The organism is Ruminococcus sp. (genome assembly GCF_016283395.1).
Genome location: NZ_JAEEMU010000046.1, coordinates 1 through 57671, shown reverse-complemented (window position 1 = coordinate 57671; position 57671 = coordinate 1). Strand labels below are relative to the sequence as shown.

The following is a 57671-nucleotide window of genomic DNA, read 5'->3' as shown; positions in this document are numbered from 1 at the left end:
CTTCTATCGCAGCACCTACAGTTGTGTTCTTTATGAGGCAGTATATGATCCCTTCACTTCCTATGGAAATTCTTCAGTCAGCAAGAATTGACGGCGCAGGTGAGTTCAGGATCTTTAACCAGATAGTTCTCCCGATGATGAAGCCTGCTATGGCTACACAGGCAATATTTGCATTCGTTGCCTCATGGAACCAGCTGTTCCTGCCACAGGTACTTCTTTCATCAGATAAGGATAAGTATACAATGCCTATGATGGTAAGTCTCCTTAACGGTGACTCATACAAGACCGAAATGGGTGCTGTATATCTTGGACTTCTTCTTACAGTCATTCCGCTCCTCGTTGTATACTTCCTGCTTTCAAAACACATCATCGCAGGTGTTGCACTTGGCGGCGTTAAGGGCTGATGTATTCTTCAAGTTATCACATTTTTCTTTCTTAAATCTTAGAGGGCTGTTCCGCAAGGAGCAGTCCTCTTTGTTTTTGCTGATAATATTTGCTTAGACCTTGCATTTAAAGAAAAAACGTGGTATAATTAATCTATTAATACATGACACGGAGGAACACTATAATGTTATCTGATATCGAAATCGCACAGAGTGCTGAAATGAAGCGTATCACAGAGATTGCAGCGGATCTCGGCATTGCTGAAGAGGATATAGAACCCTACGGACATTACAAGGCTAAGCTTTCAGAGGCTCTTTATTCCAAGCTTGCAGATAAAGAGGACGGAAAGCTCATACTTGTTACAGCTATAAATCCTACTCCCGCAGGTGAGGGCAAGACTACTATCAGTACAGGTCTTGCTGATGCAATGCGCAGGATAGGCAAAAAGTCAGTGCTTGCGCTGAGAGAGCCTTCTCTCGGACCTGTTTTTGGTATGAAGGGCGGCGCAGCAGGCGGCGGATATGCACAGGTAGTTCCAATGGAGGACATCAATCTCCATTTTACAGGTGATATGCACGCTATAACAGCTGCAAATAATCTGCTCTGCGCAATGATAGACAATCATCTCCAGCAGGGCAATGTATTACAGATAGACCAGCGCAGGATAATGTTCAAACGCTGTATGGATATGAACGACCGTGCGCTGAGAAATATACTCATCGGACTTGGCGGCAAGGCTAACGGTATCCCCCGTGAGGACGGCTTCAATATAACAGTTGCATCTGAGGTAATGGCAATACTTTGTCTCGCTTCCGATATCGCAGACTTAAAGGAAAGACTGGGAAATATCCTCGTTGCATATAATCTCAACGGTGAGCCTGTATACGCTAAGGATTTAGGCTGTACAGGTGCTATGACAGCTCTCCTCAAGGACGCTCTCAAGCCTAACCTTGTACAGACTCTTGAAAATACCCCTGCATTTATCCACGGCGGACCTTTTGCAAATATCGCTCACGGCTGCAATTCTCTCAGAGCTACAAAGCTTGCGCTGAAGCTTGGCGACTATGTTGTAACTGAGGCAGGATTCGGTTCTGACCTGGGTGCCGAGAAGTTCCTCGATATCAAGTGCCGTATAGGCGGACTTGCTCCGTCATGTGTAGTTATCGTTGCTACAATAAAGGCTCTTAAATATAACGGCGGAGTTCAGAAGCAGGACCTTGCAAAGGAAAATATGTGGGCACTTGAAAAGGGCATTGAGAACCTGAGAACTCACATCGAGAATATGCATAAGTATCATGTACCTGTAGTTGTTGCTATAAACAGATTTGCTACAGATACAGACGAAGAAGTTAAATTCGTACAGAGCTTCTGCGCTGATATGGGTGTTGAAGTTTCAATGTGCGAGGTATTCGCAAAGGGCGGAGAAGGCGGAAAGGATCTTGCACAGAAGGTATGCGAGACTATCGACCTTGTAAGCGATAACGAATTCAAGCCCATTTACGATACTCACGCTACTATCAAGGATAAGGTAGAGAAGATAGCTAAGGAAATATACCGCGCTGAGGGAGTAGTATTCACACCTCAGGCTGAAAAGGCTATCAAGGAGATCGAGAGCATCGGTTTCTGGGATCTTCCTATATGTGTAGCAAAGACACAGTATTCACTTTCCGATAATCCTAATCTCCTCGGAAAGCCAAAGAACTTCAAGATAACAGTCCGCGACGCACGTCTTTCATCAGGTGCGGGATTTGTTGTAATATACACAGGTGATATCCTTACAATGCCGGGACTTCCTAAAGCTCCTGCTGCACTGAATATCGACTGCGACAATAACGGCTGTATCACAGGACTTTTCTGATATGAAGATAATAACTCATTCACCGCAGGAGACTATTGATGCAGCGCAGAAGCTGGGCGGTCTCCTCAAAGCGGGAGATATGATAGCATATAAGGGCGGACTTGGTGCAGGAAAGACAACCTTCACACGAGGTCTTGCCATTGGCATGGGACTTGGCGACAGCGTTACTTCGCCTACCTTTGCCCTTGTAAATGAGTACCGCGGAGAGGATATCACTCTCTACCACTTCGATATGTACCGCATAAACTCCGAGGATGACCTTGAGTCTACGGGATTTTACGATTATCCTTTCGAGGATAATGTTGCGGCTGTTGAGTGGTCTGAGAATATCGACGATTTTCTCCCGAAGGATACTATTTACGTTACAATAAACAGCATTGGTGAAAACGACAGAGAAATTATAATTGAGGACGGTGGAAGATTTGCTGCTGCTTGGGATTGATACATCGGGAAAGACAGCTTCCGCAGCACTTTTCGATTCTGAGACTGAGCTTTTTCTTGCTCAGAGCACAGTATATACCCAAAAGACACATTCGCAGGTCATAATGCCTATGGTCAAGGACGTTCTTGCACAGGCAGGAAAGGAGCTTTCCGACCTTGACGGCATAGCTGCTGCAAATGGACCCGGTTCGTATACGGGACTCCGTATCGGCGTTGCAGCTGTAAAAGCACTCAGCTTCGGTCTGGGAGTAAAATGCTGCGGCGTATCTACTCTTCTGGGACTTGCCTGCAACAATCTTGCCTATAAGGGACATATATGTGCCATAATGAAGGCAAGGGGAGAGCTTGTCTACACCTGTACCTACAAGAGCGACGGCTACTGCGTGGAACAGGTCACTGAGGAGCAGATAATATCCCGTGACGAGCTTGCGGAGTATCTTGCACTCAATGTTAAGGAAGCACTGCTCTGCGGAGACGGTGCTGCTGAATTCTATAATACATATAATTCTCCTGCATTCATTATAGCACCCCCTCAGGGCAGGTTACAGAGTGCTGTGGGAGTATGTCTCGCAGGAGTTTCAAGAAAGCTTGCAGAGCCCGAAGAGCTGGAGGTATCCTATTTACAGAAGGTAAAGGCTGAAAAGGATCTGGAAGCAAAAAATAAATAATAACAATGGAGATGTTTAAGATGATAGCTATTGGCTGTGACCACGCTGGTGTGGAAATGAAAAAGGCAGTTATCGAAGCTCTTTCCGAAAAGGGCTTTGAGTTCAAGGACATGGGCACTGACGGTGAACCATGTGACTACCCTGTAATGGCAGAAAAGGTATGTAACGAAGTACTTGCAGGCAACTGCGAAAAGGGCATACTCATCTGCGGAACAGGTATAGGAATGTCGATTGCCGCAAACAAGATAAACGGCATCAGAGCTGCACTGTGTGCTGATTCATTCTCAACACGCTTCACACGCCTGCACAACAATACAAATGTTATGTGCATGGGCGCAAGGACTCTCGGACAGGGACTTGCCTGTGAGCTTGCAGAGATATTCCTTACTACGGGCTTTGAGGGCGGTCGTCATCAGAGACGAATCGACCTTATAACCGAGATAGAAAAGAAAAACTGAAAGGGGCTGTTAAATATGGCAGAATTACACATCATAGACCATCCGCTGGTACAGCATAAAATATCTCTTCTGAGAGATAAGAACACAGGTACAAAGGAATTCCGTGAGCTGGTATCGGAAATAGCAATGTTTATATGCTATGAGGCTACAAGAGACCTTCCGCTGAAGGAGATAGAGCTTGAAACTCCTCTTGCAGTTGCAAAGACAAAGATAATCTCGGGCAGAAAGCTTGCTTTCATTCCTATACTCCGTGCAGGACTTGGCATGATAGACGGTGTAACAACACTTGTTCCTGCTGCTAAGATAGGTCACATCGGACTTTTCCGCGATCCTGACACCAAGGCACCTATAAAGTATTATTCAAAGCTTCCTGACGATATTGAGGAGCGTGATGCTATTATAGTTGACCCTATGCTGGCAACAGGCAACTCGGCAATTGCAGCAATTACAGAGCTGAAAAATCTTGGCGTAAAGCATATCAAGTTCATGTGCATCATCTGCTCACCTGAGGGCGTTAAGGCAGTACAGACTGCTCACCCTGATGTTGAGATATACGCAGGTGTAATGGACGAGAGACTCAACGAGGATAAGTACATCGTTCCCGGCGTTGGTGACGCAGGCGACCGTATCTTCGGTACAAAATAAGGTTTTAGAGAGAGCCGCAGGCACTTGAAATATGTCTTCGGCTCTCTTTTTATAAGAAATGGTGAATGACATTATGGCAGATGTAATTGATATAACTCCCGAAAATAAAGGGAAAACGGAGATATTCACCGCACTTTCCGAGCCGCAGCTTCTGCACTATTTCGAGCCTGAGGGCGGACTCTTCGTTGCGGAAAGTCCCAAGGTCATAGAACGGGCACTTAACGGTGGATACGAGCCCTATGCCATGCTTATGGAGCATAAGGACATAGACGGACAGATGAGGGATATACTTGCACGATGCGGCGATGTACCTGTTTATACGGGAGAATTTGACGAGATAACTGAGCTTACGGGCTTCAAGCTCATACGCGGTGCGCTTTGTGCGTTCAGACGCAGAGAGCTGCCCACAGTCAGTGATATATGCGGAAACGCAAGGAGAGTAGCTGTGCTGGAGAACGTTGTGAATCCTACAAATGTGGGAGCTATCTTCCGTTCCGCAGCAGCTCTTAATATGGACGCTGTGCTGCTTACTCCTGCCTGCTCAGACCCACTGTACAGGCGTTCTTCAAGGGTCAGCATGGGAACGGTCTTTCAGATACCGTGGACTTATCTCGACAGCGACAGAGACTACCCTCAGCAGCTCCGTGAGCTTGGCTTTAAAACGGCTGCTATGGCACTCAGCGATGACTCGGTAAGTATAGACGCTCCCGAGCTTGCAGCTGAGAAAAAGCTTGCCATAGTCCTTGGAACTGAGGGTGAGGGCCTTGCTGACAAGACGGTTGCGGACTGCGACTATACAGTGAAGATACCCATGTCACATGAGGTGGACTCCCTTAACGTAGCGGCTGCAAGCGCAGTTGCTTTCTGGCAGCTTGGCAGATAAGACAGCTTTGATATGACATCGTAAACGGCATAATAAACAATAAAACTTTAATATCCGAGGAGGTCAATATGAAAAAGTTTAAATGGGGCATTATCGGTACAGGCAAGATAGCCCACACATTCGCTACAGCACTTAAACATGACGAGAATGCACAGCTCTGCGGAGTCGCTTCCAGAACGGCAGAAAAGGCTGAGTCATTCGCAAAGGAGTTCGGGTTTGAGAAGAGCTACGGCAGCTATAAGGAGTTCGCCGAGCAGAGCGATGCTGAGATAGTTTATATAGCTACTCCAATGTCATCACACTTCGATGATGCAGTATTATGCCTTGAAAACGGCAAGAACGTGCTTTGTGAGAAGTCCCTAACCGTACACGCAAAGGAGACAAAGGAGCTTCTTGCACTTGCAGAGAAAAAGGGACTTTTCTTCATGGAAGCCATGTGGATGAAGTGCAGACCTGTGTACAGGAAGATGAAAGAGTGGATAGCTTCGGGACAGATAGGTGAGATAGAGTACATAAAGGCTGATTTCAGCAACTATATCTCATATGACCCAAATGACAGGCTTTTCCGAGAGGACTGCGGAGGCGGCTGTCTGCTTGATTTAGGTGTGTATCCGATGACTCTTGCACATGACCTGCTTGGTATGCCTGATGAGATAGTATACGATGCTCATATGCGCTACGGAGTGGATATAAGCAACTCCATAAGGCTTCGCTATAAAAACGGTGCATTTGTTTCTGCTGACAACGGCTTTGAGGTACAGCTCAGCAACAATGCGGTAATATCGGGAAGCAAGGGCTATATCATTCTCGGGAACTGGTTCCACTGCACCTGCGAGGGAACACTTTACAGCAAGGACGGAAAAGAGATAGAAAGGTTCGTACACCCTGATGCAATAAACGGCTATGAGTACGAGGTCGAGGAAGTACACAGCTGTCTCGAAAAGGGGCTGAAAGAGAGTCCACTCATTCCACACAGCGACACTATCGCCGTCATGGAATTAATGGACAGACTCCGTGAATTAAGCCGTTAGCCTGTAGGGGCGTGTTCCGCGCGCCCGTGTATGCCTTACGATGCAAATTACATTAGCGTACTGTAGGGGACGGCGTCCTCGACGTCCCGCAAATTACGCATAAACTAAAAATGAAACGCTGTAGGGATGCGCATTGCGCGTCCGAAAACATACAACATCAATCATAGAAAGGACGACCAAGGGTCGTCCTTTTTGTTTACGTACCAACAGAAAAAAATACGTAATTGACGGGCGAGCGGAACTCGCCCCTACACATAGCTACAGCTAAGAGCTAACGGCTAAGAGCTAAGTTTCGGTTGATTTATTGAGGAAAACGTGGTATAATAGGAGTAACAAAAAATGAGGAGTTAAACATATGGCTGTAAATGATATAAACAGAATGAAAGAGCTTAACGAGCTGCTGGCTAAGGCTGCCGATGCATACTACAACACAGGTGTTGAGATAATGTCCGACAAGCAGTACGATGACCTATACGACGAGCTTGCGGCACTTGAAAAAAAGACGGGAGTAGTTCTTAGCGGAAGCCGTACACAGCAGGTAGGCTATGAGGTATCATCAGCCCTGAAAAAGATACGTCACCCCTCAAAGATGCTCTCACTTGACAAGACCAAGAGCGTTGACGAGCTTAAAAGCTGGCTTGGCAGTCATAAGGGCTTTCTCAGCTGGAAGCTTGACGGACTTACACTTGTACTGACCTATGAGAACGGCGAACTCACACAGGCTGTAACTCGCGGAAACGGCGAGATAGGCGAGGACATAACCGCAAATGCAAGGCATATCAAGGGCATACCTGCACGTATACCGTTCAGCGGTCGTATGGTAGTCCGCGGCGAGTCACTTATGAAGTACAAGGATTTTGAAAAAGTCAACGCCGAGATAGATGACGGAGCAAAGTACAAGAATCCCCGTAACCTCTGCGTGGGAACAGTACGCAACCTTGACTCCCGTGTGACTGCTGAGAGAAATATCAACTTCTTTGCATTCAATCTCGTTTCAGCAGAGGGCTATGAGGAGAACTCCTTCTCACAAAGACTGAGCTGGTTGGAGGAACTGGGATTTCAGCGCGTTTACGGTATTATTGTTGATTCTGAAAGCATTGAGGGAGCGGTTGCTGACTTTGAAAAAGCCATTACCGAAAACGAATTTCCCTCAGATGGACTTGTGCTCATGTATGATGATGTAGCATATGGAGCAAGTCTGGGAGAGACCTCTCATGCTCCCCGAAACGGAATTGCATTCAAGTGGCGTGACGAGACTGCGGACACAGTTCTCCGCGAAGTTGAATGGTCGGCGAGCCGTACAGGTCTGCTCAATCCTGTGGCTATATTCGACCCTGTGGAGTTGGAAGGTACTACGGTCTCACGAGCTTCTGTCCATAATCTGAGCATAGTTAAGCAGCTGAGGCTCGGCATAGGCGATACACTTACCATATTCAAGGCGAATATGATAATACCGCAGGTGCTGAAAAACGAGACAGCTTCGGGAAGTCTTGATATACCGTCTGTATGTCCTGTCTGCGGAGCACCAACAGAAGTACGCACATCAGATGATGATGTTGAGACTCTCGTTTGTCCCAATAAGGACTGCGCAGCCAAGCATATAGGCAAATTCGAGCATTTCGTACAGCGTGATGCCATGAATATAGTCGGAATGTCAACGGCTACAATAGAGACTCTTGTCTCTGAGGGATTTGTCCGCGAGTTCCGCGACTTCTACCACCTTGACGACCATAAGGCGAAGATAGTAACCCTTGAAGGCTTCGGTGAGAAGTCCTATCAGAAGCTTAAAGACGCAATAGAAGCTTCAAGAAAGACCGAGCTGAGCCGTGTGCTGTATTCATTGGGTATACCCAATATAGGCAGACAGGCTTCGAGACTTATCTGCGGCACTTACACAACAGCCGAAGAGACAGAAAAGCTGTCCACAGCCGAGCTTACATCCATTGACGGTATTGGTGAGGTTCTTGCGAATGACTATGTAAACTTTTTCAGAGACAGCAAAAATCTTGCGGAGTTCCATAACCTGCTTGCAGAGCTTGAGATCACAGAGGCAGAAGCCGTAAACGGCGAGTCTGCCATAGCAGGTAAGACCTTTGTAATAACAGGTTCAGTCCATATCTGGAAGAACAGGAACGAGCTTAAAGCCTTTATAGAGCAGAACGGCGGAAAGGCAGCAGGTTCGGTATCCTCAAAGACTGATTACCTCATCAATAATGACAGTACATCGAATTCATCGAAGAATAAAACAGCGAAAGAGCTTGGAGTGCCTATTATCACAGAAGAAGAGTTTCAGGCACTTGCTCAGGGCTGATACAGTTTCGTATAAAAAGGTGGTGATGACTTGATAGACCTTACAAAGATAGAGAAATACAAAGAGAATAACCGTATAGAAGCGAAAAAGGCCATAGGCGGACTGCCTATGAGTCTGTGGGAGACATATTCCGCATTCGCTAATACACTTGGTGGGATAATCCTGCTTGGTGTAGAGGAGCATGAGGACAAGTCACTTCACCCCATAGACCTGCCCGACCCCGAGTGGCTTATCAGTGACTTCTGGGAGATAATCAATGATAAGAGAAAAGTCAGCAGGAATATCCTTACTGACAGAGATGTGAGGATAGTTGAGACTGAGGGCAAGCATATTATCGTCATAAACGTTCCGCGGATAAAAAAGGGCGATGAGCCTATATATCTGGGCGGCAGTGTCTATACAGGCACTTATAAGCGCAGCGGCGACGGCGACTATAAATGCTCAGTCGAGGAAGTTGCGAAAATGCTTACCAATATTGGTTAGTTATTAGTGATTAGTGCATAGTGAATAGTGTAGGGGCGCATTCCGTGCGCCCGTGCCTTACACCATAATTAACATGAGCGCACTGTAAAAAAGAAAAGCTCCCCATTTCGGGGAGCTTGATTTTATTATCTTGACAATAAATAGAATTCTTTAACAGAATATGCGTACATTGCTACAGGGATATTTGGTGCATACATTTTCAGCATATCTCCTTGAACATATACTGAAAGATTTTTATATGTATAAACATCTGCTGTGCCATTCGGATGAATAACTATAAGTCTGTTGCAGGTTCCACAATAAGTCCAACTATTTGCTGCAGCACTTGCTGTGAGTGTAGGAACTGAATTAGGATTCAGATTTTTTGCGATAGCTGTACCAGATCCAAGGAGAGTGAATGCCATTGCGATTGCTGAGATTTTTTTGAGTACGTTTTTCATTTGTTTTTACATCCTTTACAAAAAATTAATAGATCAACGCGCTAATCTTGTTAATATTATATCACAAGTGTTGCTGTTTGTCAAGTGGTTTTTCAAAATAAAATAATACTTTTGTGCTAAAAAATGCTGCAAAAAAGCAGTCCCGATTTTTATATAATTACGTTCCATACTCTCAACTCTCAATTCTCAACTTACTAATCACTATGCACTAAACACTAATAACTACTCACTATTCACGCGGGCTGTCGAGGATGCCAGCCACTACATTATCAACTCTCAACTTACTATGCACTAACCACTAATCACTAACAACTAATAAATTCGGTCAGAAAACAACAGGTCAAAGCGAGTGTAATAGGTGAATGCATTCAAAGGAGTGAAATGATGACAGACAAAGAACTGCATTGCATAATGGAGCAGTCTCCCGAGGAGGGCAGACGGGCTTTGTTTGATGAATATTGCGGATACGTGTATGCGATCTGCGCAAACAAGCTTAAAGGCTGCGGCACAAGCGAGGACACAGATGAATGTCTGAGCGATACATTCGCTGCGGTATTCCGATATCTGGACAGCCATACAGGAACGGACGGAGAGCTTAAAGGCATAATTGGCACAATAGCAAAGCGAACTGCCATAAGCTATTTCAGGCGGCTGTCTGTGAAAAGTGATACTACTGTATCTATCGACTCCGACAGCTTTGGTGAGCTTTCATCTGATTTTGGAGTTGAAGAAGCAACGGAACAAACAGTACTTCGTGAGACTGTATTTGACTGCGTGAAAAGCTTGGGCGAGCCTGATGCGACTATCATCATTTACTTCTATTACTACGGTATGAAAACAAAACAAATAGCTTCACTTGTGGAACTGAGCGATACTGCTGTACAGAAAAGGCTTAGCAGAGGAAGAAAAAAGCTTATGGAGCTGCTTAGTGAAGCAGGTATCTCGGAGGAGGGATATAAATGAGATTTGATGATCTGTTCAATGATATAGACAACAATACGGCAGACAGGCTCTCTAAGGAGTATCCTGTCCTCAAAGATGAAAAGAGAGAGAGGTTATACGCCATGAGTAAAAGAAAGTACAATATAAATGAAAAGCATGAGAATAACGCTGCTGAGGTATCGGGAGTTGAGGAGTACCGCAGACCAAAGTGGTATAAGGGAGCGAGCATTGCAGCAGCGGCTGTGCTCCTTGTAGCAGGAATAGGCGGAAGTATGGCATTTATAAGCCGTAACGGTCATTCTCCTGCGGCAGAGGTGGAGACAGTAACCGAGACAGCGACAGAAGTGACCACAGATGCCGAGGATACTGTCTATCTGAACGGTGATGAGGACGTAACTGACGCCGACGCAATCGCTAAGTTACTTACCGATAATTGGCTTGCCTGCTTGTATGACGTTCACGGAAGAACTCTTGAAGTCGATAAGTCATCTGTTGTTACCAAGACAATAACTTCTTTCGGCGGAGATGAGATATCAAGGGACTTCTATCGTGTTACCGATAAGAGATATCCAACATGGGAAGATCTGGAAAAACGCTGTTACGAGGTATGCGATTCTGAGCTTGGAAAGATAGTCCTTGATAACTGTTCCTGCGCAAAGGAAGAGGATATTGACTATACGACTCTGATATATACTACAGCTGACGGATACTACGTTAATACAGAGACTTGCGATACCAGTGACAGGCTGTACAAGTGGTTAGATGACGATGTAAAAGGCGAGTTCGACGAGAACGGAAATATAATTACCACCAGAAGGCATATTGATTTAGATGTTGACCCTGATCATGTTTATGAAACAAAGTTTACTATCGTGAACACAGAGGACGGCTGGCGTATAAGCAAGGCTGAAGAAAATCCTGTCATGACAAATTCAGAAGAAACAGATGCAGACGCTATCGCCAAGGAGCTGACCGACGCTTACAGAGACTTTGTCTGTGATCTTCACGCAGGAACTCTTGAAGTCGATAAGTCTAATGTCGTTACAAAGACACTCACAACACCTGACGGCAGTGAACTTCAGAGAGAGTTCTATCTTGTCACCGACTTGAGATATCCAAAATGGTCTGATTTAGAAAAGAGGTGCTATGAGATATTCGATGCGGAGTTAGGAAAGGTAATACTTGATAATTGTATGTGCGATAAAGAAGAGGATATCAACTACTATACATTTATGTACACTATTGATAACGGATACTATATCGCAAAAACTATTCACGATGACAGCATGGGTCCTTTTGAATGGGATCAGAATATAGCAAAGGGTGAGTTTGACGATAACGGCAATATAATAACAACACTCACTAAGACAGACTCTAATGGTTATACTCTTGAAACAAGCTTTACTATCATCAATACCGAAAACGGCTGGCGTATAAGCGAAGCTAAAGAAAAGCTTTACGGCGTACCTGAAAGCGATAATTATGACCCGAATATAAATGAATAACAAAAAAGGGACTGCAACATAAGCAGTCCCGATTTTTTATGTTATATAGTGCCGTAAGCGATGTACAAATAACGTTTTGGTTAAGAGTAAACGAGTTTACGAGTGTCAACGTGGCAAGGGTGCAGCGTCACGCTGCAAAAATGGGACTGCAAAATAAGCAGTCCCGATTTTTTATGTTATATAGTGCAGTAAGCGATGTACAGTTAACGTTTTTGTTAAGAGTAAACGAGCTTGCGAGTGACAACGTGGCTGGGATCAAACTGCCTCAGTTTGCCATACCAGCTGTGATAATAGCCATTTTGTAAACTTCGTCAGCGTTGCAGCCTCTTGAAAGGTCGTTGATAGGAGCGTTAAGTCCCTGAAGGATAGGACCGTAAGCCTCATAGCCGCCGAGTCTCTGAGCTATCTTGTAGCCGATGTTGCCAGCCTCGATAAGTGGGAATATGAAAGTATTAGCCTGTCCTGCAACCTTTGAGTCAGGGCACTTTGTCTTAGCAACTTCTGCTGAAACAGCAGCGTCGAACTGGAACTCACCGTCGATAACGAGGTCAGGGTTTATCTTTCTTGCTTCGATAACAGCATCGTGGCTGAGCTGAACTGTGCCGCCCTTGCCTGAGCCGTATGTAGAGAAGCTGAGAACAGCAACCTTAGGATCAATGCCGAAGAAATCAGCAGTCTTTGCAGTTTCAACAGCTACCTCAGCAAGCTTTCTTGCACCTGTGAGAACTACATTGCCTTCCTTGTCAACTGTGTCTTCATAGCTGAGGTTGATAGCGCAGTCGCCCATAGCTATCTTTTCTTCCTTGCCGTCCTTTTCACGGAAGAGAATGAATGAAGAGCTTACGAGGTTAGAACCCTTCTTTGTCTTGATGATCTGGAGAGCAGGTCTTACTGTATCAGCTGTTGAGTATGTAGCACCGCCGAGAAGAGCGTCTGCCTTGCCAGCCTTAACGAGCATAGTTCCGAAGTAGTTGGACTTAGCCAGAGCTGCGCGGCACTCGTCCTCTGTCATCTTGCCCTTTCTGAGCTCGAACATCTGAGCAACGAGAGCGTCCATTTCAGGATATGTAGCAGGGTCAACTATCTCTGCACCGTCGATATTGAAGCCGCCGTTCTTAGCAGCAGCCTTTACTTCGTCAACGTTGCCGCAGAGGATAACGCCCATAAGGTTTTCCTTGATAAGTCTGTCAGCTGCGGAGAGGATACGAGGATCGCTGCCCTCAGTGAAGACGATAGTTTTCTTGCTGGATTTAAGGTTTGCTATAAGCTTGTCAAACATTCCCATTTTAGGATACCTCCATTGGATTTAAATTTTACCTTACTATTATATCACAGTTGCCTCGCAAAGTCAATCAGTTATTAGTGGTTAGTTGTTAGTGATTAGTGCATAGTAGGGGACGGCGTACCGTGGGGTTAGTGAGTAGTAGGGGCGGATATTATCCGCCCGAGTCTTACGATGCAAATAAAATTAACGCACTGTAGGGACGCGCATTGCGCGTCCGCAAACATTCATATCAATCCGACACGGACGACCAATGGTCGTCCCTACACTAATCACTAAAAGCTCAGACTCCATATTTCACCTTTATCCTGTGCAGCTTCTCGCCGAAAGGCTTGGCAAGGAGGTAAAGGAACAGCACATTTGATACTGCGTATGACGCAGTATAGGGGATAGCGGTAAAAAGTGCCGCAAGATAGAGCTTCACATCGAAGCCCTGATTATACCACAGGACAGTCCATATATCCATGATGAATGAGTACGCAAGACCTGCCGCAGCACCGTATATGAGCAGTAGAGCGCGGCTTTTCAGCAGCTTATCAGCGAGAACTCCTGCGAAGAAACCGATGAGCCCCCATGCAAGCATCTGAAAGGCAGTCCACGGACCCTGTCCAAAGTAGAAATTAGAGAGTATAGCTGACAGCGAACCAACGAGAAAGCCTGCTTCACCGCCGAGATACAGGGCAGTGATTATAGTCAGTGCAGCTATGGGTTTCAGAAAGGGAATAAAGCGTCCTGCGAAGCAAAGTGCCACCATTACTGCAACTATGACCATTCGGCGCGTTCCCGTGGACTTTTTCTCAAAGCCTGCCGCAAAGAGAAGAAGTGCCGAGACAGCAACTGCAAGGGAGATGATGATATGTTTTTTCTCGTCAAAGGCGACAGCTCCCACAATTGTTATCATAGGGACTGCAACGAAAGGTACGGCTACCCTTATGAGATCACGCAGTCTTTTACTTTTTATCAGGAGCATCTCACATCTCCTTTCTGCCGTTGATACGGCATATCTCAGCCGCATCGTCCACGGTGATGATATTGTCGAAATAACCACGTGTCATTCTGCTCACAGCCGTTGTGTAGAAGCTGCTGTTTGGGAAAAACTCATGTGGAGTCCCTATTGAGACTATCTTTCCGCCGAAGAACATAGCGCACCTGTCAGCGCATACAGCGGCGAATTCCACATCGTGGGTAACAGTGACTATGGTAACGCCTTTTTCTTTAAGGGACTGCATGACTGACATCATATTCAGCTTTGAGGCTGCGTCCAGTCCTTTTGTAGGCTCGTCAAGAAGAAGTATCTTCGGCTTTGCGGCAAGGACTTTAGCCAGTGCAGCAAGCTGCTGTTCGCCGCCCGAAAGGTCATAGGGGTGCTTGTCAAGAAGATGAGAGATATCATATGGCAGGTCGTTAAGCTCCGCGTCACATTCTTCCAGTTCCTCTCGGACAGTATTTTTCAGAAAAACGGTCTGAACGTCCTGCGGCAGCATAGCAAGGCACTCACGGTAAAGCGAGCGGTTCTTGTAGTCTTTGAGCTTTTTGCCGAGTATTTTTATTTTGCCGCTGTATGCTCTTAGAAGTCCTGCTGCTGCGGAAAGAGCCGTAGTCTTTCCCGAACCGTTGCCGCCCAGTATACAGAATATCTCACCGCTGTACACCTTGAAGCTGAGTCCGTCGAGAATGTCCCTGCCGTCCCGTGTGTAGCGGAAATAAACATCTTTGAATTCAAGAGCGATACTGTCCTCATGCACATAGGATGCCTGCGCAAGTCCGCGAGCAGTATTTTCGTAATTGCTTTCAATGAACGCTCTGCCCTCGCGGACTGTCAGCGGACAGCCTCCGCTGCCGCTGAGCTTCGCGTACAGACGCGAAGCCGCAGGCATACCGCATAGTATATCAGGACGGATTTTCAGCGTATTTATTGCATCTGACGGAGTAGCGTCTGCGATGATACTGCCTTTCTCCATGACAATGAGCTTATCGCATATGGGAACAACGTCCTCAAGCCGATGTTCTGCCATTATTATGGTCAGACCGAAGTCCTGATTTAGTCTTTTCAGAGTAGCGATGAAATCCGCAGCTGCAATGGGGTCAAGCTGAGCCGTGGGTTCATCGAGGATAAGGAGCTGAGGCTGCATGACGAGTACGGAAGCAAGATTGAGTAGCTGCTTCTGACCGCCCGAAAGCTCCGCAGTATCCCTGTCGAACCAGTCCCCGATACCGAAATAGCTTGCCATTTCCGCGATACGTCGGTATATCTCATCGGACTTTACGCCCAGATTTTCCAGACCGAATGCAAGCTCGTGCCACACCTTGTCCGTGACTATCTGCTGTTCGGGACGCTGCATAACAAAGCCTATAGAAGCGGCGGAAGTCCTGTCATCGAGGTCGGATAATTCCTTTCCGCAGAATAACACTTTACCGCTCACATCACCAAGCGGAGAAAGCTCACGTTTCAGCATACGCAGCAGCGTAGACTTACCGCTGCCTGTAGCTCCGCATAGAACGGCGAATTCACCGCTGTTAAGGGAGAAACTTATCTTATTGAGCGCAGATGAGCTGCACTGAGGGTAAGTAAAGGTCAGATCGTTGACCGCAAGTATTTCCATTTTAATCTGACCTCCGTTTCGATGATTAGCGGCAGCAGTATAAGTGCGCCGTATGAGATTATACCCGATATGCCAAGTATATCGGGAGTTTTTATATTTATTTCGGGATAAAAGTCAATACTCAGCGAGTCCGTACCCACAGCTGCTGCGGTAACTGCAAGAAGCAGCAGCGTTACAATGAGCAATACTATATCTCCCACACGAAAGCCGAAGCGTCTTAGTTGAGTGCGTCTGCCTGTGCCGTAGCCTCTTGCCTCCATGCTGTCGGCAGTGATGATGCCGTTTTCAAGTGCCCATGTGACCATGACCGAGAATACCCTCGAACGTCCCTTTATATCGTCAATGATGTTGTCGTCCTTATAAAGTCCCATAGCAGTCTGAGCGTTGTTTATCTTCTCAGACTGCCTGCCGAACAGGGGAACGAACCTGAGTGCCATTGAAAGTACCAGCGACAGCTTCGGTGAAAGCGCACCTGTGAGATACAGCAGCTTCTCACTTGTCATTATCTGAGTGAAGGACCTGAACCAGTACAGCACACCGATTATTATGGCTGCCGAATTTACGCCGTAAAGCAGAGCTTCAAGAGTTACGGGATTATGGTTCATAACGAAGAGTACAGTTTTTCCATTGTGGGAAACAAGGGGATTTGCAAGAGCCAGTACGGCAAAGAGTATCCAGAAGAAAATGTGCTCCCTGCCGTGTGAAAGACCATTCCTGAAAACGAAGAAAACAACCGCTCCCACAAGGGATATCGCCATAAGTATAGGATAATTGCAGAACATTGCAACTCCCGTAACGCTGAAAAACCATACAGCAATGACTATGGGATTGTATTCAGAGAATTTCCTCATTTTTCGTATACCTCATCAAGGTCGTGACCCAGTTCACAGGTGTACAGCCACTCGATCTTATCCCCGTCACTGAGGACATATTCGCCGCAGTTGCGAGAGGGAGTGATACCGTTTACGTGGTACACCCAGCCCGAAAGGTCGCCGAAATCGAATTCGTATATATAGTTTATGCCTGCGATGTAGACCATGCCGTGTGAACCGCCCGAGCTGCCTGTATTCTCCACCTGTATGCCATAGGTCTGAGCAGCTTCCGTAAGGATATCGAACACAGTATCCCCAGCCTCTATGTCAAAGGCAGTAGGCGCAAGAATAACGCCGTCCCCTGGGATATGCTCAGCCTTGCCTGCAATAGTGCCGCAGTTTATCTCCATAGTGACCGTGCCGATAGCATTTTCCTTGTGTTTTTTCTCGCCGCTGTAGTATTCCTCGGGTGAGGATATATCCGTAACAAGGACTATTACAACAGCCGCTCCCGTAACAATGGCAAGGAAGATGAAGTTCTTGTAATTACGCCTGCCTGTAATAAACAGTATAAGAGCTATCACCGCAGCCGCTCCCACGATTATGAGTATGACAGTGGGTTTGTAACTGCCATGCTTGTCAGTACTTGGTGCAATAGTCGTTACAGTGATCTGAGTATTAGAAGTCTTGACCGTGACAGTAGTTGTAACTACGTCAGTCTTTGCGGAAGAAGTGTTTTTCGTTGATGCAGCCGTAGAAGTGGCGGTAGTCTTTACAGAAGAAGTCTTTGCAGCAGTAGTCCGCGTATTTGAGTTAACGTTATTATCACTGCTGTTATTATCCTGATGTCCGTCGCTGTGATTATTATCATGAGTATCGGGCTGAGACTGTTTATGCATCGCGTTATTGTCAAGCACCAGCAGTGGAGAGCGTCCCTCAGTCATGCGTTTGAAAGCAATGAGAGAGTACAGAGCCTGCACGGTCGCTGTCTCATTGAACTCTCCGCCCATAGCATGGCAGAAGCTTCCGTCACTGAGTTGATAAGCAGTTATCCCGTCGATAACGTTATTGCCGTTCTTGATGAATCTTTCATCGTACCTGCAGTCTATTCCCAAAGCCGAAAGTGCTGTAAGCACCTGAGCCGCACTTTCAGGATTGGGCGTGCCGAAGCTCTGATAACCGCCGTTTTCTTCCTGACGGCTTGACATAAAGTCAAGAGCTCTGTCAACAGCTTCTGAGACATCGCTTCTGCCGCAGTTTGGCGCAAGAGCCTGAACGGTCATAGCCGTAACGTCAATATCACCGTAGCTGCCGAAAAGAGCCCAGCCGCCGTCATCGTACTGCATGGAAAGGATAGCGTCAACAACTGAGTCCTTAGTGAAGTTATGGCAGGTGTAGCCGTTATTGAGCACATGAAGTCCGTATATCCAGCTCATCATGCCCTGTTCACCTATGGAGCTGTCAAGGATATCGGAGATATAGCTGTCGGAGCTTCCAGCCGCACACAGAGCAAGTGCGTATTTCTCACGGGAAGTAGCTGAAGCAACGTTATTACCTGCAAGATAGCTCCTGAGAGAGCTTTCATACGCCGAAAGATCAGTATATCCGTCCTGACTGAGTGCTATAACGTACCAGTCCGAAGTCCTGCCTGCACCCTCTGCCGCTTCACCAACCAGCCATTCCTGTACACTGCCCGAGCCCGTCTGTCTTAGCTTATAATCAACGATACCGCCGATGACAGATTCGATATCATCGGCGGTATATTCGTAGCACTCAGCCTTTAAGGGAACAAGACTGAGACCAAGCATCAAAGTGATGACAGAGCACAGGATACCCGAAAGTATCTTATTCCTCATCTTTGCGTCTGAAAGCGATAGCAACTGCGGCAGCAGCACCCAGTGCGAAAACAGTTACGCCTGCACCCTTGTCGCCTGTCTTTGGAGAGTTGTTCTTTGCAGTAGTTGCCTTTGCGGTAGTTTTAGCAGTAGTCTTTGCAGTAGTCTTGGCTGTTGTTGCATTAGTAGTTGTAGAAGTAATTGTTGTAGTTGTTGTTTCGGTAGTAGTTGTAGTAGTTGAAGATGTTGTTGTCGTAGTTGCAGCCTCACCGTTGATTTTTACAGTAAATGCAGGCGGAACGATATTGAGTGTATCAGAAACAGCACTTACAACGTTCTTGCCCGGTTCTGTAAGAGTTATCTTGAATGAACCGTCATCGCCTGTAACTACGTCTGTTTCCTTGCCGTTTACAGTTATCTTTGCACCTGCAACAGGTTTTGAGACAGGTGTCCAGTTTGCATCGAAATCAACGTACATAAGGCTGCTTTCAACTTCATAGCCGGGATCGCTGTCCGGGTGATTTCTCATTGTGAAGTATGTGTATTTGTCTGAGTAATTCTTTGCATCGGAATATACAAATGCGTCCAGTAAAGCATCGTTTGCAATGATATCGGAAAGACCGTTTGCAGCGATATGATTTACGTAATAGCCATAGCTTCCGCCGTTCTCAACACCCCAGAGCTTGTCGAGACCCAGACCCCACTGTCCTACTGATGACTTATAGCCTGCTGCTGCCCCACCCTCATAGAACTTTTCGTGAGCGATATAGAGTGCATCATTGATAGTGAGCTTGCCGTCACTGTCGATATCAGTGACCTCAATAGGCTCCTCAGCAAGAACGATTTTTTTATTATTGTCTGAGATAGTAACATAGACTTTTGTTACATCTTCTGCGGCCGCTGTTATGCTTAAAGCTGAGAATGACATGACAACAGCAGCTGCCATAGCGATTGATTTTTTCATATAGACCGACTCCTTTAAATTTAATAGGGCAACAAAAAAGCCTTTCCGAAGGGCAGAAAAGCGCGGCTTAAAAGCTTAGCATCACAGCAAAGCAATAGGCATACGTTTTTCATTGTCCAAAAACGATAAATACCTGCAATGTCCGACGAGCGATCCGACTGTACGGCAGTGACTGCTGCGACGGAATTTCACCGTGCTTCCCTCAGTTTCGGACTGCATAATATTCATTTATGAAATTATTATAGCACTTCACTTTTACACTGTCAAGCGAAGATAAAAGGTGTATTACTGAAAGTTTTTTATATTTGTTATATTTATAAAAGAATTGCGGCTCAGAAGGTGTTGTTTTCGGGCTGATGTAGGCATCAGCCCCTACTAAGCACTAACCACTAATAACTAATAACTACTTACTTCTTATCCTTATAAGCGTAGCCGAAATTGATAGGCGGAGCAGTTACTGACACGTAAACGAACTCCTCATTGCCATCGTTGAGCAGACCGTGAACGTCCTTATCTGCGAAGCGCACCACATCTCCTGCCTTGAATGGCTTGGTGGTATCATTTTCGAGAAGGAGCTTGCCGCTGCCCTTTGTTGCGTACCATATCTGCTCCGAAGCATCGTGAGTATGTCTTGGCTGACTTGCACCCACTTCAAGGTGTACCTCAGTAATAGTAACACGGGTACTTGCAGAATTTTCGGGATTGAGGAGCTGACGGGAAACTACTCCCGGATTTGAAAGCTCTCTGATGTTGTCTGCACTGATGAATTCCATAATTATTCCTCCTTGATATAAAACACACCGCAGCTGAGTGCTGCGGTGTTATGATAAGCTTTATTCCGTACATCCTTCTAAAATATGAAGCTCCTTGGTGTTGAATTCCTCGGGAGTAATGAATGTAGGTACCATTTTATGAAGAGCCTTTATAGCGATAGCCTCATCGTTTTTGAGAGCTGCATCGCGGAGCTTTTTAAGGCTTGCAGCGAAACATTCCTCATCGATATCTATCTGCTTGCCGATGAAGATGAGCTTGTTTGAAGTCTTTTTGAGACCCTCCTCGTTCATGAGCAGCTCTTCCTTTATCTTTTCACCCGGTCTGAGACCTGTGAACACGATAGGTACATCTTTATAAGGCACTTTTCCGTACATACGAATGAGGTTTTCTGCAAGAGTTACTATCTTTACAGGCTGTCCCATGTCAAGAACGAAGATCTCGCCGCCGTGAGCAATGGCAGCAGCCTCCATAACAAGGCTTACAGCCTCGGGGATAGTCATGAAGTAACGGATAATATCCTCATGTGTAACTGTTACAGGCTTGCCCTGCTCGATCTGCTTTTTGAAAAGCGGTATAACAGAGCCGTTTGAGCCGAGAACATTGCCGAAACGTGTGGTAACGAATTCGGTCTTGCCCTCATGCTGCTGAGAGAGGTACTGCACTATCATTTCGCAGCATCTCTTTGAAGCACCCATAGCATTTGTAGGATTTACAGCCTTATCGGTTGAGATCATAACAAATTTTTCAGCATTGTGGAACTGAGCAAGTGTAGCTACATTGAACGTACCTACAACGTTGTTCTTTATAGCCTCCATAGGGGATACTTCCATGAGAGGAACGTGCTTGTGAGCCGCTGCATGGAAAACTATCTGAGGCTTGTACTTTTCAAATATCTGATTTATACGGTAATAATCACGAACAGAAGCAATAAGTGTAACGAGATTGAGGTCGCTGCCGTATTCCATGACAAGCTCCTGCTGTATCTCGTATGCATTATTTTCGTATATATCAACGATTATTATCTGCTGTGGGTGATATTTAGCGATCTGACGCACAAGCTCAGAGCCGATGCTTCCGCCGCCGCCTGTTACCATACATACCTTGCCGTTGATGAAGTCCTTTATATCCTTGTTGTCAAACTTGATAGGATCACGACCGAGAAGCTCCTCGACCTTGATATCGTGTACCTGTCCAAGCAGTGTAGCAGAATCGTCAAGGATAAGTGTACCGATAAAGGGAACTATCTTCAGAGGGAGCTTAGTTTCGTTGCATATATCTATAGCAGCCTTGCGTTCGTCAGATGTAAGTGAGGGGATAGCAAGGATAAGCTGTTCTATCTCATACTCTTTGGCATATTTTACGAGTTCGTCCTCTCTGCCTACGACCTTGACACCCATTATCTCTTTGCCGACCTTTTTAGGGTCATTGTCGATAATGCAGACAGGGTTGAACTGCGCTGAATACTTGTCCTCGGTATAAGGCGATTTCTGAGCGTTGAAGATCTCGTTGAGAAGCATCTCGCAGCATACACCACCACCGATGATCATAGTACGCTTCGCGCTGTCGCTGAATTTTACTTCCGATTTCACAATAAACCTCCCAAAACACCGCTTCTGTTGCGGAAAATAACTTCAAAAAATCTTTTCGCTTATATATCTTTTTATTTCCGAAAAGCATTTTTCCTCTTCGCCGCTGTTGTCAAACCTTACTGTTATACCTGCCTGAGCCAGCTTTTCTTCGGAAAAGTCCTCACTGTCAGCAATAAAACGGCGGCAGAGTTCGGTATATTTCGGTACGGACTGAGTACGCTCACGCTCAATGGCGCGTATTAGCCTTACATCGTCAGCAACCTCAATATACAAGGGGATAACGACATCACCGCAAAAATGCTCTTTTATTTTTATGTATGATTCAAGAGTGCCGATGCCTATACAGCTGCCTTTATCGAGAGATATGCTGTCAGCGGCAGTAAAATACGTCCATTCGCCGTAGACAGTATCATATGTACGTTCTTCGATGACCATGCCTTTTTTCATCATATCATCGAAAGTATCTCTGTCAACAAAATGGTATTCTCTTCCGTCCTTTTCATTGTCTCTGATAGGACGAGTAGTGTACAGGACTATCGGGGTAAGTCCGAGTTCGGAAACGATGCGCCTGAAAAAGGTGTCTTTTCCTGAAGAGCTCTTACCCATGATATAAAAAATGTGGTTCATTTACAAGCTCCGAAAATAAAATCATGTTTTTGCAGATTACTCCACGGTATTCAATTATATCACAATATATTGGAGAAATCAAGGGGTTAGATGTTCAATTATTGCTATTTTTTATGGAGTGGGTATAAATAGTCTAATTCAACGAAATATCAGCAGAAACGTCGCTTTTTATGTTCAAAAGTGCTGTTTTAATGGACGGATTTGTAAATTTTCTGTTTCATGGCTTTACATCGGGTAAAAAAAGTATTAAAGTATAACATGGAAAGCTGAAAACATGAACGGAGGTTTATGAATGAAAAGAAGAAAAAGATTTGCACAGAGAGCATTCTGGGCAATGGCTGCTGCTGTTATTGCAGGCAGCTCTTTCCTACAGGCAGGGACAGAGCTTGCACCGCTGACAGCAAATGCAGGACAGCAGCTTGGACAGACAGATTTTGAGGACGGCGTCGGACTCCCATGGCATATAGTGGAGTCAGCTCCGGGAGAAATGGACTTTGAGATAGACAATGGAGTATATACAGTTGAGATAGTAAATCCGGGCGGAGCTTCACGAGGCGGTGAGGATCGCTGGGACTGCCAGTTCAGACACAGAGGACTGAAAATAGTATCAGGACACAAATATAAGGTATCCTACGAGATAACTCCCTCCGAGAGCGGAAAGTACTACACCAAGATAGGCAACCTTGACGGCGATGTTGAGATATGGCACAACATGATGTCGGATAACGGACCTGATTTCAATTCCACATGGGACTGCATACAGATAGGCAAGAACGAGACAAAAAAGGTTGACGTGACTTTTACTGCCGACAAGTCACTTGACGTTGCAGAGTGGGCATTCCATTTAGGCGGCGACGGTCAGTACACAAACGGTGACTGCTTTCCTGTGGGAACGAAGATAAAGTTTGACAATATGTCACTTATCGACCTTACCAGCGATGAGAATGATTATCCCGAGAATGTGAAGTACGAACGTGCAGGGATTCTTACAAATCAGGTGGGCTACTTCAAGGACAGAGCAAAGAGAGCAACTCTCCTCAGCGACTCGGACAAGCCTGTTGCTTTCACTCTCAAAGACGACTCCGACAAAAAAGTATACGAGGGAAAAACAGTACCTTTCGGACATGACAGCGACTCCGATGACGAGGTACATATCATAGATTTCTCGGACTTCAAAAAGACAGGTACTTATTACCTTGAGGCTGAGGACGGCAGCATAAGCCATGAGTTCACCATAGGCGGCTCTGAGGACTATTCCTCACTGCTATATGACTCGCTTAACTACTTCTACCAGAACCGCAGCGGCATCGAGATAGAGAGTGATTTCATCTCATCAGGCGATACCGCAGAGCTTGCCCGTGCGGCAGGTCATACGAAGGATATGGCTGAGATAGAGCAGACATGGGGCTACAGCGGAAGCAGCGGCACTATCGACGTTACAGGCGGCTGGTACGATGCAGGCGACCACGGTAAATACGTAGTAAACGGCGGCTTCTCACTCTGGCTCATGCAGAACCAGTACGAGACTGCTCTTAAATACGGCTTTGAAAAGGCTTATGCCGACGGCACTATGCTCATTCCCGAAAATAATAACGGCACTCCCGACCTTCTTGACGAGGCTCGCTGGGAAATGGAATGGATGCTGAAAATGATAGTGGACAAGGGCGAATACAAGGATATGGCTTACCACAAGGCTCACGATGAGAAGTGGACTGCTCTTGGCATCGCTCCTGCCGATGACGATATGAAGCGTATCGTAAAACCGCCAACCACAGCAGCTACCCTTAATCTTGCTGCTTGTGGCGCACAGGCTGCACGACTCTGGAAAGATTACGACAAGGAATTCGCCGATGAGTGTCTCGAAGCTGCCGAAAAAGCATTTGCTGCTGCAAAGAAGCACCCTGCAATGTATGCACCTCTTGACGAGTCTGTTGGCGGCGGAGCTTACGGCGACGATGATGTTGAGGACGAGTTCTGCTGGGCAGCTCTTGAGCTCTTCATCACAACAGGCAATGAGGACTATTATGACGAGGCAACAGAGAACAAGTTCTTCCTCAATGTACCTAAGTCACTTGGCGGCGGTGAGAGCGTTGATACTGTGGGAAGCTTCGACTGGGGCAACACAGGAGCTCTTGCAACTCTCAGTGCCGCACTCAATTCCGAGAAATTCGACAAGGGCGATGCTGAGATAGTTAAGGAAGCAATTATCTCCGCAGCAGACGAGTACATCACAATGGAGGAAAATCAGGGCTACGGACTGCCGTACGGTTCAAGCACACTCAGCTACAACGACAGCGATAAGGGCTATATATGGGGTTCAAACTCATTCGTAGCAGATAATGCCATAGTTATGTCATATGCGTATCTCCTCACAAACGAGGATCAGTATCTTGACGGAGCTATCGGCGGTATGGACTATCTCCTGGGCAGAAATGCTATGGACTATTCCTATGTTACGGGCTACGGTTCACACGCTATAGAGTATCCTCACCACCGTTTCTGGGCAAAGCAGATAGACGAGACTTTCCCGAAAGCACCGAACGGCGTAATGTGCGGCGGACCAAACTCGGGTATGCAGGATCCGTGGGTACAGGGCTCAGGCTGGAAGAAAGGCGAGATACCGCCCCAGAAGTGCTACCTCGACAATATCGAGGCGTGGTCTGTGAATGAGTGTACTATCAACTGGAACGCATCTCTTGCATGGCTCACAGCCTTTACTGCACAGGAGGCAAGTGACGAAGGCATTGAAATAGGTCATCACAGCAACGGCAAAAAGCCTGAGAAGGAAGAGGAGACTGAGACAACTACCAAGAAGCAAAAGTCAGACACTACAACAAAGGCAGCAAAGACAGAGGATAAGGACACCAAGAAAGAAAAAGACGATAAGTCGGACGGTCTGGGTAAATTAGCTCTTATCTGCGGCGCAGCAGTTGCAGGTCTTATCTCTTTGGAGCTTTTCGTGTATAAAATGGCAAAGCTGAAAAAGAACAGCAAATAAAACATAGCCGCAGTATGTCTGTTTGGGTACAGATGTGCTGCGGTATTTTTATCCGTAATACGAAAAAAGCCTTTAAACAGACAAATTTTCATTTTATTATCACAAACGCGGACAAACTCAGGCTTGACTTTTTCGGGAATACGTAGTATAATATTCTATATTTATTAAATAGGAGCGTGTTTTTTTAATGAGTAAAGGAAACGGCGTTTTCAGTAATCTGAAAAAATCCACAAAGATAACTCTCATCTCTTGCGGCTGTTTCATTGCACTTTCAGCAGCTATCCTCTTTTTCTTCGTTATGTTCCCGATAACACCTTCTGAAAAGGTGATATCAGCGTTCGGACGCGAAACTATCTATAAAAAGGACACTGCCGGAACAACAGTTACTACTACAGTGATAACTACTTCAGATAAAAATAAAGCGGCTACGACCACTAAGGCAAAAACAACCACTGCCCGCAGAACTACAGGAACAGATATACCTAATGTGACTCAGGGTTCGGGCTTCTACACAGGACAGAAGATACCGTCCGGCGGTACACCTGGTGAGAATTACTTAACACCTACCTTCCAGACTACAACAACATCTGTTGCAGGCGGATATTCAAATGGTGGCTATCCTATCACAAGTACACCTAACGGCGGTACAGGCTCAGGTGGAGTTACAGGCGGCGGCACAGGCACAGGCGGAGAAGCTCAGTTACCTGTAGAAGGCGGCGGAGCAACAGGCGGTGAAACGCAAACACCTGTAGAAGGCGGCGGAGCAACAGGCGGCGGAACTCCTGCACCTGTAGAAGGCGGCGGAGCAACCGGTGGTGAAGCACCTGCACCTGCTGAAGGCGGCGGAGCTGCTGCATCAGAATAATACAAAGAAAGGCTTCCAATTGATTTGGAAGCCTTAGTTTTTAGTGCTTAGTGAATAGTAAGTAGTGAGTAGTAGGGGCGAACAGTGTTCGCCCTTTTAATTCGTAATTTGTAATTAAAGTGCCATAAGCGATGTGTAGGGGCGAGTTCCACTCGCCCGTGTGATTCGTGACTGTTCACCAATAAATTGCGCATAAACTCCGAATGACACAGGAGATAATCCTGTTCATACACTCAGCGACCTATTTGGCGAATCATGATCTGAACAAATAATAGCCCCGAAGCTGTTAAAATGCATCGGGGCTATACTTTTATCAGAAAACAGCCTTTTTTATCATATCCAGCTCTTTGAGCGAGATGCAGTTGGGGATATCCTCATATTTCATTACTGAGAGGAGCTCGTCTATCTCAGCCCAGCCTACCTCAGAGACTTCGGATGACTGCAATGTAAGTTCTTCTATCTCGATAGGCACACGGCATATATATACAGCCACAAGCTCATTATCGTGAATGTCCCCCTTTGAGTATTCAGCCTTTTTCAGACCAATGAATTCGAGCTGGCTGCGGTTTATATCGAGACCAAGCTCTTCGTGAACTTCCTTTAGAGCAGTGTGACGGAATTCCTCACCCTGTGAAACATGACCTGCTGCCGAAACATCATAGCAGTCGGGATTGATATCCTTTTCGTGGGCACGTTTCTGAAGAAGCACGAAAATACCGCCGTCACGGCGTTTTATCATCCATATATGCACAGTCGGGTGGAGCTCACCGTCCCTGTGTACAAGTGTACGGGGCTTGCTGTCGGCAGTTATCCTTGCCTTATCGTCAATGAGATTGAGGAACTCATCAACAATGAATTCCACCTTAATATCAGGGTTTTCCTCGGCAGCTTCTGTGAATACAGCCTTTATCTCGTCAACAGCTGCATTTTCTGTTTCCTCGTTAGACACGTAGACCTTATACGAAGCAGGAGAGCCTTTTTCTGCGATAGCTCCTGCAAGCGTGAACTTGTCGTTAATGTCGGGGTCATCAAGTTTTTTTGCAGTCTCGGCATAGAGCTTTTCCTCATTAGCCAGTCTGCTCAGAAAAATTTCAACATCTTCCATAATTCTCTCCATATCAGCATTTGCTTGCTTAGTAATGTTTTCAGCGGTTTACATTATATACCCATGAGTGAAAAATGTCAAGTCATTTTTCGTGAATTATAAAAACAGCTCCCCGTTTTTTACGGGGAGCTTATCAGCGTCCCAAAGAGGAGTCGAACCTCCGGCCTACTGCTTAGGAGGCAGTCGCTCTATCCTACTGAGCTATTGGGACACATTATGTATATTATTTTATCACATTTTTCCTCTCATTGCAAGCACTGATGAATAATTTTACATTTTTACTTAAATATGCTGCGGATTTGAGCATTTTGACAATGCCTTTTATATTGACGTTTTTAGCAAAATCTGTTATAATAATTATATCTATACATTAATAATATTAAAGCAACTCTGCAATGCAGAGATTTACTCTTTACGGAGATGATAAAAATGAACGAACTTACCACTGTGGATGAAACAGTGACCGAAGCTGCGACCAATGAAGTTATAGGGACGATACAGGAGTCTGTAGAAAAGACCACAGGCTTTTTCAGCGATGCGGCAGAATATCTGAGAAAGGCACTGCCATTGATAATAGTTGCATTGCTGATACTTGTTTTGGGTATACTTATCTCAAAGCTCATAGCAAAGATAGTAGGCAAGGCAGTTTCAAAGTCAAACGTTAACGGCGCAGCGAAAAGCTTTCTTGTGTCGCTGATAAAGATAATACTTTACATCGCAGTTATCATCATGGCATTGTCCGTACTCAAAGTGCCGATGTCATCAATAATAACCATTCTCGGTGCAGCAGGACTTGCTATCAGCCTTGCGCTGCAAAGCTGTCTGTCAAATCTGAGCGGCGGATTTATAATCCTGTTCACCAAGCCCTTCACAACGGGAGATACCATAGAGCTTGACGGTTCTGTAGGAAGAGTCCGTGATATAGGCATATTCTATACGAAAATGCTCACCTTTGACGGCAAGACCGTATTCATACCAAACGGCAAGGTAACTGATGCAAAGATAGTGAACTACACAGAGACTCCTGCAAGACGTATTGATATGAGCTTTGCAATAAGCTACAGCTCAGACTTTGAAAAGGCTCGTCAGGTGATACTCGATGTTATCGCAAATGAAAAGCTCATACTGAAAGAGCCTGCACCTGTTGTAAGAATGAGCTCACATAACAACAGCTCCGTATCCGTTGCAGTTCTTGTATGGGTAAATAACGGAGACTTTCTTGAAGAGAGCTACAATATGACAGAAGCAGTAAAGGCTGCATTTGAAAAAAACGGCATAGAGATACCGTTTGACCAGTTAGATATACACATAAAGGATAAGGTTTGATGAGCGAGAAAAAAGAGACAAAACAGAGCGAAGCCCCTAAGATAGAGACTCAAAAGAAAAAGTCAGGTAAGTGGCTGTGGATAGTAATACTGTTTATTATATGGTGGTTCAATAACTATACGCTGAAAACCAACAGCGTCAGCATGAAATCGGCAAAGATCAGCAGTAAAATGCGCTTTGCAGTTATAAGTGACCTTCACGCCACAAAGCACGGCATAAAGAATAAGACCATATTTGAGGCAGTTGATAAAGAGAAGCCAGATGTGGTATTCTTCCTCGGGGATATGTATACCAGAGAAAGTGAAAGAGAGCTTATGAGCAAGCCCGTGGAACTTGCAGAGGAATTCATATCTGCGGGATATCCCGTATATGCAGTCACAGGCGAGCATGATACGGACAGAGAGTATATAAACGATCTTGAAAATGCAGGTGTTAACGTTCTTGAGTATGAGAGCGAATACATTGATGTAAAGGGCAATCGTGTTCATCTTATGGGCATAGACAATGTGTACTACAGTTCCACATTTGATCTCAGGAACGAGTTTTCCACAGATGAGAACAGCTTTGATCTTCTGCTTGCACATATACCGAACTATGAGAAATTCGCGGCTTTCGGAGCTGACCTTACCATATGTGCAGACACTCACGGCGACATGGTACAGCTGCCGTTCTTAGGACCGCTTTACGATACGGAAACAAAAAAATGGCTTCCAAAGCTCTCGGATAAAGAGCTTAATATATATGACAAAGGTTTTTTTGATTATGACGGGGGGAAGATGTTCATAACATCGGGAATAGGAGTTTATCCCGGACCTTTCCGATTTAATAACCGACCCGAAGTAGTCATATTAGATGTTGAACCAAAGAGGTGAAAGGTATGAGCAGGGAAAATATTACAGATATTGCAGTTATCGGAGGCGGAGCATCAGGACTTGCGGCAGCTATCGAGGCAAAGACAATAATGCCCAATGCAAAGGTAGTCATACTTGAAAAGCTTGACAGAGTAGGCAAGAAGCTGCTTGCAACAGGCAACGGAAGATGCAATCTCAGCAACACTGATCTCAGTGACGGACATTTTCACGGCAGCGTAAGGAACGCAAAGAGGATAATGCAGTCAACTCCCTCGGCAAAGGAGTTTTTCGGCAGTCTCGGAGTGCTGTGTACAGCTGATTCAAAGGGCAGGATATACCCTCGCAGCAATAATGCGGCAACTGTGCTCAATGCGCTGAGAATGAGGGCAGAGGAGCTGGGTATCATTGAAAGATGCGGCTTTGAAGCAAACTTCATAGAGAGTACTGACAAATGCTTCAGGATATGTACTGCTTCGGGGGAGAAGTACCCTTGCAGACGCATAATAGTTGCAGCAGGAGGCTATGCTGCACCGCAGTTCGGAACAGACGGAAGTGTTATAAGGCTTCTCCGCAGCAAGGGCTGCCACACTACAAAGATATGCCCTGCCGTAGCACCTCTTAGAGTACGTCCCGAGCTTCTGAAAGGGCTCAAAGGAGTCCGCGCAAAGGGTAGAGTAACAGCTTATTCGGGCGGACGCTTCCTCAAGGACGAAACAGGCGAGATACAGTTTACCGAGAATTCACTTTCGGGTATCTGCGTTTTTAATATGGCATATCTCATCTCAAAGTTCGAGGGCAAGCTCACACTAAGACTTGACCTTGCGGCAGACATGGAGAATGAACAGCTCATGGGCTACCTCCGCATCATACACTATCAGCGCGGAAAGCACACCACGGACGAGCTGCTCACAGGACTTTTCCAGCGTAATCTTGCAGCATACATAACCAAGAGAGCCTTGGGCAAGCCCCTCACTGAAAAGATATCTTCACTGACTGATGCTGACCTTAAAAAGGTTGCGCAACTCATAAAGAATATGGATTTTGACATTCTCGGAAGCGCACCGTGGAAAGATGCACAGGTAACATCAGGCGGCATCAGCGGCGAGTGCGTTGACGACAGATTGCAGCTGAGAAGCGAAAAGGGCATCTTCCTCTGCGGTGAGATACTCGATATCGACGGCGACTGCGGCGGTTATAACCTGCAATGGGCATGGTCATCGGGAATATTTGCAGGACGAAACTGTGCGGAGTCACTGAGGGGTGCAGCACTATGATAAGAGCAGGCGGCATAAGGGTTTCGCTTGATACCGACCTCAGCGATCTTGCAGGGATATGCGAGAAAAAGCTGCATATAAACCGTGACAGGCTAATCAGCGTAAAGCTTGCGAAAAAGTCAGTTGACGCACGTAAGAAGTCTTATGTGCATTTCCTTATTTCCCTTGATATTGAAGCAAAGGGAGAGGAAAAGCTGCTGAAAACTCTGAAAAATGCTTCAAAAATCGAAAAGACGGACTACAGAGTACCAAAGCTGAAAAGTCTGCCGTACCGCCCTGTAGTTGTTGGCTTCGGACCTGCGGGAATGTTCGCATCTCTTGTCCTTGCAATGGCAGGAGCAAAGCCAATAGTCCTCGAAAGGGGCGGCGATGTGGACTCACGTGTAAAGGCTGTTGAGGAATTTCAGAGCGGCGGAAAGCTTGACACCGAATGTAACGTGCAGTTCGGCGAAGGCGGAGCAGGAACATTTTCCGACGGAAAGCTGACTACAGGCATAAAGGACAGGCGTATCGGCTGGATACTGGAAAAGCTTGTGGAATTCGGTGCGCCCGATGAGATACTTTATCTTGCAAAGCCACATATCGGTACGGACAAGCTCCGCGGAGCTGTAAAGGCTCTCCGAGAGAGAGTCATATCACTTGGCGGTGAAGTGAGATTTAACGCAAAATTCTGCGGATCTGAAGCTGAAAACGGTAGCCTTTCCGCAGTGAGATATACACAGAACGGACAGGAGCATAAGCTTGAAGCCCAAAGTCTGATACTTGCTACAGGTCACAGTGCAAGGGACGTTTTTGAGCTGCTTTACAATGAAAAGATAGAGCTTTCGCAGAAGAATTTTTCAGTGGGAGTTCGTGCAGAGCATCTGAGAAAAGATATCGACAGAGCAATGTACGGTGATTTTGCAGGACATCCTGCTCTTAAAGCCGCAGATTACAAGCTTGCAGTACATCTCCCAAACGGACGCACATTGTATACTTTTTGTATGTGCCCCGGAGGACACGTTGTGGCAGCTTCATCTGAGGAGGGCAGACTTGCAGTTAACGGCATGAGTTATTTCTCCCGTGATGCGGAGAACTCCAACAGCGCACTCCTTGTGAATATAAATACAGATGACTACGGAAGTGACCACCCTCTTGCAGGAATGTACTTCCAGCAAGAGCTTGAAGAAAAGGCTTTCATTGCAGGTGGCAGTGATTATCATGCGCCTGCGGCAGTCCTGGGTGATTTTATGGAAGGACGTATCAGTGAAAAGCTTGGCAGAGTAAAGCCGTCATACCGCCCTGATATAAGATTTGCAGCTCCCGAGGAGTATCTTCCCGACTATGTGTGCGAGTCTCTGAGGCTTGGCATAAAGGAAATGGGCAAAAAGATAAAGGGCTTTGATGATAGTGACACTCTCCTGACGGGTATAGAGAGCAGAAGCAGCTCACCTGTAAGGATAAACAGAGGTGACGACCTGCAATCCGTATCACTGAAAGGACTCTATCCCTGCGGTGAGGGAGCAGGCTATGCGGGCGGTATCGTTTCGGCAGCTGTAGACGGCATGAAGTGTGCCGAAGCTGTCATAGAAGCCATTAGCGGACAGTAACGTAAAAAACGGGCGAAGTCCCGAAAGTATAATTTAAAATCGAAACGGAGGCTTAGTTATGAAGATCAATGTTATCGGCGGAGAAATGGACAGACGCGAGATAGACGAGTACATAAAGTACGTCGGACAGAAATATGTCGGCAGACAGATAGGTGAGCTTGATATTACCATAGACGGTGAATTTGTAGACCTGAAGGTCCATTTCAAGGACATGGATTTTCAGAGAGCGTACCGTTCAGCCGACTATCTGGTAAACACAATGGAAAAGCTCAATGATGCAAAGCAGAAGGAGTTTTCCGAAAAGGAAAGGCACAAGGTTTAAGGAGCATATCGAATGAATTTAACTAACATCGGCACAGTTAAGGAGATACTTTCCCGTCACGGGTTCAGCTTCTCAAAGGGACTGGGACAGAACTTTATCATAAATCCAGACATCTGCCCGAAAATAGCAGAAAACGGCAATGCCTGCGAGGGCTTCGGAGTTCTTGAGATAGGCACGGGTATAGGTGTTCTCACAGCAGAGCTTGCAAAGCGTGCAGACAAGGTGACGGCAGTTGAGATCGACACAAGGCTGCTTCCCATACTTGAAGAAACTCTTGCGGACTTTGACAACGTGAAGATAATCAACGAGGATGTAATGAAGTGCGACCTGCACAAGCTCATCAAAGAGGAGTTTGACGGACTTAAAGTTGCTGTGTGCGCAAATCTTCCGTACTACATCACATCTCCTATCATTATGATGCTCCTTGAAAACCGACTTCCTATCGAGTCCATAACGGTCATGGTGCAGAAGGAAGCCGCACAGCGTCTTTGCGCAAAGGTAGGCAGCCGTGACGCAGGAGCAATAACAGTAGGTGTAAACTACTACGGCGAAGTAAAAAAGCTCTTTGACGTATCGCGTGGCAGCTTCATGCCTGCGCCCAATGTTGACTCGGCTGTAATAAGGATAGACCTTAACACCGAGCACCGCCTTGACGAGGAAAGCGAGAGATTTTTCTTCAAGGTGGTAAAGGCAGGCTTTGAACAGCGCAGAAAGACCCTTGCAAATTCACTTGCGTCCATAATGGGAATACCAAAGGAAAAGGTGTATGCTTCACTGAAAGATATGGGACTGCCTGAAACCGCTCGTATCGAGCAGCTTGATATGGAACAGCTCATTGACTTTTCCGCAAAACTGATGAAGGACTGATATGGGCAAGCTTTACGGTGTCAGCGTGGGAGCAGGCGATCCTCAGCTCATGACTGTCAAAGCAGTGAAGATAATTGAAAACTGCGGAGTTTTGGCAGTACCGCGCACAAAGGGCGAAAACACTCTTGCACTTTCCATAGCTCAGCAGGCAGCTGACATTAAAGACAAGCGGATAATATATCTTGATTTCCCTATGACAAGGGACAAGAAGCTGCTTGATGAAAACTATGACAGGATAACGCAGCTCCTGTGCAGCGAGCTGAAAGAAAATGATGTTGCAGTACCTGTTCTCGGGGATATTTCCGTGTATTCTACATTCAGCTATATTGCTGAGCGTGTAGCTGAAAAGGGCTTTGATGTTGAGATATGCGCAGGAGTCACAAGCTTCTGTGCGGCAGCAGCCGAACTGAAATTACCACTTTGTCTCGGGAATGAGCCGCTGCATATTATCCCTTATGGCTGCGAGGACTTTGAGGAGCTCCTCGATATCCGCGGTACAAAGGTGATAATGAAAACAGGCAGCCATTCAGCGGAGCTTGCAGACTTGCTACACAGGAAAGGTTTTGCAGAGCATACGTCAATAGTAGAAAACTGCGGACTGCCTGATGAGAAGATGTATCACAGTCTTGACGAAGTTAATGACGAGCTTGGCTATTTCACGGTATTTATAGTACATGACAAGGAGAAGCGGCATGAAGCTTGAGGAGTATATTTACAAGGGCTCACAGAAGATGAGATGCGGATACACCACAGGTTCGTGTGCGGCGGCGGCAGCAAAGGCGGCAGCGGAAATGCTCCTTACGGGAAGAGTGCTGACGACTGCGGAGATACTTACGCCCAAGGGCATAGTTATCCGTCCCGATATTATCGAACCTGTTATAACCGAAAGTATGGCATCATGTGCAGTTGAAAAGGACAGCGGTGATGACCCTGATGTAACTAACGGAATAAAGGTATTTGCAGCTGTTGCTCTTGCGCAGAAAGGCGTGAAAATAAAAGGCGGAGCCGGAATAGGCAGAGTCACAAAGGCAGGACTTGACCAGCCTGTAGGCGAAGCTGCAATTAATTCTGTGCCCCGAAAAATGATTACGGCGGCAGTTATGGAAATAGCCGAGAAGTACGGCTACTCAGGCGGTTTTGAGGTAACAGTATCAGTACCCGAGGGCGTTGAGCTTGCCGCAAAGACTTACAATCCCCGAATGGGCATAGAGGGCGGCATCTCCATAATCGGAACAAGCGGCATCGTTGAGCCTATGAGCAATACCGCACTCATAGAAACTATACGCACGGAAGCAAAAATGCGCCGTGCAGAGGGACAGAAGAATATGCTGCTGACTATCGGCAATTACAGTGAGAGCTTTGTGCAGGACAAAATGCCCTTTTCACTGGAAAGAAGCGTTACGTGCAGCAACTTTATCGGTGACGCTATAGATATCGGTATCGAGCTTGGTTTCAGTTCAATACTTATCATCGGTCATATCGGCAAGCTTGTAAAGCTTGGAGCAGGCATAATGAACACCCATTCCTCATGGGCGGACGGAAGAATGGAGGTTCTCGTCACCTGCGGACTGCTTGCAGGAGCAGATACAGATACGCTGAAAAAGCTTCCCGACTGTGCTACGGCTGATGCGGCAATGGACATACTTGCAGATGCAGGCTATCTTGAAAAAACACTTGATATACTCAGTCAGCGTATGGACTATTATCTTCGCGGACGAGTAAAGAACGAGATAAAAATAGCCGCACTTGCTTTTTCGTATAAACGCGAGATAAACGTAAAAACTGCTTTTGCAGATGAACTTATAAAGGCAGTTTCGGAGGAAGAAAATGGTTGATTTTGTTGGAGCAGGCTGCGGCGCACCTGACCTTATAACACTTCGCGGTCAGCGGCTGCTCAGTAATGCAGACGTTATAATATACGCAGGTTCACTGGTAAATCCTCAGCTCCTAAGCTATGCCCGTAAGGACTGTGATATATATAACAGTGCCCTCATGCACCTTGACGAGGTAATAGAAGTCATGAAAAAGGCGGAGTCCGAGGGGAAGAATACAGTTCGTCTGCACACAGGAGACCCTTCAGTTTACGGGGCTATACGCGAGCAAATGGACAGGCTTGACGAGCTTGGCATTTCCTATAATGTAACTCCCGGAGTAAGCTCTTTCTGCGGAGCTGCTGCGGCTCTCAGAGCCGAGTACACACTTCCCGACGTATCCCAGACTGTTATACTTACACGCATGGCAGGCAGGACTCCAGTACCCGAAAAGGAAAGCATCGAAAGCCTTGCAGCTCACAGAGCTTCAATGGTCATATTCCTCAGTACAGGTATGCTTGAGGAGCTGTCAAAGCGGCTAATTGCAGGCGGCTACAGCAGTGATACACCTGCGGCGATAGTGTACAAAGCCACATGGGAAGATGAAAAGGTGATACGCTGTACAGTCGGAGAGCTTGCTGAGTCCGCAAAGAAAAACGGAATTACAAAGACTGCACTTATAACCGTAGGGGATTTCCTCGGTGACTCTTATCAGCTCTCAAAGCTCTACGACAAGGAGTTTGAAACTGAATTCAGAAAGGCTGACAAAACATGAATATATCAATATTTTCTGTGACCGAAAACGGCAGACAGCTTTCTCAGCGCGTTGCCGAAATGCTGAGAGGTGAGCACTTCGTCAGCCGATACTGTTTCCATAAGCATACCGATGATGATTCGGCAGTATTCTGGAATATGGGCAGCATGGTAGGCAGACTTTTCCAGCGTTCAGACGCTTTTATTTTTATATGTGCCTGCGGGATAGCTGTAAGGGCTGTTGCACCGTATCTTGGCACAAAAGCAGATGATCCGGCTGTTATAGTTATGGACGACCACGGAAAGTTCGCAATCCCCGTACTTTCGGGACATATAGGCGGAGCAAACTGCCTTGCGGAGATAATTGCCGATTTCGTAGGCGGAACAGCTGTTATAACTACTGCAACAGATGTGGGCGGAAAGTTTTCACCCGACAGCTTTGCCGTTGCAAACGACCTTATAATCACCGACCTTAAAGCCGCAAAGGAGATAGCTGCGGCAGTTATAGACGATGAAAAAATAGGTTTTTCTACGGAATATCCTCACAGCAGCCTTCCTGATGAGCTCACAGCTTTCGGCATATGCCGTACGGGTATCTACGTCGGAAATGATATGAGTGCGAAGCCCTTTGATGTTACATTAAGGCTTCTCCCGAGAAATATAGTGCTTGGTATCGGCTGCAAAAAAGGTACTTCGGAAGCTGATATCGAAAAGGCAGTTCTCGAGACACTTGAACGATATCGTGTTGATATCAGAACGATATCGGAGATAGCTACAATTGATATAAAGAAGAATGAGGAAGGGCTTTGCGCCTTTGCGGAGAAGTATTCACTGCCCCTAAAGACCTATACTGCCGAGGAACTTATGAGCGTCAGCGGAAATTTTGAAAGCTCCGATTTTGTACTTGAAACCACAGGTGCGGACAATGTATGCGAGAGGAGTGCCGTACTTTGCAGCGGCGGAAAGCTTGTGATACATAAGACATCAGGTGACGGAGTAACTGTAGCGGCTGCGGAAAAAGCGGTATATCTTGATTTTGAGAGGAAGATACTATGAAGCTCTATGTAGTTGGTATAGGCTGCGGAAGCAGGAACGGTCTTACTCTCGAAGCTGAGCAGGCAATACTGAACAGTTCGATAATAGTCGGATATACGGTGTATATCGAGCAGATAAAGCAGTTTTATCCCGAAAAGAACTGCCTTTCAACAGGTATGCGTCAGGAAAAGGACAGAGTTGAACTTGCACTGGAAAAGGCTTCAAACGGAGAAATTGTATCACTTGTTTGCAGCGGTGACAGTCAGCTTTACGGCATGGCAGGGCTTGCGATCGAGCTTTCCGAAAACTATCCCGATGTGGAAGTTGAGGTAGTTGCAGGAGTTACGGCTGCACTCAGCGGCGGAGCTGTACTTGGTTCGCCTATGACACATGATCTTGCGATAATAAGCCTTTCCGACCTGCTTACACCTATGGAGAAGATCATAAAAAGACTTAGATGTGCCGCTGAGGGAGATTTCGTCATGGCGATATACAATCCCTCGTCCAAAAAACGAGCCGACTATCTCAGAAATGCCTGCGATATTGTCCTTGAATACCGCCCGTTGGATACGGTCTGCGGCTATGTGCGCAATATAGGCAGGGACGGTCAGGAGAGCCGAGTGCTGACACTCGGTGAACTGCGCGATACGCAGGTGGATATGTTCACGACAGTATTTATAGGCAATTCCGAGACTAAGGTAATAGGCGGAAAAATGGTCACTCCGAGAGGATACCGCAATGTGTGAGCTGCTTATTTTCGGCGGTACTACAGAGGGCAGAGAGCTTGCGGAATTCTGCTGCGAAAATCATATTCTTTCTGCTGTATCGGTGGCTACGGAGTATGGTGCGGAGCTTCTTCCGGAAAGCGAATATCTGCGGAAAATCACAGGCAGGCTTGACAGCAGCGGTATGGAAAAGCTGATGTCGGAACTGAAATGCAAGCGTGTGATTGATGCCACTCACCCCTATGCTACGGAAGTGACCGCGAATATAAAAAAAGCCTGCACAGCAGCAAATACAGCGTATTACAGGCTTTTACGCAGCAGCTCTGAAACTTCGGACTGTAAAAAAGTCAGGGATATGGAGCAGCTTCTGGAATTGCTGAACAGTACGGATAAAACGGTATTGAGTACCCTTGGCAGCAAGGAAATACCTAAGCTTACAGCCATGAAAAACTATGCTGAAAGGCTGTGGGTAAGGGTACTTCCGAATGAGGATATAATAAGGCAGTGCGAGGAAATTGGTATCGCTAAAGAGCGTGTTATAGCGGAAAAAGGTCCGTTCAGCGTTGCGCGGAATATTGAACATTTAAAGCTCAGCGGAGCTGAGATACTTGTGACAAAGGAGAGCGGTGCGGCAGGCGGTTTTCCTGAAAAGACCGAAGCAGCAAAATTGTGCGGAGCTGAACTGCTTGTCATTGAAAGGCCAGCTGAAAAAGGCTATACACTGGGTGAAATTAAGAAAATGATATCAGAATGAGGTGAGCAGGTGAAGGTATATATAATCGGTATCGGAATGGGCAGCGCGAGAACAATGACTTCGGAAGCTTTGGAAGCTGTTAAAAAAGCGGAGTTTCTTATAGGCGCAAGGCGAATGGTCGAGCCGTTCAGAGATATGGGAAAGCCTGTTTTCGAGGAGTACAGAAGTGATGAAATAGTGCGGTATATCAAGGAAAGCGACTGCAAGCGTGCAGCTGTTCTTATGTCGGGAGACTGTGGATTTTTCAGCGGTGCAAAGAAGCTTTCTGAACTTCTTACCGATATCGAAACGGAGTTTATCTGCGGTATATCTTCACCTGTTTATTTTATGTCAAAGCTGAAAAAAGATTGGTCAGACTGCCATTTCGTTAGCCTTCACGGCAAGAACGGAAACGTAGTAAGAAGCGTCTGTTCACATGAAAAAACATTTTTCCTTCTTGGGGGAGATGTAACGGCAGCTGATATCTGCAAAAAGCTAAGCAACTATGGAAAAGGCGATATTTCGGTATATATAGGCGAAGAACTTGGATATCCCAATGAGAAGATAACTGTGGGAAAGCCTTGCGAGCTTACGGAGTACAGTGCAAGCGGATTGAGCGTACTTCTGGTTGAAAATCCCGACTATGAGCGTTTTGTTCAGTGTGGGATAGACGATGAAAAATTCGTAAGAGGAAAAGTACCCATGACTAAAAAAGAGATACGTGCAAATGTGGTCACGGGGCTTGAAATAGGCAAAAATGATGTGTGCTGGGACATAGGATGCGGTACGGGATCAGTGTCTGTGGAAATGGCTTTGATGTGCGAAAACGGAAAGGTCTGCGCAGTGGACAAAAATCCAGAAGCAGTTGGACTTACCCTTGAAAACAGCCGAAAATTCGGCTGTGATAACATTGATACGATCGAGGGTGATGCTGCTGAGATTGTAAAAGAACTTCCTGTGCCCGAATGCGTTTTCATTGGCGGTTCCGGAGGAGAAATGGAAAGCATTATTCAGACTGCACTCAGTAAAAATCGCAATATAAGACTGACTATAACTGCCGTATCTCTTGAAACATTATCGGAGTGTATCAGCATTTTTGATAAGTTTGATTTTGAAGCTGAAATTACGCAGATATCTGTAACAAGAACACGAAAAATCGGAAAACATACAATGATGTCAGCTGAAAATCCAGTATTCATCATAAAAAGGAAACAAACATGAAGAGAATAATGATTGCAGGTACGCACAGCGGCTGCGGAAAAACAACGATCACTTGTGCAATTCTTGCTGCGCTGAAAGCTCGGAAGCTGAATGTGGCTGCGTTCAAGTGCGGTCCTGACTATATAGATCCGATGTTTCATCAGAAAGTGATAGGTGTGGACTCTCACAACCTTGACAGTTTCTTTTGCGACGATGAAACTCTGAAATATCTCATGCATGAAAATAGCATAAACGCTGATATTTCCGTAGTTGAGGGCGTTATGGGATTCTATGACGGAGTGAACGGACGCGGTTCTGCACATTCGGTCTCAATGATAACCGAAACACCTGCTGTTGTCGCCATCGACTGCAAGGGCGCGAGCGAGTCAATAGGTGCGGTCATGAAAGGCTTTCTCAGCTATAAGCAGCCAAACATGATAAAAGGATTCATTTTCAACAGGCTGCCCGAGAGACTTGTACCGCGGATAAAAGAGATGTGCCGTGAACTTGGGACAACGTTTTTTGGCTATATGCCGACAAATAGCTTCACTTTTGAAAGTCGGAATCTTGGACTTGTGACTGCTGACGAAATAGGCGATCTAAAAGATAAGCTTGCTGAACTCAGCACTCTTGCGGAAGAGCATATATTTCTTGACGAGCTAATTGAAGTTTCAGAAGCTTCATTTCCAATTTTCAGAGAGCCAAAATTGCATATTGTTGAGTATAATAACAGACCAATTATTGCTGTTGCGAAAGATGCAGCTTTTTGCTTCGTATATTCGGACAATATTGCTTTGCTCGAAAAGCTCGGCTGCCGTATTGAATACTTCTCTCCGCTGAAAGATAAAAAACTTCCTGATGACTGCTGCGGACTTATTCTCAGTGGTGGATATCCCGAACTGTATGCGGAAAAGCTTTCACAGAACAATGAAATGCTGCAAGCTGTCAGAAGTGCTATTAACAGCGGCATTCCAACGATTGCCGAGTGCGGAGGTTTTATGTATCTCCATGAAAATATCATTTTGGCTGATGATGAAATATTCGGTTTTGTCGGTGCAGTTAAGGGAGATGTTTATTCGACGAAAAAGCTTCAGCGTTTCGGATATGTTACGCTTGAGGCGAAAAAGGATTGCCTTGTATGTGTTGAATCGGACAAAATTGCTGCACATGAATTTCACTATTGGGACAGTACTAACTGTGGTTCGGACTTTATTGCGCGTAAAAGTGACGGCAGGAACTGGGAGTGCGTACACGCCAATAAATCGACATATGCAGGCTTCCCACATCTTTACTTTTATGCTGATGTGAGAATTGCGGAGCGTTTTGTTGCTGCCTGCGCGGAATATGGAGAGAAACATGGACAGAATAAGCAAGATCGTTCGCACTGATAAAAAATTTGCACTTCTTGCACAGGAGCACTGGGACAGTGTTGCCAAGCCGCTTCGCAGTTTTGGTTTATTTGAAGATAATTGGAACAAAATTGCGGCGGTTCAGAAAACAGAGTCACCTGATATTTCTTCACGCGCTGTTGTGGTAATGTGTGCGGATAACGGTGTTGTCGATGAGGGTGTGACACAGACTGATCGTTCTGTGACAAGGATATGTGCTGAGGCTATAGCTTGCGGAAAATCAAATATAAATGCACTTGGCAAGATATATGGAGCGCAGGTCGTTGCTGTTGATATCGGAATTGCTGACGATGTGCAGTGCGAACAGCTTCTCAACAGAAAAGTTGCCTATGGTTCGGACAATATTGCTAAAGGTCCTGCAATGAGCTGTGAAAATGTTTTCAGAGCTGTCGAGGTCGGTATGGACATTGTTCGCGACCTTGCTGAAAAGGGCATAAAGCTTATAGTTACGGGAGAAATGGGCATTGGAAATACGACTCCGACATCTGCGCTTTCTTCGGTTTTGCTCGGACTTCCGCCTGAAGTCGTTACAGGGCGAGGTGCAGGGCTCTCAAGCGATATGCTTGAACATAAAATTGAAGTTGTAAAACGCGCAATTGCCGTCAATTCGCCGTTTTCAGATGATCCCACCGAGCTTATCTCAAAGCTTGGAAGTTACGAGATAGCAGGTATGACAGGGCTGTTCCTCGGCGGTGCGGTCTACGGTGTTACAGTTGTTATTGACGGTGTAATTTCGGCTGTTTCCGCTGTGCTTGCTTCTATGTACTCGGAAGCGTGTACGGACTATATGCTTGCAAGTCATGTTTCTGCCGAGCCTGCGGGACAGGGACTTCTCGAAAAGCTTGGGCTGAAAGCTGTCATTAACGGAGGATTGCGGCTTGGCGAAGGGACAGGCGGTATACTGCTCCTGCCTCTTCTTGACGGTGCTGCGGCAATTTATTATAACTCCCATAAATTTGAAAATTCGGGTATAGAAAGGTATGCTGAACTTAAATGATAACTCTTGTCACAGGCGGTTCAAAGTGCGGAAAATCGCGTTATGCCGAGAAAGTACTGAACCTTTTCAGCGGTGAAAAATACTATATCGCAACTATGTCTCCCGTTGGGAGCGATGCAGAAGAAATTATCATGCGTCACCGAAAAATGCGCGAGGGAAAGGGCTATATCACTGTCGAATGTCAGCGTGATATCTGCAATGCTGACGTTTCTGAAAAAAGCGGAGTTCTCATCGAATGTATGGGAAATCTCTGTGCAAATGAGATATTTGTTGGGAGCAATATTTTCAAGCCTGCGGATAAGATAGTTTCCGATATAAGAGCTCTTTCTGAGAGAGTTTTGGAGCTTATCATCGTTACAAATGAAGTGGGCTGTGACGGTGTGGAGTACTCCGCAGAAACGCTTCAATACATAAGTCAGCTTACTGAGATCAACCGAAAAATAGCTGAATTTGCAGATAATGTCATAGAATGTGTTTACGGTATACCCGTACCGCGGAAAGGGGCGGTCATTTGTTAAAGTCTTTTATTTCGGCGTTCCAGATGTACTCCCGAATCCCTATGCCGAAGGTGGAATGGAATGAAAAAAACAGGCGTTATTCTCTCTGCTTTTTCCCTGTTATAGGTGCAGTTATCGGTGTACTTACAGTGCTTTGGCAGATGCTTTGCGAAGAAGTTGATTTCGGCAATTTTATGTATGCAGCAGTGGTCATGCTGATAAATATTCTTGTTACAGGCGGTATTCATCTGGACGGCTTCTGCGATACCTGTGATGCGAGGGCTTCATGGGGTGATAAGGAGAAAAAGCTTGCCATACTCAAGGACTCACATATCGGCGCATTTGCTGCCATAAAGCTTGGTGTTTATCTTATTGTCTGCACTGCTGCTTTATCTGAGCTTTTCTTCTTTGAGGGAGCTGTTATAACAGGTCTCGGATATGTGCTTTCGCGTTCACTCAGCGGACTTACTGCCATGACTTTAAAGGCTGCCAAAAAAGAGGGAACGCTGCAAAGCTTCACAGAGCCTGCCCATAAGAAAATCAGTGTTTGTGTACTTTCTCTGTTTGCAGTTCTTTCCTGTGCGGCTATGATGTGTATTGACCTTACCACAGGTTTGGCAGTAAGCGCAGCTGCGCTGCTGACAGTGGTTTATTACCGCTATATTTCGTATAAGGAATTCGGTGGTATCACAGGTGATCTTGCAGGTTGGTTTTTGCAGATTTGCGAACTTGTCATCGCACTGACAGCTGCGGTTGTATTTAGGCTTACGGAGGTGGTCTGAACATGAGATTTATCACAGGTGGAGCTTATCAGGGCAAGGCTGAAACCGCCTGCAAGCTATTTGGGATAAAGGCTGATGAGATAATAAGCGGTTTGGACTGCGATATGGAAAAAGTATTCTCGGCAGTATGTATAAGTGACTATCACAGGCTTGTTTCGAGGCTTATGGATATGGGAACTGACCCCGTTGAGTTTACGCAGCGGCTTTGCAGCGAGAACAGCCAATGTATCATCATTATGGACGAGATAGGCTGCGGTATAGTTCCAATGGAAAAGAGGGAGCGTGTATACCGTGAAAACGTGGGACGCTGCGGATGTATCATAGCTGCCGAAAGCGATACAGTAGTGCGTGTAATATGCGGTATTGCGGAGTTTCTGAAAGGAGAAATCTGAGTGAGGATAGATCTTATTCGTCACGGTAAAACAGCAGGAAATACCGAGCTGAGATACATTGGAAGAACTGACGAGCCGCTGGCTTTTTCGGGAATTGCGGAGCTGATGAAAATAGACTATCCTCAGTGCGGAAAGCTTTTTTGCAGTTCCATGAAACGCTGTATACAGACCGCGGAGCTTATATTTCCGTCCGTTGAAATGACGATCTGCGATGAACTGAGAGAGTGTGATTTCGGCGACTTTGAGGGCAAAAATTACATCGAGCTTTCTATGGACAGCCGTTATCAGCGTTGGATAGACAGCGGCGGCGAGGCTGCTTTTCCAAACGGTGAAGCTCCTGCGGACTTCAAAAAACGCTGCATAGACGGATTTATGAAGTGCATTGAGAATGCTGACAAGGACGACCACCTTACATTTGTAGTTCACGGCGGAACTATCATGGCGATACTTGAGCATTTTGCAGTTCCGCATAAGAGCTACTACGACTGGCATATCGCCAACGGTCACGGCTATATCACAGAATTTGACGGAAATAATATTACGGTAACGGAGAAAATATGAATTACATAATTGCGGCATTGCCGCTTGTTATAGCGGCGGTGCTGGACTGTATCCTCGGCGACCCTTACAGCCTGCCGCACCCTATAAGGCTCATCGGTAAGCTCATATCACACCTTGAAGCCTTAGTGCGCAGAAAATTGAGCAATGATCTGCGAAAGGGCGGAGTATTTCTTGCACTGACAGTGATACTTATTTCGGTATCAGTGCCACTTGTGATACTCATTGCTCTGTACTCGATATCCCTGTGGCTTGGAGTTGTAGCAGAGGGCATAATGTGCTATTATCTTGTGGCTGCGAAGTGCCTCAGAGATGAGAGCATGAAGGTATATCGTGCGACTGAAAAAAATGACATCGAGGGAGCGCGAAAGGCTGTTTCAATGATAGTCGGACGTGATACGGCAGTCCTCGACAAAGAGGGCATAATAAAGGCTGCTGTGGAGACTGTTGCGGAGAATACTTCCGACGGCGTTACAGCTCCCATAATGTATATGTCACTGGGTGGAGCTGTCCTCGGAGCGTTTTATAAATCCGTAAATACTATGGATTCAATGATAGGCTACACAAATGAAAAATACGCTGATATAGGACGTTTTGCTGCGAAGTTCGATGATGTTCTGAACTATTTTCCCTCACGTCTGACAGCTCTTGCAATGGTGATGACTGCGCCTTTTATCGGACTCAGCGGAAGGGACTCCTACCGCATATGGATACGTGACGGACGAAAACACGCAAGTCCTAATTCAGCTCAGACAGAAGCAGCCTGCGCAGGTGCTCTCGGAGTTCAGCTTGCAGGCGATGCATATTACTTCGGGGAGCTCCATAAAAAGGAGTTCATCGGCGACAGGAAACGCCCGATCGAGAACGAGGATATACGCCGTGCAAACAGGCTCATGTATGCAAGCTCTGCTCTTGTATTTGCGGCTGCTATTGCAGTCAGATGTGTTATTGTGGGAGGTATCTTATGCTGAACGGAAAACACGGCGGCAATGACCTTTCACTGGATATACAGCATGATTTCTCCGCAAATCTTTCCCCACTTGGAATGCCTGAAAGTGTACGTCAGGCGGCTGCTGATGCAGTAGCTTTTTCGGACGTATATCCCGATCCGTCATGCAGAAAACTACGTGAAATGCTTTCGGAAAAGCATGGCATTTCGGCTGATAATATGGTCTGCGGAAACGGTGCTGATGATCTTATTTACCGCACTGTTTCTGCGCTAAAACTGAAAAATGCGCTCATAGTTTCGCCTGCGTTCAGCGAGTACAAAAAGGCACTTGCCGAAAACGGCTGCGAGGTCTATGAATACATTCTTTCCGAGGAAAAAGAATTTGAAGTTACGGAAGAGATCGTCTCTCATATCAGCGGTCATGATATGGTATTTCTGTGTACTCCCAACAATCCAACTGGCAGAGCTATCGAACCTGATATACTCTCAAGAATATCCCGTGAATGTGAAAAAAATGCCGCTTTTCTCTTCTGTGATGAAAGCTTTATTGGCTTTATGGACAATGCAGAAAAGTTTTCAGCTATGAACTGCATGAACGATAAAACTATTATTCTTATGTCCTTCACAAAGCTGTATGCAATGGCTGGCTTGCGGCTTGGATACGTAGTTTGCGGAGATAAGTGCATTGCGGAAAAGATAGCCTGTACGGGGCAGTACTGGAGCGTTTCCACACCTGCACAGGCAGCAGGTATAGCTGCTTTAGATGAAGAAGAATATGTCCGCAAAGCGGCTGAGCTTGTGAAAAATGAAAGGGAATACCTGGAAAAAGAACTGCATATCCTCGGGATAAAAAGCTATCCCTCAGATGCGAATTTTATCCTGTTCAGAGCTGATAAAAATCTCGGAGAGCGTATGCTGAAAGAGAAGATACTTTTGCGCTGCTGCGATGACTACAGTGGACTTGACGGCAGCTTTTACCGAATGGCAGTAAAAAAACACGAAGAAAATGAAGTATTGGTTTCCGTGCTCAGGAGGTGCGTCAATGGCTAAGGCAATAATGATACAGGGTACTATGTCCAACGCAGGAAAGAGCTTTTTTGCGGCTGCACTTTGCCGCATTTTCAAGCAGGACGGCTATTCCTGCGCACCTTTCAAATCCCAGAATATGGCACTTAATTCCTACATAACCTCTGACGGCTGCGAGATAGGCAGGGCGCAGGCTATGCAGGCAGAAGCCGCAGGCGTTGAGCCGTCGGTGCTGATGAATCCTGTGCTTTTAAAGCCCACTACTGACTGCGGTTCGCAGATAATCGTCAATGGAAAAGCTGTGTGCAATATGACCGCCGCTGAGTACTTCAAACGCAAGCGCGAGCTTGTGCCGCAGATAATGGAGTCCTATAATGCACTTTCGGCTGCGCATGATATCATCGTTATCGAGGGGGCAGGCAGTCCTGTGGAGCTCAATCTTAAATCCGATGATATCGTGAATATGGGTATGGCAGAGCTTGCGAAAGCTCCTGTACTTCTGGTGGGAGATATAGACAGAGGCGGCATTTTTGCCCAGCTTCTTGGCACTCTCAGTCTCCTTGAAAAGCAAGAGCTTGATATGGTAAAGGGACTTGTGGTGAATAAGTTCAGAGGGGATATATCACTGTTTGACAGCGGCAGAGATATACTTGAGCAGCGCGGCGGAAAGCCTGTTCTCGGAGTCGTTCCGTATCTCCGTTGCGACATCGAGGACGAGGACAGCCTTTCACGAAAACTCGACAGCAAAAGCAGTAAAGGAATTATTGACATAGCTGTAATTAGGCTGCCGAAAATATCAAATTTTACCGACTTTGATGTGTTCGCTCAGTATGACGGCGTGGGTGTAAGATATGTAACGAAGTACGAGGAGCTTGGTACTCCTGACATGATAATAATCCCTGGTACTAAGAGTACCATTGCTGATATGAAATGGCTGCGTGAGAGCGGTATGGAAATGGCTGTAAAACGATGTGCTGAAAAGTGCGTTCCCGTCTTTGGTATATGTGGCGGTTTTCAGATGCTTGGTGAAAGCATATCCGATCCCCTCGGAAGTGAAGGCGGCGGAAGTATACGCGGTATGGGAATGCTGAAATGCAGTACCGTATTCGGCTCGGAAAAGGTACAGACTCAGACAGAAGGGAATTTCTGCAATATCAACGGATTTTGGGACTTCTTCAGCGGGGCGGAGTTCAGAGGATACGAGATACACATGGGAACTACGGAAAGCGAAAGCCCTGAACTTCTGGACTGCGGCGGTGCTTATGAGGGTAATGTCTGCGGCTGTTACATACATGGTATATTCGACAGTCAGTACGTCTCGGAAAGACTTGTCAGACATCTCTTTGAACGTAAGGGTATCGCTTATCGCGGCGGTACAGTCAGCAGAGAAGAATACAAGCAGTCACAGTTTGATATGCTTGCTGACGGAGTTCGAAGAAGTATTGATATGGATATGCTTTACAGGATAATAGAGGAGGGGATATAATGGAGCTTGAATACGTTCTTCCTCAGGATATCGAACACAGAAGCTTCGAGATAATAGAGTCTGAGCTGGGCGACAGAAAGCTACCTGAGGATATACGTCCAATAGTTATGAGAGCTATACATACTACAGCGGATTTTGATTACTACGACAATATGTACTTTTCCGAGGGTGCTGTTCAGAAAGCACTTTCTGCACTTTCCGAGGGGGCTGTAATAGTTACCGATACCAATATGGCAAAGTCGGGCATAAATAAAACTGCACTTGGTAAGCTTGGCTGTACGGTGGAATGTTTCATGGCTGACAGTGACGTGGCGGAGACGGCTTCTGCAAACGGTACGACCCGTGCTGTTGCGTCGGTGGACAAGGCTGCAAAGCTTGGCAAGCCTGTTATTTATGCAGTTGGAAATGCTCCTACTGCACTTATAAGACTTCGCGAACATATCGACGCAGGCAGCTTCGTGCCGCGGCTGATAATCGGCGTTCCTGTGGGATTTGTGAATGTTGTGCAGTCCAAGGAGCTCATAATCGAAAGCGGTATCCCTTGTATCGTTGCAAGAGGCAGAAAGGGCGGCAGCAATGTTGCTGCGGCTATCTGCAATGCTCTTTTGTATATGGCAACTGGGAGAGAACAGTGATTTAACACTGCGATGAAAATGTGCTTCTGTAAAAGGGGCAAAAAACGTAAAAATTCAATGGGAAACCGTTGATTATCAAAAAAAAATTTTTTGATTTCTCTGTTTTGCATAAAATCAATATATTATTTTGTTCGTATCCGACAAAAGAATAAATCACTCAGCTGTGCATCTGCACAGCTTTTTATTTTGCGTCAAAAACAGTGCATATCCGACAGCTGACTTCGACATATCACGCGCCAAAGATGTGGTATAATCCTTTGTATATTTTGCGAGGTGATGTGTGATGATAAATATAAAAAAACTCAGAGAATGGCAGCATTTTTCCTTTGCGTTTTTCTTTTCGGTATGTGCGGCGGCTGGCTTTGTACTGTCGGGAGCAAAGGTGGGCGGAGTTGCTTCATTTGCGGATATTTCTTTAGCAGGAGCAGTTGGACTTCCGTACTCGGCTGCGGTATTTACAGGAAGCATGGTGCGCTGCATCATAAGCGGCACAGTCGGCAGGAATATAGTAAAGCTTTCGGCATCTGCACTTATCGTTATAATCAAGATGTTCCTTGAACCGAAAAACGATGAGAAGCTATGCGGTATCAATACAGGCGTGAGCGTACTTATTTCGGGTGCGGCTGTTTCAGCTGTTATAGGCGAGCTTCCGCAGAAGCTGCTTTTTTATGCTTTTTACGGTGCGCTTGCAGGCTTTACAGCATATTCGGCGGCAAGGTTTATTATGGACTTGAAGCACAAGAAAGTCATAGACGTTTCTAACAGCGGCGGATTTTCATGTGCAGTTGTATACATAGTGGCGGTATCATCACTGTGCGGAGCTGATGTTCCCGTAGTGAATGTGGGTGTAGTTATCGGCGCAGCCGTAACGCTGACGGGTGCATATTTTTACGGTCAGTCAGGTGGAGTCATATGCGGTGCGCTGACGGTCTGCGGAGCATTTCTTTCATCTTCCGAAGCAGGAATGGGAATAGTGCTTCTGCCTGCCTCGGGACTTCTCACGGGATATATGCGCAGACAGAAACCATTTACGGCGGCAGCTTTTTTTGCAGGGATAAGCTTTGTATTTACAGTGCTTACAGGACTTACTGTGAACAGCGTCGGCGGCATTATTGATATTATATGCGCGTCAGGTATTTTTATTCCTGCTGCATCGGTATTTTCTGATAAATGGGTAAGGACTGACGGGAAAGATACTTCTCTGACGGATATGATAAACACAAGAATGAGTTTTCTTTCCGAGACTGTGGGAGAGCTGAGAAGAGAGTCGGAAAGAGTTTCACAGATGCTGTCAAAAAGCTGTGATACTGTGAATGAAATAGAGGAAAATTCGGCAGAGGTGTGTTCGCTATGTTATCGCAGACCTTTCTGCTGGAAGTCAGATAAGGGCAACACATACCGCGGATTTGCGAAGCTTGCGGAAATGGGAGAGTTTGCGCAGGAGAGCTTTCCGCAGGAGCTTGCGGACTGTCTGCACAAGGAGAAGATCGAGGAAGTATTTGTGAAAAGTGCAAGAGAAAAGGCGGCTGCAAAGCTTATGGAAATGCGCTTTTCCGAGAGCCGTGAACTATTGCATGAACAGATGCTCATAACCGAGGATATCATAAGGTCAACAAGTGAGAAACTGGATATACGCTGTTCGGAAACTGTGGGGAGGAGCATAAGGCTCAAACTGGAAAAATTCGGCTTTGTGATCTCATCAGTGATAGCCTATTACAACAGCCGCAGCAGGCTTATTGCGGAGGTGTATTTCAAAGCTGAAAATGCTCCCGAAAACGGGACTAGGATATGCGATCTTATTGCAGACGAGCTGCATCTGAATATGTCTTGCACTGAGCTGATACGCTCGGGAAATGAAATGCGCATAAGGGTATACGAAAGACCGCGCTACAGCATGGAGGTATATGTTTCGTCATCATGCGCTGATAATTCGGCTGCAAACGGTGATACTTATACTGTGTTCACAGACGGTGCAGGCATGGGATATGTTGTGCTGTCCGACGGCATGGGAACAGGTAAAAATGCAGCTATGGAATCGCGTATGGTAGCAGGACTTTTCCGCAGACTTGTAAGCGGCGGAGTAAGCGTAGCGTCAACGGTAAAGCTGATAAATTCGTTCATGGTAACGAAGTCACGGGAGGAGAGCTTTGCAACTCTTGATGCGCTGTGCGCAGACCTTGATGACGGCAGCCTTACGGTGATAAAGTCAGGTGCTGCGGCAACACTTATACGCCACGGTGGGAACGTACTGAAAATAACCGCACCCACTTTCCCCATAGGCATATATGAACACTCCGAGCTGTTTGCAAGGGAGTGCGAATTTGAAGCTGGGGATATAGTGATAATGTTTTCGGACGGCATATCCGAGAACGCTTATCCGTTCATAAAAGAGCTTCTCATGGGCGGTGATGATATAAAACATATCGTGGACGAAATTTGCACAAAAGCTTATGTTTTCAATCAGACCATACACTCAGATGACGTTACGGTAATAGCTTTCAGATTAAAAGAGTAAATGAGATTGTTAACAAAATATTAACTCAAATGTCATACAGCATAGGCGAAACAAGGTCAATAGCTGTGCAATTTGTCAAGAGCGTAGGAGAAAACCTCAAAATAAATATGTCAAATTGCACTAATTAGATATGGCAATATTAGCATAACCTATAAAATTTATGTGCGTTTTTCAAAAAAGCTTGAATAATTCTGCTGATTCTGATAAAATGTATTATAGCAAAGGAGGCTGAATTATGTCTGTTAATAAAAATAACAATCTTAACGATTTTCCGCTGTACCTTTTTTACCAGGGAAAAAACTATGAAGCATATAAATTTTTTGGCGTTCATTCTAAGAAAAAGGGAAGAAGCAAGGTTTTCACTTTCAGAGTTTGGGCTCCTAATGCTGTAAGCGTATCTGTTGTAGGTGATTTCAACAACTGGGACAGAACGCAAAATAAAATGTCGCTTATCTCAGACGGTATCTGGGAGGCTGATATCCCGGGACTTAAACAGTTCGATGCTTATAAATACAGCATCGAAACTAAGGACGGCAGGATCATCATGAAAGCCGATCCTTATGCTCATCATTTTGAGACGCGTCCCGGCACAGCTTCAAAGATATACGAGAGCGATTACAAATGGGAAGATGACAAGTGGTTTGAAAATAAAAGTTCTGTGAGCATTTACAAAAGCCCTATGAATGTCTATGAGGTACATCTCAGCTCGTGGAAGAATTACGGCGAAGAGATATTCCTCGATTATGAAACATTCGCAAAGGAAATAATCCCGTATCTCAAAAAAATGTCATATACTCATGTAGAGTTCATGCCTCTTACGGAGTACCCTTACGACGGCTCGTGGGGATATCAGGTAACAGGTTACTTTGCGCCTACTTCGCGCTATGGTACTCCCGATGATATGAGAAAGATGATAGATATGTTCCATGCCGCAGGGATAGGCGTTATCCTCGACTGGGTGCCTGCACATTTCCCTAAGGACGAAGCAGGTCTTTATGAGTTCGACGGCGGCTGCTGCTACGAATACACAGATGACCGCAAGAAGGAGCATAAGGCATGGGGAACGAGAGTTTTCGATTACGGAAAGGCTGAGGTATGCTCATTCCTTATTTCAAGCGCAAATTACTGGTTTGACGAATTCCACGTAGACGGTCTCAGAGTCGATGCTGTAGCATCTATGCTCTACCTTGACTATGACAGACGTGAGGGCGAGTGGGCAGCCAATATCTACGGCGGCAACGAGAACCTTGAAGCTGTGGAGTTCCTCAAGCATCTCAATGAAGCTGTTTTTCTCAAACACCCCGACGCACTTATGATCGCCGAGGAGTCAACGGCATGGCCGCTGGTTACCAAGCCTACCGATTTAGGGGGACTCGGATTTAATTTCAAGTGGAACATGGGCTGGATGAACGATATGCTCAGCTATATGTCTCTTGATCCGATCTATCGTGCATTCAACCACGATAAACTTACATTCTCGTTTTTCTATGCATTTTCCGAGAACTATATCCTGCCTATCTCACATGATGAGGTAGTACACGGAAAATGCTCCATGATAAACAAGATGCCCGGGGAATATGAGCAGAAATTTGCTTCATACCGTGCTTTCCTTGCTTATATGATCGCACATCCCGGCAAGAAGCTTTTGTTTATGGGACAGGAATTCGGTCAGATGAAGGAATGGGATTACAAGTCTCAGCTTGACTGGGAGCTGCTTGGAACAGATTCGCACAAGAGTCTGCTGAAGTTCTCTGAAAAGCTGAATAAATTCTATATTGATAATCCTCCTCTCTGGCAGAATGACGATACATGGAACGGCTTCAGCTGGATATCCAATGACGATTACAAGCAGAGTATCATCTCTTTCAGACGTATCGACGACAATGGCGACGAGATAATAGCTGTATGCAATTTCGTTCCTGTAGAACGCCGCGATTACAGGATAGGCGTTCCGCAGAAGGGAAGATACAAGCTTATATTCAATACAGATGCTGTAGAGTTCGGCGGCTCGGGCATTACCGAAACAACGTTCAAGTCGGATAGTGTGCCCATGCATGGACATGATAACAGTATCTCAATGACCCTCGCCCCTCTCTCGGTGATATATCTTAAATTCTCACCTGTGAAAAAGCGAGAGCCAAAGGCTGTAAAGACAGAGACTGCGAAAACTCCGGTCAAGAAGCGCACAGCTTCAACAGCCAAAACTTCTGTAAAGTTGGCAAAGGCGGCTGACAAGACAGAAAAGACAAAGGCCACGGCAAAGAAAAAGACTTCTGCCAAGGCAAAATAAATTCCATTATGTTTTTTACTATCCAGGAGGAAAAATATGTATACTAAAAAAAGAGTCGTTGCAATGCTCCTTGCAGGCGGTCAGGGCAGCAGACTATATGCACTGACCAAAAATGTTGCAAAGCCCGCAGTACCATACGGCGGCAAATATCGTCTGATAGATTTTCCACTCTCAAACTGCACCAACTCAGGCATTGATACAGTTGGTGTTCTTACACAGTACCAGCCGCTGGTACTGAATGAATATATCGGAAGCGGACAGCCATGGGACCTTGATAAGATGAACGGAGGCGTACACGTTCTCCCGCCTTACGAGACTCAGGCAGGTGCTTCATGGTATGAGGGCACAGCTAATGCTATCTACCAGAATATGCGCTTTATCGAGCGTTATGATCCTGAGTATGTTGTCGTTCTCGGCGGTGACCATATCTACAAAATGGATTATTCAAAAATGGTGGATTTCCACGTTGAAAACGATGCGGACTGTACTATCTCCGTAATTGATGTACCAAAGGCTGAGGCATCACGTTTCGGCATAATGATCTGCGATGAAAAGAAGCAGGTAACAGATTTCGTTGAAAAGCCGAAGGTGCCAAAGTCCACACTGGCTTCAATGGGTATCTATGTATTCACATGGGAGAAGCTCCGCAAATACCTTATCGAAAACGAAAACGAAGCTAACGCAAAACGCGAAAAGGGTGAGCCGTGGTCAAAGGACTTCGGAAAGGATATCATCACATCTATGCTTCGCGACAAGCAGAGACTTTTCGCTTACGAATTCGAGGGCTACTGGAAGGACGTAGGAACTCTCGATTCGCTCTGGGAAGCAAATATGGACCTTCTCAGCCCGAGTGTTCCTCTTGATCTTTATGATCCGAACTGGAAGATATATTCACGTAACAGCAATATGCCTCCGCAGTATGTAGGAGATAATGCCTGCATTGAAAACTCAATGATATCAGAGGGAAGCACTATCGACGGAACTGTTGATTTCTCCATACTTTTCTCGGGCGTTACTATCGAAGCAGGTGCTTCTGTAAACTATAGTATCGTTATGCCCGGAACTGTTATAAAATCGGGTGCTGTTGTAGAGTATGCAATAATCGGAAGCGACAGCGTTATCGAAAATCGCGCTCATATCGGATCAAGTCCTGAAAGCATTGAGGACAAGGATAAATGGGGCATTGCCGTTGTCGGAAATAACGTGACTGTTTCGGCTGAAAAGGTAGTCGAGCCAAAACAGATCATCGGCGAAAATATCTGACGGAGGAATGTTACTATGAGTGTTAATTATAATGTTTTGGGACTTATCTTTGCAAGTATGCATGATTCTTATGTCAGTGAGCTGACTAAGAGGAGAACTATGGGTTCTATCCCATTTGGCGGACGTTACAGACTGATAGATTTTCCGCTTTCAAACTTCGTTCATTCGGGAGTTTCCGAGGTGGGTGTCATCACAAAGTCGAATTACGGTTCTCTCCTCGATCATCTCGGCTCAGGACGTGACTGGGATCTTTCACGTAAAAAGGGCGGACTTCATCTTCTGCCGCCGTACAGTCAGACAGGCGGTATCTATAACGGCAGACTGGATGCGCTGAATAATATATGGGGATATGTTGAGCATTCAAATGCCAAATATGTCATCATGTCGAACTGTGATGTAGTTACTACACTCAACTTCAATCCTGTGCTCAAGCAGCATATGGATACAGAGGCTGATATCACTCTGGTGTACAGCAGAGGATTATATAACTGTGAAAAGGACAACTGCACAACAGTTCTCGAATTCGATGATGAGAACAGATTAAAGGACGTTCTTGTTGATCCGCAGATAACAGGCGAGTGCAATATCTGGCTTGAAATGTGCATCGTTACAAAGGACTTTTTAAAGAAGATCGTATCCGATGCAGCAAGCCGCAACCAGTACAGCTTTACCCGTGAGATACTTCAGCGAAAGAAGGATGAATTCAAGATAATGGGCTATAAGCATGAGGGATTCTTCACAAGGATAGACAGTATCCAGGAGTACTATGCAGCCAACAGGCTCCTTCTTGATCCTGCAAAGAAAGATGCACTTTTCCAGAAAAATATGCCTGTTCTTACAAAGATAGGTGATAACGGACCTGTAAAATACGGTCTTGAGTCAAATATAAAGGATTCACTCATTGCAGACGGCTGCGTCATTGAAGGTACAGTAATCAATTCTATACTGTTCCGAGGCGTTAAAGTCGGAAAGGATTCAGTGGTCAAGGACTGCGTACTCCTTCAGGGAACAAAGGTAGGAGAAAATTGCAGCATCGCATCGGTAATAACCGATAAAAACGTTGAGATAAGCAACGAAAAGGTGCTTACAGGCTCTGAGACATATCCGCTATATATAGGAAAAGGCGGTAAGATCTGACGGCGGTGATAATATATGAAAATACTATTTGCTGCCAGTGAAGCTGTACCTTTTGCAGCTTCGGGCGGACTTGCAGACGTAGTAGGTTCACTTCCAAAAGCAATAAAATCAAAAAGGCATGACTGCAGGGTGGTCATACCTCTGTATAAATCTATCGCTCCCGAATTCCGCGATAAAATGGTATTCCTTACGAATATTACAGTTGATGTTTCATGGCGTAAGCAGTACTGCGGTATATTTATGGCGATAAAGGACGGAGTAACTTACTATTTCATTGATAATGAGTATTATTATTCAAGAGAAGGACTTTATGGATTTTATGACGACTGTGAGAGATTTGTTTTCTTTGACAGGGCTGTGCTTGAAATGCTGAAGTACATTAATTTTACTCCCGATATCATCAACTGCAACGACTGGCAGACTGCGCTGATACCTGTGTATTACAATGTTTATTACAAGTATCAGCAGGGATATGATGGTATCAAGATCGTTTATACCATACACAATATAGAGTATCAGGGCAAATACGGAAAGGAAGTTCTCAGCGAACTCATGGGTATCCCTATGTACAATGCAGGACTTATCGAGTACGACGGCTCTGTCAATATGATGAAGGGGGCTATCGAGACAAGTGACATGATAACAACGGTCAGCCCAAGCTATGCGTGGGAGATACTTGACCCGTGGTATGCTCATGGTCTCGACAGGATACTCGTTACCAAGCAGTATAAGCTGCGCGGTATAATGAACGGTATTGATACAAAGCTGTATGATCCTGATAAGGATAAAATGATAGCAGAGAACTACTCTTCCAAAAAGCTGGACGGCAAGAAAATATGCAAGGAAGCTCTCCTTGCAGAGCTTGGCATCGCACCGGGAGATGAACCTGTTATAGGTATAGTTTCACGTTTCGTAAAGCATAAAGGAATTGATCTCATAAGATGCGTATTTGAGGAGATCGTGCGCAGCGGCGTAAAATTCGCGATACTTGGTAGCGGCGAGAAGATATACGAAGATTTCTTCCTCGAAATGGCTGCAAGATATCCTGATAAAGTTTCGGTGACAGTTGGATTTAATCCCGAGCTTTCGCATAAGATATATGCGGGAGCGGATATGTTCCTCATGCCGTCACAGAGTGAGCCCTGCGGACTTGCACAGATGATAGCAATGAGATACGGAACTATCCCCATAGTCCGTGAAACAGGCGGATTAAGAGATTCTGTACGAGATAACGGCGGTGAGAACGGAAACGGTTTCACATTCAAGACGTATAATGCAAACGATATGCTTGATGCTGTGAAACGTGCCCGTCGTGATTATGAGGATAAACAGGTATGGGAAGAACTTGTTATACGTGCTATGGAGTGCGATCACAGCTGGTCGTCATCGGCTGAGCTCTATATTGATACGTATAAGCAGCTTCTTGCAGCAGAGTAATATTGACAGCACCTCAGCAATGGGGTGCTGTTGTTTATAAGTTGTGATTTTATATAAAAAAGTTCTTGAAAAATTCATAAAATTTGATTTGACAAATCCTCAAAAGGGTGTTATAATATAATCACTGTCCGGCAAGGAGCTGTTGAAAAGCAGCGGTTGAGAGAAAAAGTTTTTTGAAAAAATTCGAAAAACCTCTTGACAAGTCTGAAGGAAAGTGATATAATATTAAAGCTGTCTCGCAAGAGATGGTAAACAGCATCTTGAAAATTGAACAATGCGAATAAGAAAAGTAACGACCCTTGAGATTTC

Annotated in this window: 53 protein-coding genes, 1 tRNA gene and 1 riboswitch (1 of these 55 running past the window's edge); of the genes, 42 read left to right on the top strand and 12 right to left on the bottom strand. The window is 45.8% G+C overall.

What is annotated here, in order from left to right:
* The 10 genes from QZZ41_RS11480 to QZZ41_RS11435 all read left to right on the top strand — a co-directional run.
* Positions 1-404: the final stretch of a carbohydrate ABC transporter permease gene (locus QZZ41_RS11480; RefSeq protein ID WP_295072116.1), read on the top strand. 454 nt of this gene lie to the left of the window's left edge; only the last 404 of its 858 coding nucleotides appear in the window; its start codon lies beyond the left edge, outside the window; it ends in the stop codon at positions 402-404.
* A gap of 164 nt (positions 405-568) precedes the next feature.
* Positions 569-2242, top strand: coding sequence for a formate--tetrahydrofolate ligase (locus tag QZZ41_RS11475; protein WP_295072113.1), 1674 nt, complete (start codon positions 569-571; stop codon positions 2240-2242).
* Between the two features lies 1 nt (position 2243).
* Positions 2244-2684 carry a tRNA (adenosine(37)-N6)-threonylcarbamoyltransferase complex ATPase subunit type 1 TsaE gene (gene tsaE / locus QZZ41_RS11470; RefSeq protein WP_295072110.1) on the top strand — a complete coding sequence of 147 codons (441 nt, stop codon included), beginning with the start codon at positions 2244-2246 and terminating at the stop codon, positions 2682-2684.
* Positions 2665-3351 carry a tRNA (adenosine(37)-N6)-threonylcarbamoyltransferase complex dimerization subunit type 1 TsaB gene (gene tsaB, locus QZZ41_RS11465; protein WP_295072107.1) on the top strand — a complete coding sequence of 229 codons (687 nt, stop codon included), beginning with the start codon at positions 2665-2667 and terminating at the stop codon, positions 3349-3351. Before tsaE ends, tsaB begins: the two co-directional genes overlap by 20 nt.
* A 20-nt stretch (positions 3352-3371) precedes the next feature.
* Positions 3372-3809 carry a ribose 5-phosphate isomerase B gene (gene rpiB / locus QZZ41_RS11460; RefSeq protein WP_028518105.1) on the top strand — a complete coding sequence of 146 codons (438 nt, stop codon included), beginning with the start codon at positions 3372-3374 and terminating at the stop codon, positions 3807-3809.
* A gap of 15 nt (positions 3810-3824) precedes the next feature.
* The gene (gene upp, locus QZZ41_RS11455; RefSeq protein WP_295072103.1) at positions 3825-4454 is read left to right on the top strand and encodes a uracil phosphoribosyltransferase; all 630 of its coding nucleotides are present in this window, start codon (positions 3825-3827) and stop codon (positions 4452-4454) included.
* Positions 4455-4527: 73 nt separating this feature from the next.
* A complete protein-coding gene (locus QZZ41_RS11450) occupies positions 4528-5337 on the top strand; it encodes an RNA methyltransferase (RefSeq protein ID WP_295072101.1) in 810 nt (269 codons plus the stop codon).
* 68 nt (positions 5338-5405) lie between these two features.
* Positions 5406-6368 (top strand): Gfo/Idh/MocA family oxidoreductase, encoded by a 963-nt coding sequence (locus QZZ41_RS11445; protein ID WP_295072098.1) that lies wholly within the window; start codon positions 5406-5408, stop codon positions 6366-6368.
* 355 nt (positions 6369-6723) lie between these two features.
* Positions 6724-8679, top strand: a complete 1956-nt coding sequence (gene ligA / locus QZZ41_RS11440; protein WP_295072095.1) for an NAD-dependent DNA ligase LigA — start codon at positions 6724-6726, stop codon at positions 8677-8679.
* A 30-nt stretch (positions 8680-8709) separates the two neighbouring features.
* The gene (locus QZZ41_RS11435; protein WP_295072092.1) at positions 8710-9162 is read left to right on the top strand and encodes a helix-turn-helix domain-containing protein; all 453 of its coding nucleotides are present in this window, start codon (positions 8710-8712) and stop codon (positions 9160-9162) included.
* 125 nt (positions 9163-9287) lie between these two features.
* Here the strand turns inward: QZZ41_RS11435 and QZZ41_RS11430 are convergent, their stop codons facing one another.
* Positions 9288-9602, bottom strand: a complete 315-nt coding sequence (locus QZZ41_RS11430; protein WP_295072089.1) for a hypothetical protein — start codon at positions 9600-9602, stop codon at positions 9288-9290.
* A gap of 384 nt (positions 9603-9986) precedes the next feature.
* On the opposite strand from QZZ41_RS11430, the gene QZZ41_RS11425 reads away from it, so the two are divergent.
* Both QZZ41_RS11425 and QZZ41_RS11420 read left to right on the top strand, forming a co-directional pair.
* A complete protein-coding gene (locus QZZ41_RS11425; RefSeq protein WP_295072087.1) occupies positions 9987-10565 on the top strand; it encodes a sigma-70 family RNA polymerase sigma factor in 579 nt (192 codons plus the stop codon).
* Positions 10562-12049 (top strand): hypothetical protein, encoded by a 1488-nt coding sequence (locus QZZ41_RS11420; protein ID WP_295072084.1) that lies wholly within the window; start codon positions 10562-10564, stop codon positions 12047-12049. The genes QZZ41_RS11425 and QZZ41_RS11420 overlap by 4 nt, the downstream gene beginning before the upstream one ends.
* A gap of 265 nt (positions 12050-12314) precedes the next feature.
* Here QZZ41_RS11420 and pta read toward each other — a convergent pair whose 3' ends face one another.
* The 9 genes from pta to QZZ41_RS11375 all read right to left on the bottom strand — a co-directional run bounded on the left by pta (position 12315) and on the right by QZZ41_RS11375 (position 22535).
* Positions 12315-13334 carry a phosphate acetyltransferase gene (gene pta / locus QZZ41_RS11415; protein WP_295072082.1) on the bottom strand — a complete coding sequence of 340 codons (1020 nt, stop codon included), beginning with the start codon at positions 13332-13334 and terminating at the stop codon, positions 12315-12317.
* Between the two features lie 280 nt (positions 13335-13614).
* A complete protein-coding gene (locus QZZ41_RS11410; protein ID WP_295072079.1) occupies positions 13615-14301 on the bottom strand; it encodes an ECF transporter S component in 687 nt (228 codons plus the stop codon).
* Between the two features lies 1 nt (position 14302).
* Positions 14303-15934, bottom strand: coding sequence for an ABC transporter ATP-binding protein (locus tag QZZ41_RS11405; protein WP_295072077.1), 1632 nt, complete (start codon positions 15932-15934; stop codon positions 14303-14305).
* Positions 15907-16785 (bottom strand): energy-coupling factor transporter transmembrane component T, encoded by an 879-nt coding sequence (locus tag QZZ41_RS11400; RefSeq protein WP_295072074.1) that lies wholly within the window; start codon positions 16783-16785, stop codon positions 15907-15909. Before QZZ41_RS11400 ends, QZZ41_RS11405 begins: the two co-directional genes overlap by 28 nt.
* Positions 16782-18602 (bottom strand): DUF4430 domain-containing protein, encoded by a 1821-nt coding sequence (locus tag QZZ41_RS11395; protein WP_295072072.1) that lies wholly within the window; start codon positions 18600-18602, stop codon positions 16782-16784. The genes QZZ41_RS11400 and QZZ41_RS11395 overlap by 4 nt, the downstream gene beginning before the upstream one ends.
* Positions 18592-19545, bottom strand: coding sequence for an NPXTG-anchored protein (locus QZZ41_RS11390; RefSeq protein ID WP_295072069.1), 954 nt, complete (start codon positions 19543-19545; stop codon positions 18592-18594). The genes QZZ41_RS11395 and QZZ41_RS11390 overlap by 11 nt, the downstream gene beginning before the upstream one ends.
* A gap of 105 nt (positions 19546-19650) precedes the next feature.
* Positions 19651-19760: riboswitch (adenosylcobalamin-variant (AdoCbl-variant) riboswitch) on the bottom strand.
* Between the two features lie 192 nt (positions 19761-19952).
* A complete protein-coding gene (locus QZZ41_RS11385) occupies positions 19953-20318 on the bottom strand; it encodes a cupin domain-containing protein (protein WP_295072066.1) in 366 nt (121 codons plus the stop codon).
* 60 nt (positions 20319-20378) lie between these two features.
* Positions 20379-21908, bottom strand: a complete 1530-nt coding sequence (locus QZZ41_RS11380) for a nucleoside-diphosphate sugar epimerase/dehydratase (protein WP_295072064.1) — start codon at positions 21906-21908, stop codon at positions 20379-20381.
* 42 nt (positions 21909-21950) lie between these two features.
* On the bottom strand, positions 21951-22535 hold the full coding sequence (locus QZZ41_RS11375) for a guanylate kinase (protein ID WP_295072062.1): 585 nt from the start codon (positions 22533-22535) through the stop codon (positions 21951-21953).
* Positions 22536-22827: 292 nt separating this feature from the next.
* Between QZZ41_RS11375 and QZZ41_RS11370 the strand changes: the two genes are divergently transcribed.
* Both QZZ41_RS11370 and QZZ41_RS11365 read left to right on the top strand, forming a co-directional pair.
* On the top strand, positions 22828-25533 hold the full coding sequence (locus tag QZZ41_RS11370; protein WP_295072059.1) for a glycoside hydrolase family 9 protein: 2706 nt from the start codon (positions 22828-22830) through the stop codon (positions 25531-25533).
* 187 nt (positions 25534-25720) lie between these two features.
* Positions 25721-26398: a hypothetical protein gene (locus QZZ41_RS11365; RefSeq protein ID WP_295072057.1), complete on the top strand. Its 678-nt coding sequence runs from the start codon at positions 25721-25723 to the stop codon at positions 26396-26398.
* Positions 26399-26711: 313 nt separating this feature from the next.
* Here QZZ41_RS11365 and QZZ41_RS11360 read toward each other — a convergent pair whose 3' ends face one another.
* Together QZZ41_RS11360 and QZZ41_RS11355 are read right to left on the bottom strand one after the other, a co-directional pair.
* A complete protein-coding gene (locus QZZ41_RS11360) occupies positions 26712-27503 on the bottom strand; it encodes an NUDIX domain-containing protein (protein WP_295072055.1) in 792 nt (263 codons plus the stop codon).
* Between the two features lie 137 nt (positions 27504-27640).
* Positions 27641-27714: transfer RNA gene (locus QZZ41_RS11355), tRNA-Arg, on the bottom strand.
* Between the two features lie 218 nt (positions 27715-27932).
* On the opposite strand from QZZ41_RS11355, the gene QZZ41_RS11350 reads away from it, so the two are divergent.
* The 28 genes from QZZ41_RS11350 (at position 27933) to glgA (ending at position 57362) form a co-directional block, all read left to right on the top strand.
* The gene (locus QZZ41_RS11350) at positions 27933-28829 is read left to right on the top strand and encodes a mechanosensitive ion channel domain-containing protein (RefSeq protein WP_295072053.1); all 897 of its coding nucleotides are present in this window, start codon (positions 27933-27935) and stop codon (positions 28827-28829) included.
* Positions 28829-29701 carry a metallophosphoesterase gene (locus tag QZZ41_RS11345; protein WP_295072050.1) on the top strand — a complete coding sequence of 291 codons (873 nt, stop codon included), beginning with the start codon at positions 28829-28831 and terminating at the stop codon, positions 29699-29701. Before QZZ41_RS11350 ends, QZZ41_RS11345 begins: the two co-directional genes overlap by 1 nt.
* Before the next feature lie 5 nt (positions 29702-29706).
* Positions 29707-30954, top strand: coding sequence for an aminoacetone oxidase family FAD-binding enzyme (locus QZZ41_RS11340; RefSeq protein ID WP_295072048.1), 1248 nt, complete (start codon positions 29707-29709; stop codon positions 30952-30954).
* A complete protein-coding gene (locus QZZ41_RS11335) occupies positions 30951-32543 on the top strand; it encodes an NAD(P)/FAD-dependent oxidoreductase (protein WP_295072045.1) in 1593 nt (530 codons plus the stop codon). Before QZZ41_RS11340 ends, QZZ41_RS11335 begins: the two co-directional genes overlap by 4 nt.
* Positions 32544-32601: 58 nt before the next feature.
* Positions 32602-32865: a hypothetical protein gene (locus QZZ41_RS11330; RefSeq protein WP_295072042.1), complete on the top strand. Its 264-nt coding sequence runs from the start codon at positions 32602-32604 to the stop codon at positions 32863-32865.
* A gap of 12 nt (positions 32866-32877) precedes the next feature.
* Positions 32878-33732, top strand: coding sequence for a 16S rRNA (adenine(1518)-N(6)/adenine(1519)-N(6))-dimethyltransferase RsmA (rsmA, locus tag QZZ41_RS11325; RefSeq protein WP_295072040.1), 855 nt, complete (start codon positions 32878-32880; stop codon positions 33730-33732).
* Position 33733: 1 nt separating this feature from the next.
* Positions 33734-34435: a precorrin-2 C(20)-methyltransferase gene (cobI, locus tag QZZ41_RS11320; RefSeq protein ID WP_295072038.1), complete on the top strand. Its 702-nt coding sequence runs from the start codon at positions 33734-33736 to the stop codon at positions 34433-34435.
* Positions 34425-35567, top strand: coding sequence for a cobalt-precorrin-5B (C(1))-methyltransferase CbiD (gene cbiD, locus QZZ41_RS11315; RefSeq protein ID WP_295072035.1), 1143 nt, complete (start codon positions 34425-34427; stop codon positions 35565-35567). Before cobI ends, cbiD begins: the two co-directional genes overlap by 11 nt.
* Entirely contained in the window at positions 35560-36318 is a 759-nt protein-coding gene (gene cobM / locus QZZ41_RS11310) for a precorrin-4 C(11)-methyltransferase (RefSeq protein ID WP_295072032.1), read from the top strand. Before cbiD ends, cobM begins: the two co-directional genes overlap by 8 nt.
* Positions 36315-37352: a cobalt-precorrin 5A hydrolase gene (locus tag QZZ41_RS11305; protein WP_295072029.1), complete on the top strand. Its 1038-nt coding sequence runs from the start codon at positions 36315-36317 to the stop codon at positions 37350-37352. Before cobM ends, QZZ41_RS11305 begins: the two co-directional genes overlap by 4 nt.
* Positions 37349-38077 (top strand): precorrin-3B C(17)-methyltransferase, encoded by a 729-nt coding sequence (gene cobJ, locus QZZ41_RS11300; protein WP_295072026.1) that lies wholly within the window; start codon positions 37349-37351, stop codon positions 38075-38077. The genes QZZ41_RS11305 and cobJ overlap by 4 nt, the downstream gene beginning before the upstream one ends.
* The gene (gene cobK, locus QZZ41_RS11295; protein ID WP_295072023.1) at positions 38070-38810 is read left to right on the top strand and encodes a precorrin-6A reductase; all 741 of its coding nucleotides are present in this window, start codon (positions 38070-38072) and stop codon (positions 38808-38810) included. The genes cobJ and cobK overlap by 8 nt, the downstream gene beginning before the upstream one ends.
* Positions 38811-38819: 9 nt before the next feature.
* The gene (gene cbiE / locus QZZ41_RS11290) at positions 38820-40010 is read left to right on the top strand and encodes a precorrin-6y C5,15-methyltransferase (decarboxylating) subunit CbiE (protein WP_295072020.1); all 1191 of its coding nucleotides are present in this window, start codon (positions 38820-38822) and stop codon (positions 40008-40010) included.
* Entirely contained in the window at positions 40007-41377 is a 1371-nt protein-coding gene (locus QZZ41_RS11285) for a cobyrinate a,c-diamide synthase (RefSeq protein ID WP_295072018.1), read from the top strand. Before cbiE ends, QZZ41_RS11285 begins: the two co-directional genes overlap by 4 nt.
* The gene (gene cobT / locus QZZ41_RS11280) at positions 41346-42395 is read left to right on the top strand and encodes a nicotinate-nucleotide--dimethylbenzimidazole phosphoribosyltransferase (protein WP_295072015.1); all 1050 of its coding nucleotides are present in this window, start codon (positions 41346-41348) and stop codon (positions 42393-42395) included. Before QZZ41_RS11285 ends, cobT begins: the two co-directional genes overlap by 32 nt.
* Positions 42392-42913 (top strand): bifunctional adenosylcobinamide kinase/adenosylcobinamide-phosphate guanylyltransferase, encoded by a 522-nt coding sequence (locus tag QZZ41_RS11275; protein ID WP_295072012.1) that lies wholly within the window; start codon positions 42392-42394, stop codon positions 42911-42913. The genes cobT and QZZ41_RS11275 overlap by 4 nt, the downstream gene beginning before the upstream one ends.
* Positions 42907-43674, top strand: coding sequence for an adenosylcobinamide-GDP ribazoletransferase (gene cobS / locus QZZ41_RS11270; protein ID WP_295072009.1), 768 nt, complete (start codon positions 42907-42909; stop codon positions 43672-43674). Before QZZ41_RS11275 ends, cobS begins: the two co-directional genes overlap by 7 nt.
* A 2-nt stretch (positions 43675-43676) precedes the next feature.
* Complete coding sequence (locus QZZ41_RS11265; protein WP_295072006.1) at positions 43677-44066, top strand: bifunctional adenosylcobinamide kinase/adenosylcobinamide-phosphate guanylyltransferase; 390 nt, start codon at positions 43677-43679, stop codon at positions 44064-44066.
* Positions 44067-44627, top strand: coding sequence for a histidine phosphatase family protein (locus QZZ41_RS11260; protein WP_295072003.1), 561 nt, complete (start codon positions 44067-44069; stop codon positions 44625-44627).
* On the top strand, positions 44624-45595 hold the full coding sequence (gene cbiB / locus QZZ41_RS11255; RefSeq protein WP_295072000.1) for an adenosylcobinamide-phosphate synthase CbiB: 972 nt from the start codon (positions 44624-44626) through the stop codon (positions 45593-45595). The genes QZZ41_RS11260 and cbiB overlap by 4 nt, the downstream gene beginning before the upstream one ends.
* Entirely contained in the window at positions 45589-46623 is a 1035-nt protein-coding gene (locus QZZ41_RS11250) for an aminotransferase class I/II-fold pyridoxal phosphate-dependent enzyme (RefSeq protein WP_295071997.1), read from the top strand. Before cbiB ends, QZZ41_RS11250 begins: the two co-directional genes overlap by 7 nt.
* Positions 46616-48085, top strand: coding sequence for a cobyric acid synthase (locus QZZ41_RS11245; RefSeq protein ID WP_295071995.1), 1470 nt, complete (start codon positions 46616-46618; stop codon positions 48083-48085). The genes QZZ41_RS11250 and QZZ41_RS11245 overlap by 8 nt, the downstream gene beginning before the upstream one ends.
* Positions 48085-48720, top strand: a complete 636-nt coding sequence (locus QZZ41_RS11240) for a precorrin-8X methylmutase (protein ID WP_295071992.1) — start codon at positions 48085-48087, stop codon at positions 48718-48720. The genes QZZ41_RS11245 and QZZ41_RS11240 overlap by 1 nt, the downstream gene beginning before the upstream one ends.
* Before the next feature lie 283 nt (positions 48721-49003).
* A complete protein-coding gene (locus QZZ41_RS11235; protein ID WP_295071989.1) occupies positions 49004-51235 on the top strand; it encodes a SpoIIE family protein phosphatase in 2232 nt (743 codons plus the stop codon).
* A 235-nt stretch (positions 51236-51470) separates the two neighbouring features.
* On the top strand, positions 51471-53525 hold the full coding sequence (glgB, locus tag QZZ41_RS11230) for a 1,4-alpha-glucan branching protein GlgB (RefSeq protein ID WP_295071986.1): 2055 nt from the start codon (positions 51471-51473) through the stop codon (positions 53523-53525).
* Between the two features lie 36 nt (positions 53526-53561).
* Entirely contained in the window at positions 53562-54788 is a 1227-nt protein-coding gene (locus QZZ41_RS11225) for a glucose-1-phosphate adenylyltransferase (RefSeq protein WP_295071983.1), read from the top strand.
* A 15-nt stretch (positions 54789-54803) separates the two neighbouring features.
* Entirely contained in the window at positions 54804-55925 is a 1122-nt protein-coding gene (glgD, locus tag QZZ41_RS11220; protein ID WP_295071980.1) for a glucose-1-phosphate adenylyltransferase subunit GlgD, read from the top strand.
* A gap of 15 nt (positions 55926-55940) precedes the next feature.
* Entirely contained in the window at positions 55941-57362 is a 1422-nt protein-coding gene (glgA, locus tag QZZ41_RS11215) for a glycogen synthase GlgA (protein ID WP_295071977.1), read from the top strand.
* The last annotated feature ends 309 nt before the right edge of the window (positions 57363-57671 follow it).

What these genes read in the sequence shown, in the direction of transcription:
- rpiB (WP_028518105.1), top strand. Translation starts at nt 3,372, where the DNA reads ATGATAGCTATTGGCTGTGACCACGCTGGTGTGGAAATGAAAAAGGCA.
- glgA (WP_295071977.1), top strand. Translation starts at nt 55,941, where the DNA reads ATGAAAATACTATTTGCTGCCAGTGAAGCTGTACCTTTTGCAGCTTCG.
- QZZ41_RS11410 (WP_295072079.1), bottom strand. Translation starts at nt 14,301, where the DNA reads ATGCTCCTGATAAAAAGTAAAAGACTGCGTGATCTCATAAGGGTAGCC.
- QZZ41_RS11360 (WP_295072055.1), bottom strand. Translation starts at nt 27,503, where the DNA reads ATGGAAGATGTTGAAATTTTTCTGAGCAGACTGGCTAATGAGGAAAAG.
- QZZ41_RS11450 (WP_295072101.1), top strand. Translation starts at nt 4,528, where the DNA reads ATGGCAGATGTAATTGATATAACTCCCGAAAATAAAGGGAAAACGGAG.
- cobI (WP_295072038.1), top strand. Translation starts at nt 33,734, where the DNA reads ATGGGCAAGCTTTACGGTGTCAGCGTGGGAGCAGGCGATCCTCAGCTC.
- tsaE (WP_295072110.1), top strand. Translation starts at nt 2,244, where the DNA reads ATGAAGATAATAACTCATTCACCGCAGGAGACTATTGATGCAGCGCAG.
- QZZ41_RS11285 (WP_295072018.1), top strand. Translation starts at nt 40,007, where the DNA reads ATGAAGAGAATAATGATTGCAGGTACGCACAGCGGCTGCGGAAAAACA.
- QZZ41_RS11390 (WP_295072069.1), bottom strand. Translation starts at nt 19,545, where the DNA reads ATGAAAAAATCAATCGCTATGGCAGCTGCTGTTGTCATGTCATTCTCA.
- QZZ41_RS11265 (WP_295072006.1), top strand. Translation starts at nt 43,677, where the DNA reads ATGAGATTTATCACAGGTGGAGCTTATCAGGGCAAGGCTGAAACCGCC.
- QZZ41_RS11340 (WP_295072048.1), top strand. Translation starts at nt 29,707, where the DNA reads ATGAGCAGGGAAAATATTACAGATATTGCAGTTATCGGAGGCGGAGCA.
- QZZ41_RS11375 (WP_295072062.1), bottom strand. Translation starts at nt 22,535, where the DNA reads ATGAACCACATTTTTTATATCATGGGTAAGAGCTCTTCAGGAAAAGAC.
- glgB (WP_295071986.1), top strand. Translation starts at nt 51,471, where the DNA reads ATGTCTGTTAATAAAAATAACAATCTTAACGATTTTCCGCTGTACCTT.
- cbiD (WP_295072035.1), top strand. Translation starts at nt 34,425, where the DNA reads ATGAAGCTTGAGGAGTATATTTACAAGGGCTCACAGAAGATGAGATGC.
- cobT (WP_295072015.1), top strand. Translation starts at nt 41,346, where the DNA reads ATGGACAGAATAAGCAAGATCGTTCGCACTGATAAAAAATTTGCACTT.
- QZZ41_RS11420 (WP_295072084.1), top strand. Translation starts at nt 10,562, where the DNA reads ATGAGATTTGATGATCTGTTCAATGATATAGACAACAATACGGCAGAC.
- QZZ41_RS11385 (WP_295072066.1), bottom strand. Translation starts at nt 20,318, where the DNA reads ATGGAATTCATCAGTGCAGACAACATCAGAGAGCTTTCAAATCCGGGA.
- QZZ41_RS11250 (WP_295071997.1), top strand. Translation starts at nt 45,589, where the DNA reads ATGCTGAACGGAAAACACGGCGGCAATGACCTTTCACTGGATATACAG.
- QZZ41_RS11345 (WP_295072050.1), top strand. Translation starts at nt 28,829, where the DNA reads ATGAGCGAGAAAAAAGAGACAAAACAGAGCGAAGCCCCTAAGATAGAG.
- QZZ41_RS11475 (WP_295072113.1), top strand. Translation starts at nt 569, where the DNA reads ATGTTATCTGATATCGAAATCGCACAGAGTGCTGAAATGAAGCGTATC.
- rsmA (WP_295072040.1), top strand. Translation starts at nt 32,878, where the DNA reads ATGAATTTAACTAACATCGGCACAGTTAAGGAGATACTTTCCCGTCAC.
- QZZ41_RS11365 (WP_295072057.1), top strand. Translation starts at nt 25,721, where the DNA reads ATGAGTAAAGGAAACGGCGTTTTCAGTAATCTGAAAAAATCCACAAAG.
- QZZ41_RS11370 (WP_295072059.1), top strand. Translation starts at nt 22,828, where the DNA reads ATGAAAAGAAGAAAAAGATTTGCACAGAGAGCATTCTGGGCAATGGCT.
- cobJ (WP_295072026.1), top strand. Translation starts at nt 37,349, where the DNA reads ATGAAGCTCTATGTAGTTGGTATAGGCTGCGGAAGCAGGAACGGTCTT.
- QZZ41_RS11225 (WP_295071983.1), top strand. Translation starts at nt 53,562, where the DNA reads ATGTATACTAAAAAAAGAGTCGTTGCAATGCTCCTTGCAGGCGGTCAG.
- QZZ41_RS11335 (WP_295072045.1), top strand. Translation starts at nt 30,951, where the DNA reads ATGATAAGAGCAGGCGGCATAAGGGTTTCGCTTGATACCGACCTCAGC.
- QZZ41_RS11245 (WP_295071995.1), top strand. Translation starts at nt 46,616, where the DNA reads ATGGCTAAGGCAATAATGATACAGGGTACTATGTCCAACGCAGGAAAG.
- cobK (WP_295072023.1), top strand. Translation starts at nt 38,070, where the DNA reads ATGTGTGAGCTGCTTATTTTCGGCGGTACTACAGAGGGCAGAGAGCTT.
- QZZ41_RS11400 (WP_295072074.1), bottom strand. Translation starts at nt 16,785, where the DNA reads ATGAGGAAATTCTCTGAATACAATCCCATAGTCATTGCTGTATGGTTT.
- cobM (WP_295072032.1), top strand. Translation starts at nt 35,560, where the DNA reads ATGGTTGATTTTGTTGGAGCAGGCTGCGGCGCACCTGACCTTATAACA.
- QZZ41_RS11235 (WP_295071989.1), top strand. Translation starts at nt 49,004, where the DNA reads ATGATAAATATAAAAAAACTCAGAGAATGGCAGCATTTTTCCTTTGCG.
- QZZ41_RS11350 (WP_295072053.1), top strand. Translation starts at nt 27,933, where the DNA reads ATGAACGAACTTACCACTGTGGATGAAACAGTGACCGAAGCTGCGACC.
- ligA (WP_295072095.1), top strand. Translation starts at nt 6,724, where the DNA reads ATGGCTGTAAATGATATAAACAGAATGAAAGAGCTTAACGAGCTGCTG.
- QZZ41_RS11240 (WP_295071992.1), top strand. Translation starts at nt 48,085, where the DNA reads ATGGAGCTTGAATACGTTCTTCCTCAGGATATCGAACACAGAAGCTTC.
- QZZ41_RS11445 (WP_295072098.1), top strand. Translation starts at nt 5,406, where the DNA reads ATGAAAAAGTTTAAATGGGGCATTATCGGTACAGGCAAGATAGCCCAC.
- QZZ41_RS11395 (WP_295072072.1), bottom strand. Translation starts at nt 18,602, where the DNA reads ATGAGGAATAAGATACTTTCGGGTATCCTGTGCTCTGTCATCACTTTG.
- QZZ41_RS11275 (WP_295072012.1), top strand. Translation starts at nt 42,392, where the DNA reads ATGATAACTCTTGTCACAGGCGGTTCAAAGTGCGGAAAATCGCGTTAT.
- upp (WP_295072103.1), top strand. Translation starts at nt 3,825, where the DNA reads ATGGCAGAATTACACATCATAGACCATCCGCTGGTACAGCATAAAATA.
- glgD (WP_295071980.1), top strand. Translation starts at nt 54,804, where the DNA reads ATGAGTGTTAATTATAATGTTTTGGGACTTATCTTTGCAAGTATGCAT.
- QZZ41_RS11405 (WP_295072077.1), bottom strand. Translation starts at nt 15,934, where the DNA reads ATGGAAATACTTGCGGTCAACGATCTGACCTTTACTTACCCTCAGTGC.
- QZZ41_RS11425 (WP_295072087.1), top strand. Translation starts at nt 9,987, where the DNA reads ATGACAGACAAAGAACTGCATTGCATAATGGAGCAGTCTCCCGAGGAG.
- cbiB (WP_295072000.1), top strand. Translation starts at nt 44,624, where the DNA reads ATGAATTACATAATTGCGGCATTGCCGCTTGTTATAGCGGCGGTGCTG.
- pta (WP_295072082.1), bottom strand. Translation starts at nt 13,334, where the DNA reads ATGGGAATGTTTGACAAGCTTATAGCAAACCTTAAATCCAGCAAGAAA.
- QZZ41_RS11430 (WP_295072089.1), bottom strand. Translation starts at nt 9,602, where the DNA reads ATGAAAAACGTACTCAAAAAAATCTCAGCAATCGCAATGGCATTCACT.
- QZZ41_RS11305 (WP_295072029.1), top strand. Translation starts at nt 36,315, where the DNA reads ATGAATATATCAATATTTTCTGTGACCGAAAACGGCAGACAGCTTTCT.
- QZZ41_RS11330 (WP_295072042.1), top strand. Translation starts at nt 32,602, where the DNA reads ATGAAGATCAATGTTATCGGCGGAGAAATGGACAGACGCGAGATAGAC.